Consider the following 57,671-nt stretch of genomic DNA (forward strand, 5'->3'; position numbering starts at 1 on the left):
TCTTATCGTTATTGGCCGCGTTTACGCAGCACCATCAGGAAAAACAGACTGCCGATGGCCGAGGTGATCACCCCCACCGGCAGCTCTTGGGTGGGCAGTATGCTGCGAGCCAGCACATCGACCCAAACCATAAACAGGCCGCCCGCCAGTGCCGTCAGCACCATGGGGTGCTGCCCCGGCAGCAACAACCTAACAATATGAGGCACCATCAGCCCCACAAAACCAATCCCGCCGCAGTGGGCCACCAGAGTGGCGGTAATAATCGAGCATAACAGCAGCATGGAAACCCTGAGCCTTTGCACCCTTATTCCCAGAGTGTGGGCGGTTTCATCACCGGCAAGCATCGCCAGTACCTGGCGCTTGAAGGCCAGGATCACCAGCAAGGCCGCCAGCACCACCAGAGTGGGCAGTCCAAGCCCATCCCAACTGGCGCGGGCAAAACTGCCCAGGCTCCAAAACAGCAAGGAGGTGATAGCCTGCGGGGTGGAAAAATACAAGATCAGGCTGGTGAGGGCACTGAACATAAAGGAGATGGCGACCCCGGAGAGCAACATTCGCTCTATCTGGTTGCCGATATTCCTGCCCGCGAGCAGCAGTACCATAAGCACAGCCAAACTGGCACCGATAAAGGCTCCCAGCGGCAGCGATACCCCGGAGATGGCCGAACTCAGCCCAAGGCCGGTCGCCAGGGCGACCGAGACCACGGCGCCGAAGCTGGCGCCCGAGCTGATACCGAACAGGTAAGGATCAGCCAGCGGGTTGCGGGTCACCGCCTGCAATACATAACCCGACAATGCCAGACCGCTGCCGGCGATAAAGGCCAGCAAGATACGCGGCAGGCGCAGATCCCAGACAATACGCTCGCTGATGGCGGACGGCTCCCCCACGCCCAGCAGGTGTTTGCCAGTCACTCTTGCCACATCGAAGAGACTAATATCTGCGGCGCCAAAACCGGCGGCGGCCAAGGGTGTCAACACAGTGCCGAGCAGCAACAGCAGCCAGCACCAGTAAAGTCTGGGCAAGGGCTTGAGAAACCAGCCGATAAGCGAGCGCCCCGGTGCGACCATGGAAGTAGTCATGCGCCACCTCCCACCGAGCCTGGGCGCCGGTCAGTTTCCTTGTGGGCAACACAGGTTTCGGCCGAGGCAGGCCCTGCCATTGGCTCGACTATCGCAGCGCCGTGAGCCTTGCCGTGACCAGGCTCTGGCGACTGATAGCCGTAAAAGTAGTGGATCAGCGGCCTTCCTAACTGCGGATGCGTCCCCACCTGGCAGCAGACACCGAAGACACCGGCAATTCTGTCTTCGGTCAATACGCTCTGGGGCGAGCCGTGGGCAATACGGCGGCCGTTATCCAGCAGCAAGAGTTCGTCACACAGGGCCGAGGCCAGATTGAGATCGTGAATCGAGGCGATCACCGTGACTCCCAGACTGCGCACCAGCTCGAGGATCTGGATCTGATAGCGGATATCCAGATGATTGGTGGGCTCGTCCAGGATCAAAAGCTTGGGGCGCTGCACTATGGCGCGGGCAATCAAGGCCCTTTGCTTCTCTCCGCCGGAAAGCTGCGCGAAAGGTTCTGCGGCCTTGTGCTGCAACCCGACCTGCGCCAATGCCGCCTGCACCTGGGCCTTGTCGGCCGCCGATGGCATATCAAACAACCCCTTGTGGGGAGTCAGTCCCATGGCCACTAATTGAGTCAGATCCAGTGCCAGTTGGGCCGGGGTATCCTGCAGCACCACGGCCACCTCTTTGGCGAAGGCTTTGGCTGACAAACTATTGATATCCTGCCCAAACAGCTGGATCTGGCCGCTGTCCGGGCGGATATAACGATAGAGGCAGCGCAGCAGGCTCGACTTACCGGCACCATTGGGGCCTATGAGCCCGAGCATCTTGCCGCTTGGCAGCTCAAAACCCACATCGGCCAATACGCAGTGGCCACCGGGAAGCCAGCTAAGCTGTTGCACCTTGAGTGCCAAGCTCATAACCGCCCCCCGACATTGAGCCTGTGACCGGTAGAAGGCTCAGGCTGCAGTGGAAGAATCATCTATTCGCTCCCCCGGTTTACCCGCCCGGGTTTCTGGTTTGGTTTATCAGCCTGGGCAGGTCTCCTGACTCGTCGCCAAAGGCGACTCACAGTTGCGGGCACAGTCCGGGCTTTCCCGGTTCCCTGGGTTGGTTCACCTGCAAAGGTGCCAACACCCTGGCTGCTGCCGCACTTGGCGGCCATTTGGGGTTATTATCCCGGTTTTATCGCCCGGCACAATTGCCTGGCGCAATCACCGCCGGGCGTTAGGCTAAGGCCCGTACTATTGCGGCCAGTGGAGCTTGCTGAAACACTGCCATTCTTGGTCACTTTCACCGCTGGCATCACGGCTGGCATAGAGGGTTATTCTGACCCAGGCCGCATAAGGTAGCTCCAAGGCGTTGAACACTGCCGCAGGCGGCATCTGCCCCGGCAGCAAAATCTCGGCCAGTAGCAACCGGATAACCCCGCTGTGAGTCAGGATCAGTGCCGCATCGGCGCTTGCCGAAGAAGCAGAATCTCCTGAAACAGAGCTTTCGGAAGAACTAACCTCTCTAGCAAGCCAGCGCTGCACCATAGTCTGCCAGCCATCCAACACCCGGCTACGAAAGGCTGGCAGCGATTCCCCGCCCGGCGGAGTATTGGCCACAGGGTCACGCCAGAAGGCTTCGGCCGCCTCGCTATGCTGCTGATAGACACTTGCCACCTTCATGCCGTCCCAGTCACCGAAGTCCAGCTCCCAGAGCCAGTCATGTTGCTGCAGTGGCGCCGGGAAATAGTCAGGCATATCGGCCTTGAGCTCGGCGGCAAAGGCCTGGCAACGCTGGGCCGGAGAACTCAGCAGCACCAAGCTTTGGGGCGCACTCGGCAACTGCTCCAGCTCACTACTGATAGCCCGCCAGCTACGCCACATCTGCGCTTTGCCCTCATCGCTCAGGGCCACATCACTGCGGCCGCGGATAATCTCACCGCCTTCACATTCGCCGTGCCGCAGCAGATAGATATTCAGTTGCCTATGTTCAGCCACACACTTCTCCCGTCAGAGTCCGGTGGTTACCGGGCCAATTTAACCTTGCCACAGGCCGCCGGAATCCGTATATTATGGACGTCTATACGTATAAATGTCCAAAATAACTTTCCGCGCCCACACACGCCTTTGGCTATCATGCCAGATAGTGCCCCGGGCGTCAGGTCGGCAGAGATGATGTCGCGGATGCCAAGCGCCGCGAATGTAAAACAGCAATAAGACAGGTATGAAAGGTAACCCTATGGCGACTTCCCAGCACTCCCCTAGCCAGACAGAGCTCAAGCTCAAACAGACCCTCGAAGAGCGGATCCTGATTTTAGATGGCGCCATGGGCACCATGATCCAGGACTACAAGCTGGAAGAAGCCGATTACCGCGGCGAGCGCTTCAAAGATTGGCATTGCGATGTCAAAGGCAACAATGATCTGCTGGTACTGACCCAGAGCGAGATCATCAAGACCATTCACAGGGAATACCTGCTGGCCGGTGCCGACATTATAGAAACAAACACCTTCAACGCCACCACCATTGCCATGGCCGACTACGAGATGCAGAGCCTGGCGGCGGAGATCAATTACCAAGGCGCCAGAATAGCCCGTGAAGTGGCCGATGAAGTGGCCGCCACCAGCGGTATTCCCCGCTATGTGGCCGGGGTGCTCGGCCCCACCAACCGCACCTGTTCCATCAGCCCGGATGTGAATGACCCCGGCTTTCGCAACATACATTTCGACGATCTTGTGTTGGCCTACAGCGAATCCACCGAGGCGCTGATCGCCGGTGGCGCCGACATCATTCTGGTGGAAACCATCTTCGATACTCTCAATGCCAAGGCGGCGCTGTTTGCCATCGAAAATGTGTTCGAGAAACTGGACCAAAGGTTGCCGGTGATGATTTCCGGCACCATTACCGATGCCTCGGGCCGCACCCTGACAGGGCAAACCACAGAGGCCTTTTACCATTCTCTCAGACATATCAAGCCGCTGAGCATAGGCCTCAACTGCGCCCTGGGCCCGAAAGAACTGCGGCCCTATGTCGAGGAGCTTTCCCGTATCAGCGAGTGCTTTGTCTCGGCGCACCCCAATGCCGGTCTGCCCAATGAATTCGGCGGCTATGACGAGACTCCAGCGGAGATGGCAAGCGTGATAGGCCCCTGGGCCGAAGAGGGGCTGCTCAATATTGTCGGCGGCTGCTGCGGCACCACGCCTGCGCATATCAAGGCGATTTCTGAAGCCGTTAGCCTTCATGCACCAAGGCCGCTGCCTGAGCTGCCGGTGGCATGTCGCCTCTCCGGACTGGAACCCCTGACCATAGATGCAAGCAGCCTGTTTGTGAATGTGGGCGAGCGAACCAATGTCACCGGCTCGGCCAGGTTTCTCAAGTTAATCAAAGAAGGCCAGTACGAAACCGCGCTGGAGGTGGCCCGTGACCAGGTAGAAAACGGCGCCCAGATCATAGATATCAACATGGATGAGGGCATGCTCGACGGGGTCGAGATGATGCAGAAATTCCTCAACCTTATCGCCTCAGAGCCGGATATCAGCAAGGTGCCTGTGATGATAGACTCCTCCAAGTGGGAGGTGATTGAGGCCGGGCTCAAGTGCATTCAGGGCAAGGGAATAGTCAACTCCATCTCCCTCAAAGAGGGCGAGGCCAAGTTTATTGAACAGGCCAAACTGGTGAAGCGCTACGGCGCCGCCGCCATCATCATGGCCTTCGATGAACAGGGCCAGGCCGACACCCGGGAGCGCAAAACAGAGATCTGTACCCGCGCCTACCGGGTGCTGGTGGATAAGGTGGGCTTCCCGCCGGAAGATATTATCTTCGACCCCAATATCTTCGCCATCGCCACCGGCATAGAAGAGCACGATAACTATGCGGTGGACTTTATCGGCGCCATTGAAGATATCAAGGCCAACCTGCCCCATGCTATGATTTCCGGCGGGGTGTCCAACGTTTCTTTCTCCTTCCGCGGCAACAACCCGGTGCGGGAAGCCATTCATGCCGTATTCCTCTATCACGCCATCAAGGCGGGGATGGATATGGGCATAGTCAACGCCGGTCAGTTGGCCATCTATGATGATATCGACCCTGAGCTGAAGCAGAAGGTAGAGGCCGTGGTGCTCAACCTGCCCTGCCCGGTTGCCGACTCCAGTAACACTGAACAGCTGCTCGAAGTCGCCGAGAAGTATCGCGGTGGCCCGGGCGGCGCAGGCAAGAAAGAAGATCTCGAATGGCGCAAGTTGCCGGTCAACAAGCGCCTGGAACACGCGCTGGTGAAAGGGATCACCGAATACATAGATGCCGACACCGAAGAAGCGCGCCTGCAGGCCAAGCTGCCGCTGGATGTGATTGAAGGCCCGCTGATGGACGGCATGAACGTGGTGGGCGATCTCTTTGGCGCCGGTAAGATGTTTCTGCCGCAAGTGGTCAAGTCCGCCCGGGTGATGAAAAAAGCGGTCGCCTATCTCAACCCCTATATCGAAGCCGAAAAAGTCGAAGGCCAGAGCAACGGTAAGGTGCTGATGGTCACGGTAAAGGGCGATGTTCACGACATAGGCAAGAACATAGTCGGGGTGGTGCTGGCCTGTAACGGCTATGAAGTGATAGATCTCGGTGTCATGGTGCCGGTGGAGAAAATCATCGAAGTCGCCAAGGCCGAGAAGGTCGACATCATAGGCATGTCCGGGCTCATTACCCCGAGCCTGGATGAGATGGTGCACAACGTTAAAACCTTCGAGCGCGAAGGTCTGACCCTGCCGGCGATTATCGGTGGTGCCACCTGCTCCAAGATCCATACCGCAGTGAAGATAGCGCCTCATTATCCCCATGGCGCCATCTATATCGCCGATGCATCGCGCGCCGTGCCCATGGTCAGCAAGCTCATCAACAATGAAACCCGCCAGGCCACCATAGACGAAACCTATCGCGAATATGAAATGATGCGCCAAAAGCGCCTGTCGCAGACCAAGCGCAAGCAGATAGTGCCCTTGCAGGTAGCACGGGATAACCGCTGCAGCCACGACTGGGCCAACTACCAAGCAGTGAAGCCCAACACCTCAGGGATCCAAGTGTTTGACGACTATCCGCTGGAGGACTTGCTCGATCGTATCGACTGGACGCCATTTTTCCGCGCCTGGGAGTTGCACGGTCATTTCCCGCAAATACTGGATGATGAAGTCGTTGGTACTGAGGCCCGTAAAGTCTATGCCGACGGCAAGGCGATGTTGGAGCAAATCATCCAAGAGAAGTGGCTCACCGCCAAGGGCGTTATCGGCCTCTTTCCCGCCAACAGCGTCAACTTCGATGATATAGAGATCTACACAGATGACTCTCGCAGCCAAGTGTTGTTGACCACCCATCATCTACGGATGCAGCTGGAGCGGGTGGGCAACCACAACTTCTGTCTCTCTGACTTTGTTGCTCCCAAAGAGAGCGGCGTGGCCGACTATATGGGGGGATTTGCGGTCACCGCCGGCCATGGCATCGATGCCCATATTGCCCGTTTCGAGGCGGCCCACGATGACTACAGCGCCATCATGCTCAAGTGTCTGGCCGACCGCCTGGCCGAAGCCTTCGCCGAGCGGATGCACGAGCGGGTGCGTAAGGAATTTTGGGGTTATGCCAGCGAAGAAAACCTGGATAACGAGGCGCTTATTCGTGAAAAGTACAAGGGCATACGCCCGGCTCCCGGCTACCCTGCCTGCCCGGACCACACGGAAAAAGGCCTGCTTTGGCAGCTTCTTAAGCCAGACGAGTGTATCGACCTCAAGATTACCGAGAGCTTTGCCATGTACCCCACTGCGGCGGTCAGCGGCTGGTACTTTGCGCACCCGCAATCACGCTATTTTGGGGTAAGCAACATAGGCCGAGATCAGGTGGAAGACTACGCCTACCGCAAAGGGATGACAGTGGCCGAAGCCGAAAAATGGCTGGCCCCGGTATTGGATTATGATCCTGAGTAAAAGAGGCTCTTAAGCGAACAACTGAGCTGTTCAGGGGCTCTCGCCTATTCGGGTGAGGATCCCTGAATTCAAGACCGTTCCACATTTTTGATAACAGCCATACTCATCAAACACTTACTGTATCTCTCCTTCGCCCGTAAGCTGGTGCTTTTTGCAAGAACCTGAAACTGGGATTACTTTTAATGAGGTTGTCTCCATCACTTCATTGAAAAGGAATTCACTATGCGAACAGTGCATTTGGCCGCGGCCTTGCTTTGCCTATCTGGATGTACCAGTACACTCACCACAACGGTCATTAAAAGTAATGACGATCCCGGTGCAACATCGGCCAAGCAAGGTTTGGTTTACCATTTGCCGGCTTCATCGCAAACAGTAACGCTGACTCATAAATTGGTCTTTTGTCGTGTGGTCAATGATACCCTGGAGTTTGATTTCAACACTACCGCAACAGTCAAACAAACAGGGCATCCTGATCTAACCAAAGTATTCGTGATTAACCCTTCAGAGTTACATGCTTTCTCCAAAGCCTGGGGCATGAACGTGGTGATGCATCCCAATGGTTTGCTTAAATCCTTTTCCACCCATGCTGACGACAAATCCATAGAGTTGGGCATGGCGGCGATAAAAACCGTAGCCAACATTGCCGCCATTTCACAGGGAATTCCTATATCGATTGGTTCAGCTTCTCTCCCTCCAAGCGATAAAAACAATCAGGGACAAGGTGTTACGCCTCCCAAAGCAGCTTGTATTCCAAAACTTTTGCATCAACCCTTGGTATCCGTGGTTATCGATAACCTGAAAGCTACAGTGACAAATAAACAAGGAGAGCTGAAGAAAAAACAGAAGCTCCTGGCCGCAAAAAAAGGGAATACCTCCGCAGAAGAAGCTGCGGTACTCAGCGCACAGAAAGCCGTATCCATGGCGACTCTTGAACTCGATACATTCCAGAAAGAAATCTCAGTGCAACGCGAATACACCATAGATACAGCATCAATCCCCCAAAATCAGCCTTATCTATTGCCTCTTGTTAGTGATGATTTCTTGCCTTGGGTAATATCCCAGGATACCGAGTTAAGAAATGACGTGGCGATAACTATGGCCAATAGATACCTATTTGGACTATCACTTGAAAAACTGGCTGATGTCGGATTAGCGAAAGAGAGCACCTTAAAAGCGGAAGAGGATTATCCGGGGTTGTATTACACAACGTTCGGAACCCGCAAACTACTATTAGTGCGACAAGACACTGCTAAGAAACAAAATAACCTGACGATGGTATTCAGCGGTTTTATTAATGCGCCTGAATTCGGCCACGTAGGCATTTTGCCCTACCAAAACCATATTGGAGAAAGTAACTCTTTTACGGCCGTATTCGACGCCAATGGTGCACTGACTTCAGTCGATTACGGAACTGAACGCCCTGCCTCAGAAAAAGTGGAGTCTGCCCTCTACGAGGTCACTGATTTTTATAGCGATTACGCCAATAATCGACAAACTATCCGCGATGCAGACAAGCTGGAGAGCCAGACATTGACCATCCACGCATTATCGATAGCCAATAGCACTTATCCGAACCTGACCGTTGATCAGTTAACCGCACGTGCCAGCATAGTCCAATCACTGCTCATCAAGCTTGGTGACACGGAGCAGAGTCGGGCGGCAATAACCTCTCTGTCGATGAACATAGACAATGACAATCTGATTCGATTAGCTGAGGCGTTATAAGCTGCCAAAGGTACTCGTCGGCTATCGAGTGGAACTGCTTAATATTTGCAATATAGGCAATTGGTTAGCCACCAATTGCCACTATGACTAGGGCTGATGTAATCGATATCCTGCTTCATTTTCTTTCACTAGTAAGGAAATACCTATTCGGGTCTGTTTCTTCTGTTAAAATCAGCGCAAATTGAATGTTTCAAACCAATGAGGAGCTTATGAATCCTATTATTGCCCTGCTGAAAGAGCACAATATCAGCGATGAACAAATAAACAGCCTGTTCCAGAGCCTGACCGAAAATCCCCTGATGGCCATGGGCACTCTGGGGCAGTTGGGATTGCCACCGGAAAAGCTGCAGGGGTTGATGATGCAAGTGATGCAGAACCCGGCACTGATCAAAGAAGCCGTGGAAGAACTGGGACTGGATTTCTCCAAGGTTGAAGCCGCCAAAGCCCAAATGAACAAGTCTGTTTAATCTTGTGCGCCCTCAAGGCCTGACTCATTTGGCTTTGAGGGCCGATGTCATGTTCTGTCATTCATCAGGTATTAGGCTGACAAATTGGCTGTGCCATCAGCTCAGTTCGCTGCAACGCTTAGGAAGGTGCGAATAGGTCCTCGTGGCCTTCTCTTTTGTAGAGAGTGGCTTACACAGCAATTGGCGCTCAAGGCATCTGACTGAAGGCATGCCGGGGCATGTTGAAGTCGGATAACGCAGAGAGTCGGTTGCTGTGAAAGCCCCGAAGGGCGTGGCTTACAGACCTGTCTGCTGTGTTGTGCTTCTTGCAAAGGGCTAGGGCCATTTGCTGCGAACCACGCCTTGCATCCAGGCCTGTAAGCCGACGCAGAGCACACATGGGACTTGTTCGCACCGTCCATTTTTGATAGTTCTCTGAATCAATACCCGTATCAAGCGCCCGGCAATTTCTGCAATAACTTTGATGCCCGTCCGGATTGGCCGCTGTCACTCGTGCCGGCGTATTACCAAAATCAGTGAGATAGGGATGAAATATATGTTCCTCACCATGAGTCGTTGAACAGTTGGGACACGACTTAAACTTTCGGCCGCTTCCCGGCTCCTGTTTACGTAACATTCCACTATTCAAACGCCCACCACAAAAGTTACAGCTCATCAGCACTCTCCCTGTTATTAACTGATATTCAGCATGGCAAACAGCTCACGCTGAGCAAAAGATAACCAAAGGTGTGTTGAAAGCCAATCTATTCCCTCTTGTCTCTCCGCCATCGCCCTCACCTAACACAAGATTGAGACAAACCGTGTGCGTTTAACAAAAACGCTACAAAACGCTACATCATTTGCCGTGCCTCCCATTGAGTCGGCGTGCTTAAGTAGGTGCTCGGTCAATATTCGGCCAAGGAAGTATGGGTCGATGATCGAAAGCTGAATTTATCCCAATCATACAGGAGGTATTACAGTGACAAGATCCCAGTGGTTCCAGCGTCTATCGGCGCTATGTCTCGTCTCAGCCACTTTGCTGCTGACACCGGCAGCCGTGGCCCAAAAACATCTCAAACAAAATCTCAGTCAATTGACCAGTCAGGCGTCCAGCATAGTCTCGGGCCAAGTGGTGTCTGTGACCGATGGCTTTGATGAGCGCAAACGCCCCTATACCCAGATCACTATTCGGGTAGGTATGGATGCCAAGAACAAACATAAGGCAGGCAGCGAATATACCTTCCGCCAGTTTGGTTTGCTCAAGCCCCGTGCTATGGGTAATGGCAAAGTCTACCTGGGCGTATCCCCCGAAGGCTTCGCCCGCTGGTCGGTTGGCGAGCAGGTAGTGGCCTTTATGAATCCGGATCTCGGTGCCGGCCTGACTTCTACCGTAGGGTTGGAACAAGGCAAATTCATTGTGCAAAACGGCAAAGTCAGCAATCAACTGGGCAACATAGGCCTGTTTGATGGCATGAACACCCAGTCGCTCAGCCCTGAAGAGCAGAGCCTTATCACCACGGCCGGCGCTGTGGATGCCGCCGCATTTATGTCTCTGGTTGGCAAACTGGTACAGGAGGCCAAATAATGAAGCTTTCAAGAATTGCCACGGCCTTACTGTTGGGCTCAGTCTCCTCTGCCGCGCTGGCCGGTGGCCCGCTGTATATTCACGAACCCACAATGCAGCCCTATAAGTGGGATACTTCCAAGGGGGCGATTCCCGTCTATACCGACGGCGGCCCTGTGATTAAAAACAAGGATGGGGTTGACGTACAAACCTTCACCATTCTGGAAAAGGGGCAGGTGTTCAATCTCGACATCACACTGCCGGACGGCACTGTTATCCCGGCAGGTACAGTGCTGGACAGGGATTACACCTTCCTCAGCATAGCTCAGGCCAATGCCATTACCGCCAAGGCCGTGGGCGAATGGTCAGCGGTGGAAACCTCCACCTTTGAGATGTCGGTGCAGGGCACCATTGAACAGCAAATCGGCATCCAGGACGTCAATCAAACCAATGTCGACCAGATCTATTCCGCCGTAAACGGCTATGGTTTCTGGGTCAACTATGACACCGACGGCCAGATACTGGAACAGTATTTCGGCGTACCACGCAGCCAGGTACTGGGGATAGCCTTCCCCGAGTGGGCCGATGAAGAAACCGGTGAAATCCTCGAGGCCACTGCCTTGATGAACGGCTGGTACGTGGGTATAGATGACACAGAAGGCGAAATGATTGCCGGGGTATTTACCCATGAATTCGGCCACGCCCTCAACATGTCGCACTCCCAGGCCAATGGCCATCTCAGCTATATGTCGGCCTCTTACAGCCCGCAATATGACGGAGTACCGGGTTGCGCCATCACCAATCAATACACCAGCGCCAGCCAGATAGCGCCGGACACTATTGAAACCATGTTCCCCTTCATCAATGTGTTGGGGATTCAGGGCGCCGAGCAATCAACGGTCAATGTGCGCGACGACATAGTCAACCTGTCCGATCTCTATCCAACGGCTGAATATCTTTCTGGCTACGGCTCGATTTCCGGCACCTTGTACACCAAGGAAGGAGTGGACTATTCGGGCATGAACATGGTGGCCCGCAACCTGGATAACCCACTGTACGATGTGGTCACTCAACAGTCCGGCAACCTGACTCAAGGGCTTGTAGGCCCGGATGGCAAGTTCACCATCAATGGTCTGACACCCGGCGGTCGCTATGTGCTCTATATGGAGACCATCAAGGCCGGTGGTTATCCAACCCAACAAACCGCCCTATTGTCAGAGGCCGAGTATTGGAACAGCAATGAAAGCAGTAATCCGGCCAGCGATAGAGCTTGTGATTTCACTCCTATCATTGCCGAAGCCGGGGTGACCAAACAGGCCGATATCTATTTCAACGGCTATAGCGATGGCATCCAATATACCCCGTTGGTAAGCGCCTTTGTGCTGGATCATGCCAAGAACGGCAAACGTGCCATGGGGATAACCGGCAGCACGCCTTTCCTCTATGACAGCACCAAGAAGGCCCTGTTCGAGCTGCACCCGGCCGGTAATGCCGTGGTTGCCGGACACGCCACCATGAACAAAAACGCCACCAAGGCCGGTGTCATGGCGGACTTCAGTGGCAACGGCATCAGCAATGCCGCCATCTGGGATCTGCGCAGCGACAAACTAACCTCGCTTGGGGATCTCAACGGTAACAGCTGCGGTGGCTCGGGGCAGTCAGGCACCAACTCCAGCTATGTCTGGGATATGGATGACAATGGCGACACAGTTGTCGGCACCGCCTATCTGGATACTGACGGTAACGGCGCCTGCCAGAGTGCATTCAAGGACGAGATAGTGCCCTTTATCTGGACCAAGAAGGCCGGTATGCAGCAACTGCCTTACCAATTTGCCGAAAAGGTTCAATGGTTGCGTGCCGACAGGATAGCCGGCAACGGCAGTACCATTACCGGCACTTATGATGGCACCAGTCAAGTTGCCTGGGTCGATGGCCGCTTCCACGACACCTCGGCTGAGTTTGGCGCCCAGGACTCCTCGGTGATATCCAACGACGGCAGCACGGTTGGCTTTGGCACCCGCACCGGAGTCACCCTGTGGCATACGGACTCGGGCCAACAGGAGAACATAGGCAGCCTGCGCTGGTGTGAGCAGGTACCTTTCAATCACTTCTTCCTGGGTAATCTGTGTGCCGAAGGTTGGGATCACGACAGCATCAGCGCCGAATTTGGCGTACCGCGTATGCTGCTGCTTGATGCCAGCGACGATCTGTCGATGATTACTGCTCGCTCCGGTAGCCTGTTTACCGGTTTCAGTGGTGGTATCTACCTGGAAGGTTTGGGCTGGATGAGCACCAAGGAGTTCTTCGCCAAGCAAGGCGTTACCGAAGCCAAGGCACTGACCATAAACAACCCTTTTGCCATCAGTGCCAACGGCTCTGAAATGATGGGTGGTATCGCAGGAGCTGTCTTGTCTATCGATGTCGATCTGAACAAGGCCTTTGTCTGCCGGGAGGGCCAGGATGTTCAGCTCAGCTTCCCAAAACAGGTGGTTGCTGCCGTCAAAGGCGGAGCCGAGTTTGGTCGCTGTGCCCACCTGAACGATTGATGCAAAGTTGAAGTAAACAACTGCCAACGGGAGCCTCAGGGCTCCCGTTTTTTGTCTGCCTGAAACCTTCCATCAGCGGTTGCTCTCAAGCCAGGCAGCCACTTTCCAACCGAAGAAATTGGTGCATCTGATTCCTTAGGCTTTCATGAATTACTGGCTCTGCTATAATTTGTGCCCGAAATTTTCAGGCATTTCCAGACGAGCGGTAAGCCATGTCCACTACAGGTGTTGAACTCTTTAATCCCGGCCAACAGGCACAAGCCCCTGATGCCGCCCCCAGCCAAGCGGTGCAACTGGCCGACAATAAGCTGGAGTTGATGGCTCCGGCCAAGAATGCCGATTTCGGTATCGAGGCCATTCGCCACGGGGCGGATGCCGTCTACATTGGTGGCCCGGCGTTCGGTGCCCGCCATACTGCCGGCAACAGTGTCGAGGACATTGCTCGCCTGTGTGAGTTTGCCCATAGATATCACGCCCAGGTATTTGTCACCTTCAATACCATATTGCTGGACGATGAACTGGAAGAAGCCAATCGCCTGATCTGGGCCGTGTACGAGGCAGGTGCCGATGCCATTATTGTGCAGGACCTGGGGTTGCTTGAGCTGGACTTGCCACCTATTGCACTGCACGCCAGTACCCAGATGGATAACAGGGTTCCGGCCAAAGTCGCCTTTCTCGAGCATGTGGGCTTCTCCCAAGTAGTGTTGGCGCGGGAGCTGAGTCTGAGCCAAATTCGCGCCGTGGCCGCCGAGACCAAGATGCGACTGGAGTTCTTTATCCATGGCGCCCTGTGCGTGGCCTACAGCGGCCAATGCTATATCAGTGAAGCCTACACAGACCGCAGTGCCAACCGCGGCGAATGCTCACAGCAATGCCGGATGCCGGGTAATCTCAAGACCCGCCAGGGCGACATCATTGCCAGCAACGACCATATGCTGTCGCTGAAGGACAACAATCAGACAGATAACCTCGAAGCGCTGATCGACGCCGGGATCCGCTCCTTCAAGATAGAGGGCCGACTCAAGGACCTCAGCTACGTCAAGAATGTTACCGCTCACTACCGCCAGCAACTGGATGCCATCATGGCGCGTCGACCCGAGTTTGAACCCTCGTCCCACGGCCGCTGCCGCTACAGCTTCACCCCGGATCCGGACAAGAGCTTTAACCGCGGCAAGACGGACTACTTTGTCAATGAGCGCAAGGCAGACATCGGCGACTTCCGCACCCCGAAATACTTGGGAGTAGAAGTAGGTAAAGTCAGCAAGATAGGCAAAGACTTCATCCAGGTCGACTCGAATGCCGAGTTCCACAACGGTGATGGCCTGGGCTTCTTCGCCGCCAACTATCAAAAGGCCAGGTTGTCGGATGACAAGCTGACAGGTTTTCGGGTCAACCGCGCCGAGGGTAACACCCTGTATCTGAAAAACATGCCGAAAGATCTCTATGTCGGTGCCACCTTGTATCGCAACAAAGATCAGGCCTTTGAAGCCCTGCTGGCCAAAGAATCTGCCGAGCGAACCCTGTTGCTGGACTTCAGCCTCAGCAATACCCAGACAGGTCTGGCGCTGACTGCCGCCGACCGTCATGGTCATCAGGCGACAGTGACCGCTGACTTCGAAAAACAGCAGGCCAAGGATATTGGCCGCAACCGTGAATCACTCGGCAAGCATCTCGCCAAGCTGGGCAATACAGATTTTCGTCTCGGACAAGTGGATTTGGGCGATGCAGAAGCCGTTTTTGTACCGGCATCCATCATCAATGGCCTGCGCCGTGATGCCATTGCTGCGCTGGACGAAGCGCGCATTCAGGGGTATCAAAGACCCACGCCCTGGGTACGGGACGACAGCGCCCGCTTCCCGCAGCGCAGCCTGACCTATCTTGGCAATGTGGCCAACCAAAAAGCCAAGGACTTCTATACCCGTCACGGGGTGGTATCCATCCGCGATGCCTATGAAGTGCGGCCGGTGAAAGGCGATGCGCCTTTGATGATCACCAAACACTGCATACGTTACAGCTACAACATGTGCCCCAAAGAAGTGCCGGGGATCAAGGCAGAGCCGCTGGAAATGGAGCTGGGTGGCAAGCAGTTCAAGCTGGTGTTCGACTGCCATAAGTGTGAAATGCTGTTGGTGGGTTAAGGAGAAAAACATGGTTTTTTTGAACGCCTTGATGGGCAACGCCAGTGAAGTGGATCTGGATAAACTCAACGAAGAACTGGCGCCGATTATGGCCGACAGCGAACAGTTGCAGCTGGCCTATAAACTGGTTCGCGACATGTTTGTCTTCACCAGCAAGCGCCTGATCTTGATAGATAAACAAGGCATGACCGGCAAGAAAGTGAGTTATCACTCCATCCCCTACAAGGCGATAGTGCACTTTGAAGTGGAAACCGCCGGACGCTTCGATATGGATGCCGAGCTCAAGCTGTGGATCTCAGGCCAGGCAGAGCCCCTGGTCAAAGAGCTCAAGCGCGGCACTGATGTGGTGGGTATTCAAAAAACCATAGCCAAATTCACGCTCTGAGGTTAAAAGTTTAAGATCCGCTATTTGACAGGGAAAACGCTTCTTCAATGCCGGTCTGCGCCACAAACTCCTCATCGTGACTGACCAGAATAAAAGCGCCCGGGTATGCTGCCAGCGCCGCTGCCAGACGCGCTTTCGATTCTATATCCAGATGATTGTCAGGCTCATCCAGCAGCAGTAAGGGATTGCCCCGCTGATGACTGACATAAAGCATGGCCAGCTTCATCTTTTCACCGCCGCTGAGACAAGCCACAGTGCGGTGCACCTGCTCGGCGCGAAAGCCTATCTGGGCCAGCAGAGTGCGGCGCTGACTGTCATCCATCAGGCTGTGATTCACCTGGTTATGATCAATCGGGCTGCTATCAACTTGAGCACAGCGCTGCAGGGTTTCCAGCAGTGTCCACTCTGGCTTGAGTAAGCTGAAATGCTGATCCAGATAGACACTGTGGCCATTGAGTTGCACTTGCCCAGAGCTCAACGCCAGCCTAGCCTGCAAGACCCGAAGCAAGCTGGACTTACCACTGCCATTGGCCCCCGCCAAACGCAGTTTCTCGCCACTGCTGAGGGTTAAATTGATAGGTTCTCGACTGCCATAGGGCAAGACAGCGTCCAATAGCCTTACCAAAGTCTGCTTTGCCACTGGCTGGCCATGGGTTTCGCGCCCCAGAGTCAGGTTTTGCCTACGCCTTTGCTCACACTGCTGTTTCAGCCCGGCAAGCTCAGAGTCCAGCAGTCGCTGATGTCGCCGCTCCCGGGTCGCCATGGCCGCCGCATTGGCACCGGCCCGCTCTTTTTGACGGTCGAGCAACACCTTGGCCTGGCTGCCACTGCGCGCCAATTTCTCCCCTTTGGCAGCCCTCTGTTGTGCCCGCTCCCGACTCAACTGCGCCTGCTTTCTTACCTGACGCCGGGCCTTGTCGACATTCTCCAACCTGCGTTCAAGCGCTTGCTGTGCCAGGGTGTGCTGATGCCAATAGCTGTCATAGTTGCCGCCATAGGAATCCAGCCTCAAGCTGTTGAGCTCCCAGATTTCATCCATCTGTCGCAGCAGATCTATGTCGTGGCTTATCAGCAGGATCTGCCCAGAAAATGCCGACATCCGCTGCCACAGCCACTGTCTGCCGCCTCTGTCCAAATGATTGGAAGGCTCATCGAGCAGCAACCAGTCGGCCTCGCTTTGAAACAAACGCCACAGTTTCAACTTGGCCTGCTGGCCACCACTGAGGCGTTCGAACTCAAGCTCGGGCTCTGCCGGCAACCCCAGCTCCCGGCAGAGTTCGCAAAAGGTTTGCCGCACCTGCCAGTTGTCATTGAGCTGCTCAAACCAATGACTTTCACAACAACCCTGCTCTATTTGTGCCAGCGCCTGTAATCTGGTCGCCAAGCCCAGGCATTGGCTCAGGCAGCTTCCGGTTTGCATTGTCGGCACTTGGGATGATGTGCCATCAACCCGGCTTGCTGTAGCCGTTAGCAGCTTGGGTTCTTGCTGCTGCCGGTATATACCGCAAATGCCCCGGCGCTCAACCGTGCCGCTATCCGGCGCTCTCAAACCGCAGAGTATTTCGCCCAGCAAACTCTTGCCTATGCCGTTGCGACCAATCAGGCCGGTCATTCTAGCGCTCAGACTACAGCTGATATCGGCAAACAATGGCTCAAGGCCATGAGTATAGAGTGAGATTTGTCTTGCATTAAATGCCTGCATCTTGCCTCCTGCAGACAGGGAGGCACGGCGAGATCCGATCCGGGTTTAAGCAGTCATGATATGGCGAATGAGTACCAACTGACTGCAACAATAAAGACTTGAACGAACACGCCGACCGACCCTGCCAATCTAATAATGGAAAAGTAAAAAAGATTGGTGATCAGGTGTCAGTTGTTCATTTTGGCGTGAGCTCCAATAGGCGAGGATGGCGGAATTATAACCACCTTAGACAACAAAAATCCAGCTTTCCCCTTTTGGGGGTTGTCCTTTGGGATGAGAGTGCGGATCAAAACTAAACAGGATGCTAGAGCAGTATATGACTCAGCTCAATATCATTGTTCCTTCTGACTTCTATTGACTAAATATCCTCAATAGCGGATATTTAGTCAATTATACCCCAGTGGGTATAAAGTAGCATTTATCCCAATAAAGGGATAAATACTAGCTAATCCTCTAGTGGGGATATGAGATAACTTTAAAATTCATCTCTAATCATTGAGGGCTGGAACTAATGATATATAGTCCAAAGCAACTCGCAGATATGATGCTACTGATACGCCAAAAGAATGGCTGGACTCAGTCAGAGTTGGCGAAAAAAGTCGGTATAAAGCAAGCAACAATCTCGAACTTCGAGAACAACCCCAACAAAACAACGCTTTCTACCTTCTTTAAGCTTGTACAAGCTATGGATCTAACACTGAGTATCCAAGAAAAAACACAGCTGACTTCGCCAAGTGAAAATGATGATGAGAGTTGGTAATGCAAAAGCTAATAGCATACATGAATGGTGAACTTGTTGGCACCTTGGCGAAGCATAAGAACGGCGCTCACACTTTTCAATATGATAAGGACTGGATAACCAATGCAATGGCTCGCCCACTGTCATTGTCTTTGAGGCTTCAATTACCGACTATCACTTCCGATGCCGTTATCAACTATTTTGACAACCTCTTACCAGACAGCCCACAAGTCAGAGACAGAATCGTTGCAAGGTACAAAGCCTCATCCAAACAACCATTTGATCTTTTGAAAGAAATTGGAAAGGATAGTGTTGGTGCTATTGCACTATTTCCTCCCGAACACCCCTATAAAAAAGAGCCACTCAGCTACGAAATATTGGATAACAAGAAACTAGAAGCCGTTCTTTCTGCATACAAGTCTGATATTCCCCTCGGAATGCTCAAAGAGGAAGAAGACTTTAGGATCTCAGTGGCAGGTGCTCAAGAAAAAACCGCACTCTTATTCATTGATGGACAATGGTGTATACCGAAAGGAAACACCCCAACCACTCACATTATCAAGCTGCCAATAGGCGAAATACCACAAGCTAGCGCGACACTGGATCTCAAAGATAGCGTAGAAAATGAATATCTTTGCATTGAGCTAGCTAAAGCGCTGGGATTCGCAGTTCCCAGCGTCAATATAATCAAAACAGACAACCTTAAAGCTTTAGCTGTAGAACGATTTGATCGACGCTGGACAAAAGACAGAGCAGGCTTGCTACGCTTACCTCAAGAAGATATTTGCCAAGTGTTTGGTATGCCATCATCCATCAAATATGAATCTCAAGGTGGTCCAGGCATAGAACAGATCATGAAGTTATTAATGGGCTCAAGTAATGCACTTGAAGATCGATATAACTTCATGAGATTCCAGGTATTTCAATGGATCATTGGGGCTACGGATGGACATGCTAAAAACTTTTCTATCTATATTGATAGAGGAGGTAGCTATCGACTCACTCCATTCTACGACATTTTGTCGGCCTACCCATTGTTGGGAGGAAAAGGACTTAATATTAGACAACTTAAGCTCGCAATGGGGTTGAAAGCCACAAAAGGCAAGAAGTATGAAATCAATAAAATCCTGCCTCGTCACTTTTTAGATACTGCTAAAGCTGTGAATTTTAGTCAGGATAAGATGCAAAGAATAATGGATGAAATGAAAAGTGTGTTACCTGAGGCAATCTCGCAAGTAAAGGCGAATCTCCCCGAGGGTTTTCCAGAGCATATCTCCAACTCAATTTTTGAGAATGCCAAGAAAACAATTAAAAAAATATAGATATAAAACATTAATTTTAAAGGCTATCTCCATAATCGGATGCGGGGTAATGTCCTTTTTAAGTAAGATTTTCATTACCTGTGCCAATCTAAAAAAGGATGCCGCAGCATCCTTTTTGTCAAACCGTTAGCCGGGGCAACTTACTGCTGATCGGCCGTCTGGTTTTCCGTGGTTTGCTTCAACAGCCGACTGGTCATGGTACCTGCGGTCATGGAGCCGGATACGTTCAAGGCGGTACGCGCCATATCAATCAGCGGCTCGATGGAGATCAGCAGCGCCACAATGGCCACCGGCAGCCCCATGGCAGGCAGAACGATCAGCGCCGCAAATGTTGCACCGCCACCGACACCGGCTATCCCGAAGGAGCTGATGGTCACTATGGCAATCAAGGACAGCATGAAATGCAAGTCCAGTGGATCTATGCCCATGCTGGGCGCCACCATGACAGCCAACATGGCAGGATAGATACCGGCGCAGCCGTTCTGACCGATAGTGGCACCGAACGAGGCCGCCAGATTGGCAATGGCCGGCGGCACATTCAGCTGGGTCACCTGAGCCTCGACATTCAACGGAATAGTCGCCGCCGAACTGCGCGACGAGAAGGCAAAGGTCAGCACGGGCCAAATTTTACGGAAGTAGTCCAGCGGGCTAACGCCTACCATAGCCACCAGCATGCCGTGAACAACAAACATCAGCAGGATGGCGACGTAAGAGGCCAGAATAAAACCCAACAGGTTGAGCATATCGGCAGCGCTGGAAGAGGCGACCACCTTGGCCATTAGCGCGGCAATACCATAGGGAGTCAGCGCCATAATCATCTTCACCAGGCGCATAACAATCGCCTGCGCACCTTCAACAAAGGTTCGTATAGGGGATTCCAGTTGCTCTTTCTCATGCATCACTTTGCGGGCCGCTATCCCGAGGAGGATACCAAAAATCACCACGGCAATGATGGAAGTGGAACGGGTACCAGCCAGATCGGCAAAAGGATTTACCGGAATAAAGCTCAGCAGCATTTGCGGTACAGTCAGATCGGCAATCGAAGCCGCCTTGGTATCCAATACCGCCATTTGCGCCGTTTCCCGGCTACCGGCTATCAGCCCCTCGGCAGAAATCCCTGAGATGGAAGTGACCAGAATACCTATCAAAGCCGCTACGGCCGTGGTCGCCATCAAAATAAATATGGTCAGGGAGGAAATCTTGCCGAGCGAGCCGCCCTTATCCAACTTGACCACTGCCGCTACCATGGACACCAACACCAAGGGCATGATCACCATCTTCAGCAAGGCCACATAGCCACCACCGACTATGGCTATCCAACTGAGCGCCTCTGCAGTGACCGGGCTGTCCACGCCAAAGTAAGACTGCATCAGGAAACCATAGGCACTGCCGAGGATTAAACCGATCAGCACCAGCCGGGATAATTTGTGCTCTTTTTGCTGTTGGTGAAACAGAATAAACAGAACGCCGAGAAATACCGCAATGGATGCGATAACTGCAATAGACATATGGAACCTTATACGGGAAACGGTATATGAAGAGAGAATCTACCGCATAATAAGCGCTAGTTTAAGCACGACAAAATATTAAGTTATTATTCTTTATAGCCTCTGATTATAAATAACCTGACTTAACCCCATACAAAACGGCCAAATTTCGCACGATACCGTACGAGCGCTAACAGAAAGTTACACAAAATAATCCCATCAAACCGTGCCCGGATAAGCTTGTTTTCATCATCCGGGGATATACTCCCGAGGCAGCCTTCGCTGCCAAATATAATAACTATCTGTATCTAAAGGAGACTTTCCGTGAAGAAGGTTGGAATTCTGTTGCTCTGCCTCTTGATGCCACTGGCATCGGCGTGGGCAGAGCCGGGCAAGCCCTTGTCGGTTGAGCTATTGTGGCAACTCAAGCGTATCGGCAGCCCGGTAGTATCGCCCGGCGGCGAGCATATCATCGCCCCCGTGACCGAGTATGATGTCAAGGCCGACAAAGGGTCGACCCAACTTTGGTACTTTGATGCCGATGGCAAACATCAACGCCCACTGACTGCCGCCGGACTCAAGGTGAGCAACCCGGTATTTTCTCCCGATGGCAACACTCTGGCCTTTGTCAGCCAGCGCAATGAAGACGATGCCGGGCAGATCTATCTGCTGCCGATGAATGGCCCGGGTGAAGCCCAGCGGCTGACCGAAGTGCCTACCGGCGTGTATGGCATCAAATGGGTTGGCAAACATCTTTATTTCATCAGCAACATCTTCCCCGGGCAGGACTGGAAGCAGATGCAAGATCAGCTGAAAGCCGACAAGGACAACAAGACCTCGGCCAAGCAGTGGAATGCCCTGCCCTATGCCCAGTTCGATCACTGGCTGGATGAACGTCGTCAGGCGCATGTGTTCCGAATTTCCGCCAAGGGAGGTGAGATAGAAGCCATTACTCAAACGCTGGGCCATGAGCTGCCTCGTTCGAGTCAAAGTGCCGGCAGCTATGATGTTTCTGCCGATGAGAAACTGATCGCCTTCAACGCCTACGGTTCCGACAACCGGGTCGATCCCAAGCTGGACATCTTCCTCGGCAAGATAGGCGCAGACAAGGCAGAAAACCTGACACCGGACAACGAAGCGCCCGATAGCCGCCCAAGCTTCAGCCCCGACGGCAAGACGCTGGCCTTCACTCGCCAGAAGATCCCGGGTTTCTATGCCGACACCTCCAGGCTGATGCTGCTGGATATCCACAGCCGTAAGCTCAAGACCCTGACCGCCAATTGGGACAGATCTGTGTCTCAGTTCAGTTGGACGCCGGATGGCAAAGGCTTCTACGCCGCCATTGATGATGCCGCCACCAGTCGTATCTATCATATCGATGCCAAGAGCGGCAAAGTGAAGGCGATCACCAAGGACACCAACTATGGTCAGCCGCAGATAGGTAAGAAAGGCACTCTGATTGCCCTCAACGACAGCTTCCTTTATCCGGCGCGACTGCTGGCGATCAATCCCAAGAACGGCAAGGGCCAAAGGCTGGAGCAGTTCAATGATGAACTGCTCAAGGATGTGGATCTGGGCAGCTATGAGTCTGTGACCTACAAGGGTTACAACAACCAGGATATCCAGATGTGGGTGCACTACCCACCGGGTTTCGATCGCAGCAAGAAGTACCCGCTGTTTATGCTGGTACACGGCGGCCCACACAACGCCATCAGTGATGGTTTCCACTATCGCTGGAACGCCCAGACCTTTGCCTCCTGGGGTTATGTCACCGCCTGGCCCAATTTCCACGGTTCCAGCGGCTTCGGCCAGGACTTTGCCGATGCCATCAACCCGGACTGGAAAAACAAGTCTCTGGATGATGTCCTCAAGGCGGCCGACTGGTTTGAACAAAAGAGCTGGATCGACAGCGATCGCATGGTGGCCGGTGGTGCCAGCTACGGCGGCTATCTGACCTCCATCATCCTCGGGCAGAAGCATCCGTTCAAGGCGCTGTTGATCCATGCCGCCGTGTACGACATGTACTCCCAGATGGCTTCCGACTTCGCCGTGCACAGCACCCGCTTCGGCCACTACTGGGAAAACCCGGAGATCTACCAGTCGATTTCACCCCATTACTTTGCCGCAGGTTTCAATACACCGACGCTGGTGAGCCATGGTCAGCTGGACTACCGGGTGCCCGTGGGGCAAGGTTTTGAGCTGTTCCGCACCCTGCAAAGCCGTGGAGTGGAATCGCGGATGATCTATTTCCCCGATGAGAACCACTGGATCATGAAGCCCAATAACTCTATCTATTGGTATAACCAGGTCAAAGACTGGATGACCCATTATGCCGAGCCGGGCCCACGTTAATCGCCGATAATCGGCATCCAAGCAAGAAGGCGACTCAGGGTCGCCTTCTTTCATATTAATGCCATGGAAAGCGAACATCAGAGCATGGGTACTATGGATGCCAGCAAAAGACCGCCCATCAACAGGTTAAAACCACGGGCGTAGTTGGGCGCCGTCAGCCAGCGACTCAACTGTTTGCCGATAAGGGTCCAGATACTGACAGACGGGACATTGACCAAGGCAAATATTACAGAGATCAGCAACAACTGCTGCCAACTTGCACTCGGGTTGTAAAGACTCACCGCCGCCAGCGCCATGGACCATCCCTTGGGATTGAGCCACTGAAACAATGCCGCTTGGATGAAGGTCATGCTGCGATAACCTTCATTGGTATTTCCCGGACGACTCAAGGCGATTTTCAACGCCAGATACACCATGTAAGCAATACAGAGCAAACTCAGTAACTGGTGCAACCAAGGATAGGCCTGAAACAAGCCGGTCACGCCGATCCCCACCAACAACAGCATCAGGCTGAACCCCAGTATTATCCCCAGCATATGCGGTAAGGTGCGAATAAAACCCACATTAGCACCTGACGTCATCAGCATGATGTTGTTGGGCCCTGGGGTCACGGTTGAAACAAAGGCAAACATCACCAAAGGCCATAGCAAATTAGGCTCCATTCTTGCTTTACTCCTGAAATAAACAGTCAGCAAATACTAGATGGATTGGTACGCAATTTTGTGCTTATATTTGCTCTTAAAGCGAAAAGTAAGCAACAAAACATCACCATGGATAGATTTGACGAAAGAATATTGCAAGAGCTACAGAGTGATGGCCGGATCTCCAATGTCGAGTTGGCCGAGCGGGTGGGATTATCTCCCTCTGCCACCCTGAGGCGGGTACAGGAACTGGAGCGAAAAAAACTGATCAAGGGCTACCGGGCCGTATTGGACAAGAGCCAACTGAACATAGGTTTTATTGCTTACGTGGCCATAGGCCTCAACAGTCACAGTAAACAATCCCAGTTGGGCTTTGAAGAGCATATCCGCTACGCCAGGGAAGTGATCGAGTGCCACAATATCACAGGCGCCAACGAATACCTGTTGCGGGTCGAGACCAAAGATCTCAGCAGCTATAAACGTTTTCATGCCGAAGTCCTCGGAGAATATCCTCAAGTCAAATCCATCACCACCATGGTGGTAATGGATTCACCGAAAGATCAACGTCAATAATTGTCTGCGATAAACCGCATGTAGCATGGTATTGCTGGCGACACTTTTTATCCTTGGGTACCATTGAGCAATAAAGAGGCGCCTGGACATGCCGGCGCCAGGGAAGATGGATACCTGAATGGAATTGAGATATACGTTGCTGTGTCTGTTTTTGCTGCTAACCAGCCTAAAACTATTTGCATTAGAGCAGGTTAAGCTTCCCATTGTTGACATAGAACAAAGCAGCGTCGCGCTTGATGAATTCAAAATCGGCTATTTTATTGATGACAGCCAGAGTCTCGGTTTTGAGCAGGCAAGCCAGAAGCCTTTCGGCGTAACCAATAATGTCACCACCTTGGGCACCAATGCCAGGGTCACTTGGTTCAAGCTGATACTGCACAATAAGCTCTCGCAGGAAAAGCCGCTGTTTTTACACCTGCCCCATGCTTACCATGTGCAGCAAATCGACATATATGAGGAAAGCGGCCAACAACTGCAACGACACGAGCAGTTGGATCTCGAACAGGCCGCCGACAACCCACTCATGTATCGGGGTACAGGCGTCTACCCATTGAAGCTGGCCCCAGATCAGATAACAACCCTGTATATTCGTAGCCACGCCTACTCCCATCAATGGTTTGCCATGACACTGATGGATGAGGAAAACTCGCGGCGGGCCCTGGTGAGCACTCACTATGATATTGCACTTATGGTGGGCATGTTGCTGGCACTGGTGTTCTACAACTGCCTGCTGTATTTCGCCACCAGTAAGAAAGAGAACATCTACTATTCGTTGTATCTGATCTCGGGTCTGGTGTGGATAGCCTTATCCTATGGTCTAGTTGCCAGCGTGTTCAACGCCTACGGCTCGAGCGTCTTCATGCTCAATCTGTCGCTGATCACCATGCCGATTTTCCTGCTGCTGTTTATGACGGCCATCTTCGAGACCAGGCAGTTCTACCCCACAGAGCACAAGGCGTTGCAGCTGATGTTGCTGTTACTGCTGGCGACCCTGTTCTGGGGCTTATTTGATATCTCTGCGGCACTCAAACCCGCCAGCAGCCTGGCTGCACTCATGATGCTGGTGACCTTCTCTGTGAGTATCTCCCTCTATCGCAAGGGCAACCCCCTGGTGAAGTACTTTCTGGTGGGCCACAGCTTCTTCGTGATCTTCAACGGCATAGCCGTGCTCTTCTACAAGGGCTTGATCTCTCCGAGCTATCTCAGCAGCCACGGAGTCGGCATAGGCATTATGCTGGAAGCCCTGACCCTGGCATTTATCATCTCCTACAGGATTAAAATCCTGGAGGATATCCGCGCCTCGCAGGAAGAACTCAAACGCCAGGCGGCCACAGATCCTCTGACCAAACTCTATAACCGGCGCTATTTCTATTCTGAGGCCGACTATCAACTTAAGCTGGCCGGCCGCAATGGCGAGGCTATCTCTGTGCTTATTCTGGATATAGACAGTTTCAAGCAGATCAACGATAACTTTGGTCATCACTTGGGCGACAGGGTGATCGTCGCCCTGACCAAATTATTGAAGCAACACTGCCAAGGAGCCGAGATGGCGGCCCGCTTCGGCGGTGAAGAGTTCGTGATCTTGCTTCCGGGAGCCTCCCTAAGCCAAGCCCTGCAGCGAGCCGAGCAGCTGCGCCTCAATGTCGAAGCGATGCAGCTAACCGCCGACACGGGAGACAGGATAAGTTGCACCATAAGCTTGGGCGTGGCCGAGGTTGAAATTGCAACAGAATCGATAGAAGCGGCCGTAAAACGAGCCGACCGCGCACTATACCAAGCCAAAAACAGTGGCCGCAATCGCGTATGTGCCGACACGCCAGGGGCGCTAGAGAGCTTACCGGCCGCCGCAGACTCGGTTTGAAGAAACAGGGGGGAGCCTCGGCTCCCCACTGCTTAGAGCATGATGCCTGCAATAACCGCCGACAATAAGCTGACCAGAGTCGCCCCGTAAACCAGTTTGAGACCATAGCGGGATACTACAGCACCTTTTTCAGGGCTGAGCGCCTTCACCGCGCCGGCAATCATTCCAATTGAACTGAAGTTGGCAAAAGACACCAGGAACACCGACAACACTCCAGTGGTATGAGCCGACAAGGCCCCCTCTTTGACCATTTTGCTCATATCTATCATGGCGACAAACTCATTGGTTACCAACTTGGTGGCCATGATACTGCCCGCTTGCATCGCTTCGCTGGCAGGAATACCTATCAACCAGGCCAAGGGATAGAACACATAACCCAATACCTGTTGGAAACTGATACCGAACACCACCTCAAACAGATAGTTGACCAAGGCAATCAGGGCGATAAAGCCAATCAACATGGCCGCGACTATGACGGCAACGGTAAAACCGGCAATGATATATTCCCCCAGCATCTCGAAGAAACTGACCTTGCCACTACTCTTTTTATCGGCAGTCATCAGTTGGTCTGTGGTCGAATTATCCACTTCATAGGGGTTAATAATATTGAGCACCACAAAGGTACTGAACATATTCAGTATTAAGGCGGTCACCACAAAACGCGGCTCTATAAGCTGCATATAGGAACCGACAATCGACATGGATACTGTGGACATGGCTGTGGCAGATAGGGTGTACATCTGCTTGTCTGTCATGTGGGGAACCAGGTTCTTGATGGCAATGAAGTTCTCTGACTGGCCCACAATCATGGAGCTCACGGCATTGAATGACTCCAACTTTCCCATGCCGTTAATCTTACTGAGACAGATGCCTATCCCCTTGATGATCAAGGGCAGGACTCTCAAGTACTGCAATATACCTATCAAGGCAGAAATGAAAATAATCGGCATCAATACCATGAAGAAAAAGGTAAATCCCCCCTCATTGGTCACACTGCCAAATACAAAATCCGTCCCTTGCTTGGCAAACTCCAGTAACTTAGAGAAGGCGGCAGCAAAGCCTCCCACTATTGTCACCCCAACAGAAGAGTTCAACAGGAACCAAGCCAGCAACAATTCCACCAGCAGCAGTTGTATCACATAACGGATTTTTATCTGGCGCCAGTTATTAAGGTTAGCCAAGAGTGCCAAGCCAAGAATGGCCAACATACCTACAAAAAAATTTACATATTCCATAGCATCCACCTAACGCTGTTTTATTTTTAGCCACTCGAAATTTAATTCAGTAGAAACTGAATATGAGAGTGTTGTGATTTTAATAATCTTGAATAAGTTAAAAACAATGTGATCGGCAATAGTACAACAGTGAATTCAAGCAAATTCATGAATATTAATTAATAATAGATTATTAAATCTATTCATAGTGTTATCGATCAAGCTTGATAAGAGTAAGTTCAAAAAACAAACAATCTTCTTATTAGCAATAAAAAAACAAAATATATAGCAACAATTCAAAACACAAAACCAATCACAAAAGCCAACAACTGCAACCTGAAAACAAGCCATACCACCAAAAAACAACAAAAAACCGAAAAGCGAAAACGGATTAAACACAAAAATTAATCATGCTTTATATTCCACTTTTCACTTAAGTGTAAAAACCTACTCAAAGGAAAATACAAAATACCGATAATTAAAAGGTTAGAGAAAAACAACCATCATCAACGTAGATTAAAACCCATCAATAATTTAGCCACAGAACTCGGCAACAAGTGTTAATTCCACAAGAGCCAGAACAAACCACTTTCAAAAAGAAAAAGCCTCAATAAAATCCGGATAAAAATAGTGAGAGTGAAACAAAAACAAGATGAAAGGTTCAAGCCCGGCAATTAAACCCATAGCCTTATTGGTCATATCAATATTGGCAAGTTTTACGGCCAGTGCCGTCGAAATCTATGGCGATGAGAATAACCAGGTGATTGTAGGCGGTAGGTTGCAACTGCATGTGATCAACACCCAGGGAAAAACCGAGATGGCCAATGCCGGCTCCAGAGTACGCTTCGGCTTCGACCATAAGCTCAATAACGGCTGGGTCATAGACACCCTATTCGAATGGGGCGTCAACGCCGTTGGCAAAACCGATTTGGTATACAGCAGCGACAGTGCCTTACATGCCGAAAGTGACGATTTTCTCAGTAATAGATTGGGTTATGTCGGCTTCAGCCATGAAAACTATGGCCGCCTCTCCTTCGGTAAGCAATGGGGGGTATGGTACGACGTTGTCGGTGCCACCAACCAAGGCATGGTGTGGGATGGCAACGCTGCCGGAGTATTCAGCTATAACAAAGGCGATGGCGCAATCAATGGTGTCGGCCGCGGTGACAAAATCATGCAATACCGCAACAGCTGGGGAGCATTCGAGTTGGCTGTTCAGGCACAAATTAAAGATGAATTAACCAAACTCAAGGCCAGTGGTGACCCAATAAATCCTTTCCCTCCGGGTTCCATGTTGAATGACTCATTCCATGACACTCAAGTGCGAATGTACAACACCTACGGAGTTGCCCTTGGCTACCAGCTGGGCGGAGGTTGGAAACTCACCTTGGGTGGCAACACGGGTGATATAGATATCATACGTACCGGCCAACGGCAGCAACAAGAGACAGATTACATCTATGGCATGGGAGTCAGCTATGGTTGCTTTGGCTGTGACGGCCTGTTTGCAGCAGCCAACTACAATCACAACGCCTGGCACGATACCGATAACTTGGGGCGCATGTTGCCAAAATCCCAAGGTGTGGAAACTTGGATATCCTATCAATTTATCAATGGCCTGCGTCCATTCATCTCCTACAACATGCTCGATGCCGGTGCCGAATATGCCAGCGCCTATGGCGGCGATGAATTCAAGCGGCAGTTCGTATTTGCCGGATTGCATTATCAACTGGACCGCAGTGTGACCCTATTCCTGGAGGCTCGGAAAGACTGCAGTGAGATCCATTCCAGCCTCGCCGGCATGGCCGACTCAGAAGATGACGGCGCAGCCATAGGAGTGCAATACAACTTTTAGACCTGTTCTCCCTTTGCAGGTTTGCCCGTTTGACCAGCGGGCTTTTTTATTGCAATTGCTTCAGGGTTCCGCTTCCCAGTTGCCGCATCTGTTGCTGGATCCAGTCGGCGCGGCGGTTCATGTAAGCGCTGGGGGGATTGATTTGATATTGCCAGGGATTGGGCAACAAGGCGGCCAGCAAGGCTGCCTCGCGGGACGACAACTGGGCGGCGCTCTTATGAAAGTAGTGCTGCGCCGCCGCTTCGACGCCGTAGATCCCCGGGCCGAATTCGACAATATTCAGATACAACTCAAGGATCCTGGGCTTATCCAACACCAGCTCCAGAAGCAGGGTGAACCAAGCTTCGGCCCCCTTGCGAATAAAGCTGCGCGAAGACCACATAAACAGGTTCTTGGCGGTTTGCTGGCTCAAGGTGCTGGCGCCTCTGAGACGCTCCCCCTGGAGCTTTTCCTCTATGGCATTCTGAATCGCCTTGAGATCAAAACCGGAATGAAGGGCAAAACGCTGATCTTCACTGGCGATCACCGCCAGTTGCATATTGGCAGATATCTTAGTCAGCGGCTGCCATTGATGTTGCACCTGATGTTGTACCTGTTTGACCGGCGCAGGCGGAAACCAATAGCGTTCAATACGCCAACTCCACAGCGGTGGGTTAACAAACTTAAGGGTAATCACCATCAGCAGGGACAGTATCACCAGCCCCAACAGCAGTTTTATCAACCAGGCTGTCAGTCGCCTCAACCATCCTTTTTTCGCGGCCAAATTCGCTCCTGATAAATAAGCTCCCCCAAACTGAGTGAGCCTGGAAACCCTCTGTGAATAATAATTGAGTATTTTGCAAGGTGCGAACCCGGTCCGGAATGACAATCTGTAAGCTTATCCGGAACACCCGGGAGACTCAGTGGCACTTTTCTTTAGCCAGTGCCTATTAACCAGAGCCCTTAACCAGTGCCGATTACCAATGCCCGTTAGTCAGCGCCGAAGCGGCCGCGCTCAAGAAAACCCTGTACCGCCGCCAGCGTATCCTGATGCCAATGTATGGCCTTATGGCACAGGGGCAACACCATCCAATCATTAGCATCATCACAACGGGTGGACGCCAGGGATACCCGGCCATCGGACTCGCCGTCAATCAAGGTACCCAAGGGATCCTGAGTCCCACTGCCGGCGATGATCCCAAGATGAGCCTGACTATCCTCGCGCCAACTTGCCCAGCGCTGCCCCGGCAGCAGAGATTGCAGCGGCTGAAATAGCCTGGAATATCCCGGAAGCTTATCGGCCAGGCTCGCCAGTGGTGAACCATCATGGGGCGTGGCAATAAACACACTGTGGCCCAAATTGTCGGGCGGCTGCTCTGCCAGCAGTTGCCGGACGATTAAGCCTCCCATACTGTGAGCCACAAAGTGCACCCTGGGATACTGCTGCCAATTCTGCTTATCCAGCGCCTGGCGCAATGTCGCTACCGCTTGTTGCAGTGAGCCGAAACGGGTGGGCAATCTGGGGCACAGGATACTGTATTGCCGGGCCAAGCCTTGGGCCAGAAACTCCATGTCGCGCTCATCTTTGTTGAAGCCATGAACCAGCACCACCAGAGCTTTGCTGTTATCCAGCCTCAAATTGGCTGGCTCTTGAGCCATTGCTGGAATGCCTGTTTGGGCATGGCACCGGCCTGTTGGGCTATCACGCGGCCATTTTTGAACAGCATTATGGTCGGAATGGAGCGGATCCCATACTGAGCCGCCAGCGCTTGCTGAGCCTCGGTATCCAGCTTGCCGAAACGAAACTCCGGCTCCAGCTCGGCGGCACTCTGCTCGAATATGGGGGCAAACTGTTTGCAGGGGCCACACCAGCTGGCCCAGAAATCCACCACCAACGGCAGCTCTGACTTGTGGGCATGGTTGGCAAAGTTGGCGCCGGTCAGCTCAAAGGGTTTGCCCTGAAATAAAGGCTGCTTACAGTGACCGCACTTAGGGCCTTGAGACAGCCGTTCTTCCGGCACCCGGTTCATTCCAGCGCACTGGGGACAAGCAATCAACATAGAACTCTCCTCTCAAGCGGCGTTATCGCCGCACATTGTGAGATATGGGGATGACTCACGCCAGGCTCAAGCCAGTCGACTCAAACCAGATGAGGCTGCAACGCGGCCAACACCTGGGGATAATCGGCCTGATTATCCAAGGTCAGACTCAGATAGCCATCGCCGCGAAAGGCCCGGTCCAGCTCCAGCAAGATATGGGTTTGCTTTCCGGCCGGTACCAGGGTGAGCTCCACTTCACGCAAAAGGCGGATCCCAAGCCCTGCGGGTACAAACTCCAACTCTTGATAGCAGCCTGAACCACTGCGAAACCCAGAGGTGTTGATATAGCCTTGCTCGACATCGGCTTTTTTAAGGACAAAGCCCAGCTCCTCCATGGCCTGCAGCAGGTGCAGCAACAGCTGGGTAGGCTGGATCTGCAGCAGATCCTGATCGCCCGGATCTATGGCGTAATCTATCGCCAGCCCGGTTTGCAGCCAGACCCGGCATTGATTGTTACGCACAGGCAACTCGGTAAATGGGGTCTCAGGATGCAACTGACCGATGAAAGGCAGTTCTCTCACCTCTCCGGCCTGAAGTTCAAAGCCCTCGCTGATGCGCCAGCTGGCCAGGCAATGATTGATAAAGTGGCTGCTGTCGCCATCACTGACTTTAACCCGGGTCATTAGGGCCAGCTCCAGGCCGGCAATACTTTGGCTTACCTCGCCGCCTTTGAGCACGATTCTGGCTTCAAAGGTTTGCCCGGGTTGCAGGCTGGCATTGAGCAAGCGGGTATCTACACTGGCACCACCAACGCCAATTGCGGCAAGCAGTTTCTTAAACATCCTATGTTCCTGTTTACTTAATAGACCTTGCCGCATTTAAGCCCCTTTTCCCCATAGAGTAAAGGGCGCCAGGGGTTAACCCAAGACGACAACAGCACAGATAGCGGTGGTTGAAAAAGATTAGGAACAAAAAAGGGAGCCAGGCCCCCTTTGTTCTTTGTTGATCATGCCTGGTTAATCAAAGTGGCCTGAGTTACCAGACTCTGGCCACCAAACCTTTGAGATAAAAGCCTTCCGGGAAAGCGCCACCTATGGGGTGATCCGAAGCCTGTGACAGGCGCTCGATAAACTGCAACTCACGCTTTGCATCCAACGCCGCATCGGCCACTATCTTCTGGAACAGATCCGCCTGCATCAGCCCCGAGCAGGAGAAAGTCAACAGAGTGCCGCCCGGCTGCAACAGCTGCATGGCGATCATATTGATATCTTTATAACCGCGGCAGGCACCGTTGAGTTGCGCCTTGTTATCGGCAAACTTGGGCGGATCCAGCACTATGACATCAAACTTACGCCCTTCATCGCGATATTGTCTGAGCAGCTTGAAGACGTCGGCCTCATGGTAATGCACATGGCTGTCGTCCAGTTGATTGAGTGCCATGTTCTGCTTCGCCGTGTCCAGCGCCAGCTTGGAAACATCGACATTCTCAATACTGGCGGCGCCGCCCTTGGCGGCATAGAGGCCAAAAGTGCCTGTATAACAGAAGCAGTTGAGCACAGACTTACCCTTGACGAAACGGGCAGCCATGGCACGGTTGTCACGCTGATCCAGATAGAAACCCGTCTTGTGACCCTTGGTCACATCCACGGCGATCTTGATACCGTTTTCCTCTATCACCACAGGCATGGCCGGCAATTCGCCATGCAGCAGGCCGGTAACCAGCTCCAGGCCCTCTTTTTTACGTGACTCGACATCGGAGCGCTCGTAGATGGCGCAGTCCGGGTAGAGCTCAGAGAGCACAGAGACCAATGTATCGCGCCAATAGTCGGCGCCGGCCGACAGCAACTGACACACAAGCACATTGGCATACTTGTCTATGGTGATCCCGGGCAAACCGTCCGACTCGGCGGCAATAAGGCGATAACCTGTGAGCCCCTTCTCGGCAATCAGGGCATCACGCCCCTTTTGGGCCCGCACTATGCGGCGTTTGAAGAACTCCCTGTCTATCTCTTCATCGCGATTAAAGCTCCAAACCCGCACCTGGATCTGCGACTCCGGCGACCATGAGCCCCGCCCCAGCCAGCGGCCATCATGGGCAACAACTTCAACCGTTTCGCCCATTTGTGGTTTGCCTTTGATATTGTGAATGCCGCTGGAAAAGACCCAGGGGTGATGCCGCAGCAGGGATTTTTCCCGGCCGGGTCTAAGTTTGATTTTGAGTACCATGATGCGCCTGTCTGGAGTGTCGGCAACCGGGTCCTGATGACCCGACTGACTTTTCAAGGGGCGAATAATAGCCTAAAAGTCGGCTCACCACAGGAGTTTTCGACAACTTTTTCGCGCGTTTTTGGGACTTTTGGCCGTTTGATTAGCCCACCTGAGTGCAACGTCAAGGATGGCGTAAACGGACTTTTGCCAGTATTGGTGTATGGTCGCTCGCCTGTGCATCCTGCTCAAACTGCGGCCGCAGCAGATGTTTGTCATAGACCCGATAATCCACCACTTCTGCCAGGCTATGCTGGCTACGGGCATCAAACTCCTGACTCAACAACAGATAGTCGACCACACTGCCTTGAGAGCCGTGAAAATGGGTCACGGGGCGAGTAGCTGTCACTTGATCGCCAGTTTGCTCAGAGACTTCTAGCCAGAGCTGCCAGGCGTCAAGCAGCTGAAAATGTGCCAGTTGCAGTTTCAACCTTTCATCAGGCAGGCCGTGAAGGCCTGCAGCGCGAATATCCCCGTTGTAGAGCTGTCCGGCGCCCACCAATAGGCCCTTGAGTTCACTGGAATCTATGCCGGCGTTGAAATCCCCCATCAACACCACAGCGTTGTCGCTTTGCCGGCGCCGCTTGAGTATCGCCTGATACAACAACATGGCCTCACTGCCACGCTGCAAAGCGGCTGACCAACGTCCCAGCGCACTCTCGGCAAGCAGCCCGGCGGCACCTTGCAACTCGACCGCGCCCTTGGGCAACTTGTTGCGAGGTGATTTGAAATGCACCACATAGGTATCACAGTGGCCGATCCCAGGCAGCATCAAGGTGGCTCTCAGTATCTGACGACTGCTTTGAAACTCATCCCTGAGTCCCAGTGAAAATGCCAGTTCGGCATCCAGCGCTACCGCCGCCAAGGAAACAATCGGAAAACGGCTTGCCAGAGCCACCACACTCTTGCGGGCAACAAAGCCTTCTATGACCGGCGAATCCACCAGCGCAAAATGGACAAGACCGGCAGCCTGACACAATTCGCGTAGCGGCTCGGGGCTGAATACCTCCTGCCAGCCCACCAGATCTGGCTGCGCCTGCTGCAGCCAGCGGGCTATCCAGTCGCACTTTTGTTGCCACTGTCCTTGGGTATAGATGTTGTTGAACTCATGAAACGCCAGCGGCGGCATGGCAAAGTTGAACAGATTCAGGCTGGCGATGCGGATATTGGAAGACATGAAAAGCGTTGCGGCTCCGGTAACTCTGCTGAGTGATAGTGTTGATATTAAGCCGCTGCTGGGATTTGTCCAATAGCGCCCAAAAAACAACCTTACGGCTACCCATTCCACCCCAATAGCCCAACAAATAAACAACATACCGCCGCTATTTGTGACTCAAAAACCCTGTTTGACAGGCTTTTTCAATCTCCCGCTTGACTTGTTTGGTTTCGACCATACAATCGCCGCTGAATTAACCATACGGAGACCCACTGTGGACACACACATAGGTGACAGTAGATGCCCTGTCAGTCAGACAGGATTATTTGCCCGGCACTAGTCTGCAGCTTCGCAAACTACTGCCAGGCCTGGCAGTAGCGTAGTAAAGAATCCCTTTTCCGTTACTCCCCATTAAAACCTTTTGAGCTTTGCATGCGCGAGCATGCCGCAGCGATCCCCTGTGGCTGTCAGCTTAATGCGCTTGCACCAACACAGGTTTGCTTCGGGTAGCCTTGCTGCCCCATCTACGACCTTGAGTGTTCCCCCACACAGGAGGAACAAACATGAAACTCAGATATACCAATGCGCTGCTGCTGGGCGGCCTGCTCTGGCATGGACAACTGCATGCCGGCATTCAGTTACTGGAAGATCCCGATATTGCCGCTGCCACAGAGCTCGCTGTCGACTGGCAACGACAAGCGGGCAACAACGGCTTTGCCCTGGGGCTCAACCAAGCCGTCTTTGGCGGCGAGTTGGCGCTGGAACTGCAAACAGACAACCGGGATGCCCCCTGGGACAGGCATGAGAGCCGCGGCTGGCAACTCGGTTACAAACAACCGCTGGCCACAAACGGCTTATCTCAGGCTCTGGCACTGGAGCTGGGGCGTCATCACAGAGATGGCTGGCAGGGGCACGCCCTGTTCAGTAGCGATCTGCCGATTGCCACCCAAGGCTTCTTTGTGCGCAACAACTTAGGGCTGAGCCTGGAGTCGGGTGAAGGCCCGGCGATGATTTTTGGCCTGGGAGCCGGCTTCAAAGTTCAGCAGCAAACCCTGCTGTTCGAAAACCAGTATCTGGGCCAAGGCGACTATGGCTACCAGCTACTCTGGCAAAACCAACCCAACGCCCGTTGGCAGTGGCAATTGGGTTATGGCAATCAGTATGGCGGTGGCGCCCGCCAGTTTGGCGCCGGCATACAATTTTTCTTTTCTTGATAGCTCATTGGGAGAATGACCTATGAACAGCAACAACATCATACTCAACCTGCACCTTATTCTGGCCAACAAAGACGCCAAGGCGATGCAGATGCTGGCATCCGAGCTGCACCCGGCGGACATAGCCGCCGTGCTGCCGGCCTTCGACAGCCAGCAAACGGCCTCAATACTGACCCTGTGCCAGCCCAAAACCGCGGCGGCGCTGCTGCGGTATCTGTCCCATCTGCAGCAAAAACTGCTGGCGGAAGCACTGGATCATCAAACCCTTGGGAAAATTATCATGGAGATGGCGGCGGACGAGCGCGCCGACCTCTACAACGAGTTGGAGATTGAGCAGCAAGCCCTGCTGCTGCCGACACTGGCCAAGGCGGAGCGCGAGGACATGCGTACCCTGGCGGCCTATGATGACTCCAAGGTTGGCTCCATTATGACCTCTGACTATGCCCTGCTGCGGGTCAATCAAACCGCAGAAGAGGCCATAGACAGCCTGAGGAAAGTGGCAGCGGATCTGGAAACCATTTACCAGACCTATGTGGTGGATGAGCGCGGACGCCTGATAGGCAATGTGTCGCTGCGTCAGCTCATCATCGCGCCGCCCAAGGCGTTGGTGAAAGACTTTATGAAAGAGCAGACCATTGCCATAGAAGCGGAAGCCTTCAAAGAAGAAGCGGCGCAGATGATAGCCCACTATGATCTGCTGGCGCTGCCCGTGGTCAACGGCAACGACCAACTGGTCGGCATAGTCACTTATGATGATGCCATGGATGTGGCCAGTGCCCAGGCCGATGCCGAGTTCAGCAAACACGGCGCAGTGGGGCAGTTGGCCTGCTCTTTCAAGGAAGCCAGCATTGGCATGCTCTATCGTAAGCGAGTCTTTTGGCTGGTGTTGCTGGTGTTCGGCAATGTGTTTTCCGGCACAGGGATCGCCTACTTTGAAGATACCATCACAGCCTATGTTGCCCTGGTGTTCTTCTTGCCACTGCTCATCGGCAGCAGTGGCAACGCCGGTTCGCAGTCTGCCACCTTGATGGTCAGGGCGCTGGCCACCGGGGAGGTCGTTCTCAAAGACTGGCTGTCGCTACTGGCCAAAGAGCTGTTTGTAGCCGGCTTGCTGGGTGCCACCATGGCCATTGCGGTATTTACCCTGGGTTATTGGCGCGGCGGTGATATCGCCCTGGTGGTCGCCCTGACCATGCAGCTTGTGGTGATTATCGGCAGCCTGATAGGCATGTCCCTGCCCTTCTTGCTGAGCAAGTTCAAGTTGGATCCGGCCTCGGCCAGCGCGCCGCTGGTGACTTCGATAGCCGATATCATAGGTGTCATCGTCTACTTCAATGTCGCCACCGCTATTTTGGATTTTCCGCCTGTCAGTAGTTAATTGGCCTTGGCACAACCTATGCTGAAACCAAGCCAGGTTGTGCCATCCCAAAACGGCTTAACTTCACTCTTCGATAACCTGAACGCCGCGTTTTTCGGCTGCCGCAATAAAACCTGCGCTCAGGTTGTTAAGGTCAGTGGTGGTGATCAATTTAAGATTGGGAAGCAGGCTTAAGTCTTCAGCCGCGATATCCTTCACCGCCAATATGCTGTCGCCGCATCCGGGGTCCCAATAAGGATTGATATTGTAATAGACCTCAGCCCCACCGGATAAACCATCGTCCTGATAGAGCTCGGTTACCTTTGCCAGTTCCGTATCGGCAATATCCAGCGCCTGATAAAAATCTATCACCTGTGGTATCTCCCCGGCATCATTGCGCTCAATTTCGCCACCACAATACTCTGCGGCAAACTCCGCCAATGAAAACTTGGGCGAAAGCGAGTCTTGTCTATACATAAGTTCTTCAATAACCAGTAACTTCAACCCGAAATCTTTAAAACTATTCACCGCAGTTGACGCGGTGGCAAACTTTTTCGGGCCTTTGGCAAAGCGATTGGCCTCGAGCAGTAGCTCAGACAGCTGTCTGGCCTTGTCATTGATGGCAGCATATTGCCCGGCAACGCGGCAAGCAAAATCATAAAACTTCCGGGACACAGCCAACTTGCGAGCAGCCTCCTGGCGATTGAGGCTAATAAACTCCGGATAATGATGCTCAATATACTCGGCCTGTTGCTTATAATATTTTTTATCCGACTTGTTCTTTAACACCTTGGCAAGTCTATGATTCGATTCAATTAACTCTGCCTGGCTGCGCATTTCCAAATCAAGAGGCTCAATGAGCAAACTTTCAATAAGGTAGCCGAGTTCAGATGCATCCCAGGTTTCTTTGAAGGAGATAACTTTCTCAAAGACTTTCAAAGAGTGCTTATACAAAAAGCCTTTGTATTCACCGGCCGCCAGCATATCTCCGGCAATATCGGCTATTGCAGGACAATGCTGATAGATGTCACGATTGAGCATACAGGCATATATCACCCTCGCATAAAGGCTCTCGGCTTGCGGATGACAGGAGATACACCCCAGCGCCAGGGAACAATCAAGGTTAGGGTACAACTCCAGCATTTTTACTACAGTCGGAGCTATCGAGGCGCGGGTCTGTGGGTCAGCATAGCCATGATAGAAATAAAGCTGGCACAGGGTTAGGGCCAGCTCTACCGAGCTGAAGTTAGATTTGGGATCAGCGATAAGCTCACACTCCCCTCGGTCCAGGAGAGTATTGGTAACGGCGATAATCTCGGGGGATTTGGCAGAGATGATGCTTGAAGCAATGGATATTTTTGATGAGCACAGGGCAACGGCAACCTTGGCACACAATTCGGCTTCAGCTTGATTGCTCCAATCAGTCGTTTTCAATAGAAAAACAAACTTATCCAGGCAAAGCTTCACATTGTTCCCCGACCAGATTTTTCTGGCTCTATCCAGAGCAGACTTGTTACGGAACTTGGCCTCGGCCACTAACTTGAAACCTTCCTCTATTGCTTCCATGCGCACCACACTACCTCCCATACTCGTGTGAAAAAGACGAAATAACTGCACAGATGCATGCATCGGCAGGCTCTGTCACTGCGAGATGTTACCGGAAAACTCTGCTTCAGAGGAAATCGAGTAAACAATGGGCAACCTCAAAGATTTACCTTTGCAAACTTTGCAGTAAAGCAAGAGAGTGGGATAATCCCCGGCGGCCATTTCGCTGACAAGCCCAACCCAGGCAGGCTCAGCGGGATAAATCACAGGACAGGCCTCTAGGCCGCCATGACAGGGAAATATATGCAAGGTATTGCACAGTGGCAAAGCGCCCAACCCACCGACGAAGTACAACGCTATCTCAATCGACTCGACGACTATGACGCTCCTTATATGCTGATTATCCAGCTGAATACTGAGGTGGCCGCGTCAATCGAGATACTCAATACACTCATTACTGAATTTGAGCTCGACGCCGAATGTGTCGAAAAGCTCAGCGATTCAATGCTTTTCTTAGCGCTTGAGTATTTATCCGGCGACGATGAAGCCGGGCAGATACAGTCATTTGCCCGGGAGTTTCAGACCCGGCTCACAGCCCTTGGCATACTCAGCCACGGCGCCATAGTGCACCACAACTGTCTGGGCCAAGCAGAGCAGAGCTTTCGCGACTGTTTGTCACTGGTCAAACGAATCATTGACGATGCAGCAAACCAAAGCGAGCTGGCCATCATGGATTTCGGTGATAACAGCCCCAGGTTCATAAAGTAAAAACGACTCCAAATGGCGCTAGTGATAGGGGCAATCTCTCACACTTGCTGTCCCTTTTGTCCGGTTTATCAATGGACTTAGACCCTTTAGTGTAATCACGCCCGCAAGGCGGTGATGCAGTTACAACATCAAGAGACTAATCAATGGAACATTTCACGGAAGACAGCCGCAGCTTAGGCGGTGCGCTCAAGGATCACATTCTCAACCAGGATCTGGTGGCTATCAGCCAAATTGTCAGCACAGACAATGTCGATCACAGCCTGGTTCAGGACGGACTTCGCCAATGTAGGCCACTGGACTTTGTGCTGGAACAGGCCGATCCCAAGTTTGACAGAGTCGTCCAGCACCTATTAAAACTGGGCGCCGGTATTCGTCACTTGTTGGATAAAGAGCGTAAACCCAATCATCTGCTGCAACGAGCGCTGCGCTCGGCTGAGATGGTGCAGATGCTCAGCGAGCAAGAGGTTAATCTCAATATCCTGTGGCAGGGTGAATTTAACCTCTTGTCATTGGCCACCTGCCGCGGTGACTATCGTATGGTCAAGGCTGTGTTGGAACAGCAACTGCCGCTTTTGGATGATGAATGTTTCTTCTGGCACTGCTTCAGTCGTAACCCGGTGCTGGAGCAACAAACTGTGCAGTTACTGCTGTCTCACGGCATTGAATATCAAGGCAGTGAAGAGCGCGAATATTGTGATTCACTGCTGTTTCAGCTGTTCAACTCTCCCATGCCAGAACTGAAAATACTCTCCATTTTCAATATGTTAACTGAACAGCAATACGACTGTGACTTAGAGCGACGTTACTCTGGTAACACCTTGCTGGCGATGACGATAAAGAATGGTCAACGCCTATTGCTGACTCGCCTGGTAGAACTGGGAGCGGATATCAGCCACCATCAGCCGGAAGTGGCGCGCATGCTGCTGAACAAGGAGAAGCTGCAGTCCCGTCTGGTACTGGATGACAGCCTGGATCTGTTTTCTGCCGATGCCGCCGAGGTTGAGCGTTATCTGACAACCCAAGCAGATTTCACTGGCAAGTCGGTTATCGGCCCGATCCTGTGTCACACCAACCTGTCATCCAGCCAACGCTGCCGATTTGCCGAGTTGGCCATTGCCAAGGGCGCCGATGTCAACCAGGCATTCGCTTTCACCACGGCCGGTGGCACCGAACTCTTCTGCACGCCTCTTTATGCCTTGTGTTCCATGGAGCAGGACAGACTGGATGAAGTCGCCCTGTTGCTGCGCCACGGCGCCGTGGATCCCGTTGAGAATCGCAGTGCCCTGTTTCTGACTATCAGCCAGGCCAGGCTCGAACTGCTCAAGGTATTGTTGCAAGGTGGCATCAACCCCAACTTTGCTCTGCGCGGCGAGCCGGTGAATGAAAACTGCCGTATGGATGATGAAATGTGGGTAAGCCATTTCTATCCAAGCCATCTCAGGGTTAAGCCCAACCCGGCACAAAAGCGTGCCATGTTCAGCATGCTGCAGGAGGCAGGGCTCAGCAGCCTGCTGCAGACAGATTCCGCATGGACCGCTCTGGATATCGCCTTGCTTCGCAGAGATCATGAGTTTGTGCAGCAGATGCTGGGCGAAGGTTTCCAGCCGCCCTTGAGCCCAAATACCCTTAACTGGGCGTTCGAATACTGCAGTGACCTGGCCACGCTGGAAACCTTAATTGCCTTGAGTGATACCCAGGTTGAAGTCACAGAGGAGATGGTCTCAGGTTATTTCCACTGTTTCGCCAACAAACCGGAGGAAACCTCTCAGGATCGCGAAGCCATTTTTGAACTCTTGCTGCGTCTGGGATTGGATCTGCAACGGCAATATGACGGAGGTTCACTGCTGGAGCTGGCGATACGCACCCGCAACGAGCCTGTAATACGGCGCCTGTTGCAGCTGAGACAGCAATTCCAGATCCCGGCCGATGCGGTCGCCTGGGCGATACACTCACTGCAAAGTCCACAACTTGTGGGCGATATCGTTGCCCTGTTCCCGGATTTTGAACTGGCCGATGTGCATCAGAGCTTCTCCGGCAACCACAAAGCCCCGGCAACGGCAATTACCCTGGCACTGCATAAGAAACGCTGGTCTTTGGCGCAATATCTGTTGCAACGTTTCCCGACTATGCGCGCCTGGACCGAGGTGCGTTGGCTGACCGAAGATGTACTGTGGGAGCTTGAAGAGGACGGCCTGGAACTATTCCGGCTTCTGATAGAGCGCGAACAGGATCTGGATCGCCTCTGTTTGGATGGCAATGATGCCTGTCGTTGGAGCCTGTTGTATTTCCTCTGTTTTCGCTACGCCAAGCTCAAACAACACAAACAACTCTATCTCAGTGCGGTGGAAATTCTGCTGGAGGCGGGAGCCGCTGTGGATCAGCCCTACTCCCTGGATGTGGAGCGCACGCCAACCAAACCGGATATCACCCATATTTTCTCCTGCATTCTCTACGATGCGGAAAACGACTTTGAATACTGCCGCCCCATGTTTGATCTGCTGATCGACTATGGTGTCGACCCGACAGTGCCCGTGGGACAGTTCCACGAATCCGGGGTGATGAGCACGGTTCAGAGATATCATTCTATTATCAACGAAGAAACCAGTCTCAAGTTTGTCCGCTATCTGTGGCAAAGAACCGGATTCAACATCCATGAAGTCAACAATCTGGGCAATAACCTGATCTTTGCCGCCGCCATGCCGGGACGCCCGGAACTGCTGCGCTGGTTTGCCGAGCACGGTGCTGACATTCATCATGTCGGCGGCTTCGATCATTCCAATGCCATGCACAAATGTTTGTCCAACTATTCGGACATCAATCCAATCGATCGCGCCAAGACTGTGGCTGCCCTGTTGGATCTCGGAATGGACATAGAGGTACTGGATCCGGATCCCGACTCCAGGGCAACGCCGCTGATGACGGCCTGCACCTTTGGTATTCAATCCTGTATCGACCTTTTGTTGAGCCGCGGGGCCAATATCAATGCTGTCTCGCCTTTGGGCGACACCCCACTGCTGGCGGCCATCACCAGCCAGTACTGTTACGATGCCCACTCTTCTGTCGAAGCCAGCAAGAAGGGGCTGGTCACTCAACTGGTGCAACAGGGAGCCAAGATCAATCAACTGACGCCCGGGCGTAGCCATCCCTTGCTCGAGGCCGCCTTCGCCGATCGCCCCGGGATCTTCGAGTGTTTGCTGGAACTGGGGGCCGATCCCTGGATGCTGGATCCGAATCTCAAGTCTGAATCCTCGGGCAGCATAGGCTTTGTCAAACCGCAAACCCCGGATGCCGATGGCATGAATCCATTGGGCTTTCTGTTGATGCATGGTGAAAAGGCCAGACAATATCTGCAAATAATTGCCCGTTACTATGGTGATGACGTCATAGTCTCGGCGATTGCAGACCTTGAAGCCATGCGGCCACCGGTTTGCCCGGCGCAGGCAGCGGCCAAACTGGCGGAGCTTCAGCAGCCAAAACCACAGCCATCTCAAACACCTCAGGCGCCGGGCGCCGAAATTGAGCCAAGTGTTACCTTTAAAGATAACGAAACCCGGCTCAAATTCCGTCGCATCATCCGCCAATCGGTTACCTTGCAGGGTATCAGCGTTAGTCTGGATCTGGCATTTGAGGAAACCCGCGCCCTGGGCGCGGCCATAGAGGCCCAGTGCCCTGGTGCCAATATGAATAACCCCGTCAACTGGCAACGCTTTATCTGTGCCGTGTTCAATCAAAGAGCACCTGAGCTGGCGCAAGCGCTGCAGGCCAAGGATGATGAAGGTCTATGTGTCTTCGAGGTAGAGCCCGCCAAGGTATCAAGCCTGACTCAGATGCAGGCCTTGGGGCAGTTGTTCCGAGAACTGTTTGCCACCCCGAGAGCTGTGCTGGGCGCCCTCGAGGAAGTACAGCATGAGATTGAATGGCAAGCCGCCAGCGCCGCAACTTCAGCCGAGGACAAGACCACAGAAGATTCTGCACAAGCCCCTGATGAGGCCGTACCATTGGATCTTCGCGATCTGTACCAGATCATGGCCAACTTCGGTTTTGTCAACGTGATCTTCAAGCTGGACTCGACCACTATGAAACAGCTGGCCGCCAGCGTGCAAAGCCTGCTGCCACTGGAGATGAACGCCGAAGACTGGAGCAGGATCATCCAGGCCATCTGCCAAAGCCAATTTGGCGAGCAGACAGATCTCATCTCCTTTGAGGCCATAGGCAACTACTTCCGGGTGGTGCTTGAGGATGAACCTGGGGTCAAACATGAGCTGGTGAAAAACTTCCGTCAACTGCTGCGGCAACTGTTCCACACAGAGCAGAGCTTCATGCAACAGGTAATGGCCGTACGTCAGCATCTACCGACCGAGGCCTGACTTGAAGGCCATCAACTGGCTGCTGTATGCCCTGCTGATATTGCTTAGCCTGCCGGTAGTTGCACGCTACTACTTGCCGGCCAAACTGGCAGGGCTCAAGGCAGCCTGGGTTTGTCGGCGCCATTTCGGCGCTGACCTCAGAGTGAGTGACTGCCGCCCCTTTTCTGTCGGCGGCGAGTTGGTGCCCCGTAAGGGGCGCTACAATCTGGAGCTCTACAGCCAAACTCTGGGTGAATACCTGAATCTGTACCAGCTTAAACGCGAAGAGATATCGGTTGAGCGCTTGTCGCAGGCGCTGGCAAAGCAGCGGCAGCAGGCCCAAGCCGAGCGGGCGAGGCTCAAAGAGCTGTCCGATCTGCTCGGCGGTCCCCTGTGGCTGTTTCGTCATCTTCGTGCCAACGAGCTCCACCAGCAGCAACTCTTGCTGGTGATGCCACCGGAAGACCGCGAGACCCTGACGCCTTGGCTGCAACGCTTGACCCGTCTACTGCTGGATAACCCGGATTGCTGTGCTTATTTGATCCCCAAGGAGCGGCAAGCCAACTTGGCAAGCGAGTTGGCGCCGACCTTGCTGCCTGAGCGGCTCGGGGACAATGTCCGCCTCAAGTTAGGCCTCAAGGAGCGCAAATTAAATTCGGCTCTGGCGCCATATCAACTGTTTGAGGCGCGGGCTAGCCTCAAAATTTATCGACCAAGGAAGTTTGGCAAGTTGCAGCCGGAAACACAGGGCATAGTGCCTCAAACACTGTCTTTGGACAGCGAGCTTCTGAGCCGGGCCTTTCCCTCACTGATCTTCAGGCCACTGTCGCAAAGCCGCCAAGAAAATTGAATTTAACCATCAATAACTTACACCAACCAAGAGGGACCTATGCCTACAACCTTTATGTCCAGTCACAGACTGGGCAATGAAGCTTGCCCCGAAGATTTGGCCTTCCTGCTTAAACATTGCCGAGACTGGCTTGAAAGCGAGCTGTTCGTCCGCTTTCCTGAAGATGAAGATTGGGCACCGTGGGAGGATACCAGTTACCTGAATGAAGATGACTGGGCCGACCCCGAAATAGCCGCCAACGTTAAAGCCATTAGTGATACCTGCAAGCACATCGCCTTTGTGGCCGAACTGCCCGATGGTGAGTACCTGGGTTACTGGCGCGGTGAAGCCAAGCGCCCGATAGCCGAGAGCCCGCTGGTCAAATACAGCAATGACGGCTGCTTCAGCCTCTGGGGCACGAGTATGCTGCAGGCATTGCATTTCGACATGGAAGAAGCACTCTTGGATGAACTGCGGGAAATCGCCGAGCGGGCAGGATGGCAACTGAGCCAGGCCCACTTGAGCGACTACTGCGAGAGCGAAGCGCCGGACAGCCCGGATGAGTTCCATCAGGCCAGATATCAATTCCATCGGCAGCATCCCTGAGCAGGGAAACAACCTTCTGAGCCGGCAGGCGTCAAAGAGCAAGAACTAAAAAAACAAGGACAGCCCTGAGCTGTTGTGTCTCAGCCCTGAGCCGTCCTTGTTGCTATGAGCTTAGTTCGCGTTTTTAGCCATTCACACCAATAACCAAACTAATCAGAGAGCTCATCTGCCAGTAAAAACGGATTTACCGTAGTAGCATGAAAGCCTTTTGCGTTTAACTTGGCATCCAAAGCCATAGAGGCAATATCGTCCGCAACCACATCCATCCTGGGATCTAGGTTCATAAACAGCATCTTGCTGTAGCCGTGGCAATCATCGCAGCTTTCAATGCGAACCGGCGTCTGATATTTGTCAAACGACCACAAACTCATCTCTTTTGCTTGATTGCAACTGCTGCAATGCGCCCGAATAAAATGCCATTGTGTTTCACACAAACTACAGTGCAAATAACGCAGGCCTTCACGGGGTTTATCAACCACCACACTGGCTACCGGATGGCTGCCACACACAGGACACATGGATTGCTGTTTAATCTCAGTGGTATCCATACGGCTGGCTACGGCCGCTGCCCAATGACTCCAATAAACAGATAACGCAGCCCACAAAAACAAGCGGTATTCTGCCGGTACCTGGCTGAATCGGCTATCCAACAGGCTGCCCGCCCACTGTTGCAGTTGCTCGGGTGTTTGACGCATCAACTGCCGTATCACTTGCGCCACATTGGCAGGCACAGTATCCAGCAGTTCACTGAGCAGTTGTTGCAACAGTGCTATCCAGTAGCCATTTTTCTGGATCCCGCGCAGTGGCATAGTGGCGCCGATGTCGATATCCGGTGCCGGCCCCATTAGGGTGTCGCATAGCTTATGCTGCACCAACACCATGGAGCGACACAGCGCCAAATAATCTTCCAGCGAAGAATCCTTGGCAAGCTCGGCCAAGCGCTCCGCGCGGCGTAGGTAAACCTCTTTGGGATCGGCCGTGATCAGCACTTTCAAAGCCAAAGGGGAGCTGTCGGTAAAACTTGATGGGATCTCGCCGGCAAGGCTCATGGTCAGTTATCCTCGTGTTCGTTCAACATGGCAGGATGGTGTTTGCGGGCCCAGGCCTTCGACACTTTGCCGTACAACATGCCAGTGATAGAACCTTCAATCCAACAAGCCATCCATACATGCACCACCAAGGCTATAAGCATCAGGATGCCGCAGGCCGAGTGGATCAAGGTGGCCCAGTTCACCGCTTCGGCAGAGAATATAGGAGCAAAGTAGGGCTGCCACATCATGAAGCCGGTGACGATAAACGCCAACACGAAAACCACAAACGAGCGGAACAACATCTTTTGGCCAGGGTTGTAATGACCAACTGGAGGAATGTTTTCCTCTTTCTGAAGCAAAACCCACACAATGGCCTTCATCCACGGCAGATCATACCGGTTCCATTTGTTGTGGTTGTAGTAGCGCAGCAGCATCACTGCCAGCAGCACACACATAGCTATGCCAAAGAAGGGATGCATCACTTTCGCCAGTTGTGGCGTACCCACTATGCCACTCAGCCACTGAAACGATGGAAAGAAGAAGGCAAACCCGGTCAGGAAGGTGACCAGGCCCACAAAGACAATGACCCAATGGCAGATCCGGTCAATGAGCTTATGACGAACAATCATCGGCTGGTTACTCATTGTTTTTCCTCCTCTGCTTCGGTGACAGGCTCTGCATATCCGGGCTGATCTTCCTCAACGATATTGCGACCCACGGTAATCCTGTGCAGCAAGGCAATACCCGCTGTGGCCAACAGGCCGGCAGCGCCCAAAGGCTTCAACCAGTCCTGGCGGATTTCGGTTGCAACCGGTACCCGGGGTTCTATCGGCATGCCATAGGTTTCCGGCTTATTGATATTGTGCAGAATCATCATGTAGTGACTGCCGCCAACCCCTTCAGGGTTGTACAGGCCCGCGTTGGCATAACCCCGCTCTTTCAACTGTGCGACCCGCTTTTCTGCGTAGAACAACATGTCTTCGCGGGTTCCAAATCGCAGAGCCCCTGTGGTACAGGTCTTCACGCATGACGGCTCCAAACCCACAGCGAGCCGGTCTGAACACAGAGTACACTTATAGGCCTTGTTATCCTTTGCGCTCACTTTGGGCACATTGAATGGACAAGCGCTGGCACAATAACCACAGCCGATACACTTGTCAGAATCAAAGTCCACAGTGCCGTTGGCGTGTTGCACTATGGCCCCGGCGGTTGAGCAAGCTTTTAAACAAGCCGGGTCGGCACAATGCATACAGGCGGTATGGGTAAACTGCCAACGCAGTTGGTTGTCATCCACAACTTCGTGATATTGCATTATGTTCCAGCTGTCCGGAGACAGAGTCATAGGATTCTGGTAACTGCCCTGGAAAGTACCAACCTCTTCACGCAGGTCGTTCCACTCTGAACAGGCAACCTGACAAGCCTTACAGCCGGTACATTTGGTCGCGTCAAACAGCTTGGTCACTTGTTGTACCGCGCCGATGCGGGCATGAGCGGCCGGAGTGATATCTGCAGTACCCGAGCGGCGAATAATATCCTGAGAAGCCATAATCAAAAGCCCTCCGCTTTAGAAATATTCACAAGGAATGCTTTATATTCAGGAGTTTGCGTATTGGCATCCCCCACTGCAGAAGTCAGCTCATTGACGATATAGCTCTTTTGCGTCAGCGCTTCATAACTGCCATGGCGTGGAATACCTATGGTGTGCACAGCTTTACCTTGTACCATCATGGGTTGCAGACGCTTGGTCACATAAGCCTTGGTGATGATATGGGATCGTTTGGAGGTCACTTTCACCCAATCCCCATTGGCAATGCCCTTCTTAGCCGCCAGGGTTTCATCGATTTCGATAAAGTGTTGTGGCTGGGTAATGGCCGCCAAACGGCAGTGAGTCGTCCAGTTGTTGAAGTGCTCTGTCATTGAGTAGGTTGTGCCTACATATGGGAACTCTTCATTGGTCCCGAAGGTTTCACGCATTCCCTGGAACATACGGGCCACTGGGTTGTTGGTGACCTTGGGATGCAAGGGGTTGCTCGCCAGCGGTGATTCAAAGGGTTCATAGTGTTCAGGGAAAGGACCATCTTTCAAATCGCGCAGTGCAAACAAGTGCCCCACCCCATCGGCCTGCATGATGAATGGGTGTGCCGAATCCTGAGCATTCAACTTGGCATTGAAGTCAGGCACATCTATGCCTTGCCACTTACCGTCTTTGTACTCGAGCAATACGCGGCTGGGATCCCTTGGCTTTCCTTGCACATCGCATGAAGCACGGTTGTACAGAATGCGGCGGTTGGCAGGCCATGCAAATGACCAGTTGGGCGTTATCCCCTTACCCGATGGGTCACTGTTGTCGCGGCGGGCCATCATGTTGCCCTGCTCTGTCCACTGACCTGAGTAGATCCAGATACCGCAGGACGTTGAGCCGTCGGCTTTCAATTCAGTGAAGCTGTTCAGCAGCTTGCCGGTTTTAAGATCGTAGCCGTTCATCTCTTTCGCCAGCTCTTCCGAACTTGGCTCATGTTCGATGGCATAATCCCACTTGATTGCTGCAATTGGCTCGGGCAAACGGCCGCCTTCTTCACGATACAAGCGTTTCAGTTCCAGCATGATGCCGGAGAGAATGGCAGGATCCGACAGGGCTTCTCCCGGTGGATTGGCACCTTTAAAGTGCCATTGCAGCCAACGGCTGGAATTGGCAATAGAGCCGCTTTCTTCAGCAAAACAGGTGGTTGGCAGACGGAATACTTCGGTTTGAATATTGGCGGTATCAACATCGTTGAACTGCCCCGCATTACGCCAGAAAGTTGAAGTTTCATTCGCCAAGGCATCCAGAATGACCAGAAACTTCAGGTTTGATAAACCTTTGGATACTTTCTGTTTATCTGGTTGAGAGTTCAGGGTATTGATACCTTGAATAAAGTACCCATTCACTTCACCGTGAACCATCATGTCTATCTGTTTGTTGATATCGTACTGTTGATCCCATTTGGGCAACCAGTCATAGCCATAATCGTTTTCAGCCGTGGCGTAATCGCCGTAGAAAGATTTCAGCAGCGACACAGTAAAGGCCGGGTAGTTATGCCAGTAATTGGTTGAATTGGGACGCAGCGGTTTGGGCGTGTAATGGTTCAAGTAGGCTTCAAGATTAATATCCTGATCCTGTGGCAGTTTCAGATAACCAGGCAGACCTTGGCACAGCAACGCCAAGTCAGTAGCCCCCTGCACGTTTGAGTGACCACGCAGCGCATTGACCCCACCGCCCATGATCCCCATGTTACCCAACAGCAACTGGATCATCGCCATGGTACGAATGTTCTGCGCGCCGACACTGTGTTGCGTCCAGCCCAGCGCATACAGGAAGGTGGCCGCTTTGTTGTCGACATGGGTAGCCCCAAGCTGTTTGCATACATCCAAATAGGCTTCTTTGGGGGTACCTGTGATATTCGAAACCGTATCAGGGTCGTAGCGTTCAACGTGCTTTTTCAACAGGTTCAACACACAGCGGGGATGCTGCATGCTTGGATCGACTTTAGCGTAGCCTTCATCATCCAATTCATAGAACCAGGAAGACTTGTCATAGGTGTTGGCCGTTTCATCAAAACCACTGAATAGCCCCTCGTTGAAGTCAAAGTCTTCACGCACGATAAACGAGGCATTGGTATAGGCTTTAACATACTCAAGGTTGATTTGATTGGTGCTGAGCAGATAACGGATGACCCCGAGCAAGAAGGTGATGTCTGTACCTGATCGCAATGGAGCATAGGTATCGGCCACAGCAGCGCTGCGGTTAAAGCGAGGGTCCACCACAATCAAGCGCGCATTATTGTGCTCCATCGCCTCGGTTACCCAACCAAAGCCAACCGGATGTGCTTCAGCCGCATTTCCCCCCATGACAATCGCCAGATCGGTATTTTTCATATCGGCCCAGTGGTTGGTCATGGCTCCGCGGCCAAAGGTCGGTGCCATGGCGGCCGGTGTCGGCGCATGGCATACCCTGGCAATGTTATCCAGGCCCAGCATGCCTATGGCACGACCAAATTTATGGGTCATGAAGCAACCTTCGTTGGCCTGTGCCGATGAGGTCATCATCCCCAGACTGGTCAAACGGTTTACAGTTTGGCCCTTGGCGTTTTTCTCAACCAGGTTCGCGTCACGCTCATCCTTGACCAAGCGAGCGATGCGTTTAAACGCTTCCTCCCAACTGATACGTTGCCATTTATCACTGCCGGGAGCCCTGACTTCAGGGTATTTCAGTCGATGAGGACTGTTCACGTAATCCACCAACCCGGCCCCCTTGGGACACAAGGCACCGCGATTGATTGGGTTATCGGCATCACCTTCGATGTGGAAGATGTGCTGCTCGGCATTCTTGCCATTACTGCTTTGGCTGTACATCAACAAGCCACAACCTACTGAACAATAGCAGCAGTTATTGCGCGTCTCTTTCGCCCTGAGCAGTTTGAATTGTCTGACCGCAGCAAATGCCTTTTCAGACATCAATCCCAGTGCAGAGATTGCAGATGTTGCAGCTCCGGCAGCACAGAGTTTGAAAAACTGTCGTCTGTTCATTGTCATTTCACACACTCTCTTGTTATGTGCAATTTCCAACTGCGGCATGGGTGCCACAGACTCGAGTCAGGTAAAGTCCTTACTCACAGCAGGAGTATCCTAAGAAATTACAATAAATAACAAATACAGACATGTGATCAACAACACACTATCGCGGCCACAGAAATTAAAACCAAAATTAATTTATGAAAAAGAATTAAAAACCAAAGGCCAATTTAAAAACACAAATCAACAGGATTTAGCTCCAAATAGCCATTGGTCAAATTGTCTGGTCAAAATGACCATAATGTATAACTTTGATAGTGAAGCAATTAATTAGCGTGACATACATCACCAATTAATCAATATAGAGTCTGTTAATAGAGCTAAATCAGCAAAAGCTTATTTGTGACCTATTTCTCACTTCAAGGATCTTTAATTTCACTAGAGAGGGGAAATTCGCATCAAACAGCAGAGAACTGCTAATTAAGCACATGGTGATACTTGGTAAATTGGCTGGCAAAAAAGCACTGATAAATGAACCTGGCAGACTGAAAATATTTAAAGATTCTGGCCATATTTTGAATCGAAAAAGGACAGTTCTTGGACTGTCCTTTTTTCAGGTATGACTTTAAGTTTTCGTTTGGCACCTATTTCAAACCCAACTCATCCAAAAAGGTGCAAACGCCTCAGGCATGTCTGAAACTATCTATACCTGAAGCACTTGTCAGCCAAGCAAGATCCCCGGCTTTCCATCCAAAGAACGGGCAATGGCACGGCGCCCCTCCGCTTCAGTGAAATCTTTGCTCAGAATGCTGTCCACATAGAACCACTCGCTGACCACCTCTTCGCTGCTGAAGGTCAGCGTCATATAACCCCGGTTCAACAGATTGGCGTATTTAAGGTCATCCACCAGCCCTACAACGGCCGCCTCTGTCGCCGGGATCTGCTCTGAAGGCAGGTTGAGGTAGTACTCAAGCCCAGGGGAGGAAACCGAACTGGTGGCAAACTCAACCCCAACCATGTTGCCGTCTTTGTCCTTGAGATCATTGGCCCAGGCATTGTGGGTATCACCGGCAATCACCACCAGGTTTTTACCCGAGGCCCGGGCAGTGGCCAGCACGACTTCACGCTCATAGGCATAGCCATCCCAGGCATCCAGGTTGTAGGGGATCGATGGCAGTTGCAAAAGTGCCAGCACTTCCGGCGTCAGTTTGGCCTGGTTGGCCGCCAGATAGGTCAGTTCCGCTTGGGTCAGTGTCGGATCGCCGGCCTGAGCGCGAGCCGCCAGCTGCGCCAATGCCGCCAACTCGGCAAACTGCGGAATAGACAGCTGCTGAGTGGCTATCGCCGCCGGCAACATCATCCGCCCCATCAGTATCTGCTGCCCCAAAAGCTGCCACTTGGCGCTGGATTGCAACAGTTTTCCCTGCAACCAGAGCAGTTGGGTCTGGCCCAGAAGCGTACGCTGAGTGTCGGTCACGTCGGCGAGAAACTGCTGATCATTGAAAGCGCCGGTAGCCGGATCCAGATAGTTGCCATAGTCCAACTGTTTGTCACGGGCCAACACCCGGGTATCCAGCATATGCAGATCCAGCAGATCGCCGAAGCTGAAACTGCGATAGATCTCTTCATGATTGCCCTCGCGCCATGGGCGGATAGGCAGCCATTCGAAGTAAGCCTGCAATGCCGCCTGTTTACGGGCGTCGAAGTCCCCTTCCCCTTGGTTATGGTTTTCGGCACCATCCTTCCAGGTGTCGTTGGCCACTTCGTGATCGTCCCAGACGGTAATAAACGGCAGCTTGGCGTGCAGCTTCTGCAAACTGGCATCGCCGCGATACTGGCCATAGCGGGTACGGTAATCGCTCAAGGACAGCAACTCTCCCGCGGGTAGTACCTCACGGCCCAGCTCGGCGGCATGTTCACTGGCATAACCACCACGGCCATACTCATAGATATAGTCGCCCAAGTGCAGCATGGCGTCGAGATCGTCCCGCTGCGCCGCCAGTTCATAGACATTGAAGTAACCGGCCGGGAAATTGGCGCAGGACATAACCGCCAGTTTGACCGAATCGACCGCGCCCTCGGGCAGGGTCTTGGTCATACCGACTGTGGATGTCTTGTCACCCGTCATAAAACGATAGAAGTAGCGGCTGCCGCTCTCCAGCCCTATGGCATCGACTTTAACCGTGTAGTCACGCTCGGCATTGGTCACCATTTCACCTGTGGTCACCAAGTCGCTGAAGGCACCATCACGGGACACCTGCCAGGATACTCTGACATCCCCCGCCGTTTGCGGCGTTACCCGGGTCCAGATAATCACGGCATCCTGAGTGGGATCACCGCTGGCGACACCATGAAGAAAATCGGCGGCGACAGTATTGTCATCATTGTCACTGGAGCAGCCCATCAGGCCATATGAAAGTACGGCAGCACCAACACCTTTGGCTGAGAGGGCAAGAAAGTCACGACGGGAGAAGTTGCGGGTCATTGTTATTATTCCTTTAAAAACGCTTCATAATGCTGGTATGAGGTCGGATGTCCAGATTGTGAAGTCAAACTATTACACAATTGTGACAACCAGGTAAACATCTGTTGATATTCAAACAAATTCAGTCGGTTAAACAAAATGACGTCCGCTTTAGGCCAAGGCACTTGCAGCCCGCGGTAACAGGGGGCAAAATGCCTTACAGGACAGAGAATTAGCCCTCTCAGGGCTCAGGTGAAGGAACAAGACAATGAAAGTCAAAGACATCATGAGTACCCAGGTGGTGTGTATCAGTGACGGCGCCAGCGTCAAGGACGCCCACCAACTGATGCATTCCCGGGGCGTGCGCCATCTGCCGGTGATATCAGAAGCCAGCGGCACTCTGGTAGGGATACTCACTCATAAAAAGATGATTGCCACTGTAGTCAATCTGCTGACCCGCTACGGTCAGGGGGCGCTGGAACGAAAAGAACGCGGTACCCTGATAGCCGATCTGATTGAAACCGACTTTGAACCACTCAAGGCCGATGCACCTCTGACCCAAGTGGTGGATTATTTTATCGCCAACAAGCATGGCTGCCTGCCTGTGGTGGACGAGCACAACAAGGTGCAGGGCATAGTCACCTCTTCTGACTTTGTCAAACTGTGCCGAGCGTTGCTCAAGGCTTGAACCCATCAAAAAAGCGTGCTTAGAGCACGCTTTTTTGGACAGAGCTTTTGCTTTTGGCGCAAGCTGAACCTATTGAATGAACCGGGTCTTAGGTCTTAATTCTTAGTCCTTAGGCCTCTGGCTCTATCTTATTGATACTGCCCTTATAGCCGGTTTCATCCACCGCCTTTATCAGCGCATCCATATCAAAACCTTCAGGCACTATCACTCTGGCCTGCTGGGTCTTGAGCGAGGACTTGGCCTTAATCACGCCCTCTGTCTTGCGCAGCGCCTTGTTGATTACCGTGACACACAAAGGGCAGGTCATGCCTTTGACATCCAGGGTGACCACCAGATTCCCCGCCCAGGCAAACGGCGTGCACAGCAGCAGTAAAACCAGTAACAAGCTTCTCATTCAAACACCTCTAACAGCCAAGGTAATACAAAAGGGTAAAGCTGAAACGCCAATACCACAGGCACAGCCAGCCAGTAGAGCAGCAACATTCTGGTGCGGCTCATGGTCGCGGTGCACAGAGGCCTTTTGGAAAAATACAAATGCCAAAAGCCCAGCAGGATCAACAGAGTCGACAGCGCCAGCATGGGCACTTGCAGCCAGCCCAACTGTTCAACACCCGACAGCGAGGCTGCCGATACTCCAAACACCAGATAGATCAGCGGCCCAATACAGCACAGACTGGAGGCGACAGCGGCAACAACGGCTGCTGCCAGTGTCGCCAAAAAACCCTTAGAGCTGTTCTGTTGACTGGAAATCATAGGCGAAAACTTTAGGGTCATAGTAGTTCACAGGATCGCCATCCACTTCGGCATAAGGATAGCCAAAGTTGTTCAGCGGCGTCTGCTCGGCCATGGGCGCCAGATCAAAGTCACGACCGAAGTTGAAACCAACCCAGTTCATTTCCCAGTTACCGAACAGATAATCGTTGACCGCCTGCACATCGGGATCCTGGTGTTGCTTGTTCTCGGTCAAACGCATCTTGGTCACATCCGCAGGGTCGGCCGGCAACCAGCCGTACCCCGCCAGATAGAACATGGCACGGCAGTGCTGACCACCACTGACCTTGGCCAGGCCGTTGGCATCACTGCTGCCGAATGCTTTCTTGGAGTATTTGCCCATCTTAATAGCCTGTCCAACACGGATCCCGAACATCTCCCGGGCAGGTATGCCGGCGGCGCGAGCCAAGGCCACAAATACCGAGTTGATATCAGTACACTTGCCACCCAGTTTGCCGCTCTCGAGAATAGTGGCCACATCACCCGTACCGCAACCGATAACATCGTTGTCGCGGAACATATTGGCGCTGACCCAGTTGTAGATGAGGCGGGCCTTTTTCAGCGGGTCGGTTTCCTTGCCAACAATCTTGTCTGAAGTCTGCTTCACTATGCCATCAATGGGCATATGCTTGGTGGGCAGCAGATAGCGCTCCACATCCACCGGATACTGGATGGTTTTTGGGGCGCGATAGTGTTCGAGTTCACCGTTTTTCAGCGGTTCCCAGTCGAGGGTTTCCAGCTCCATGACCAACTGCAGCTCCATCTTGCCTTTGGCATCAGGCCAGGTGGCAAACAGAGTCTTGGCACCATAGCTGTTATCGGCAGTGATATAGGCGTCCTGGAAATTGCCTTTGAAGTTCAGCTTGCGTAGCTGCTGAAACTGGGTGTCTTCCACCAGCGGGATCCACAACTTGACCACGCCCTCTGAGCCCTCGGGTGCGATCAGTTGGTAATCTTGAGTCAGAGTGAAATGTCTGCGGCCGTCGGCGGAATAATGCTCGACGGCCTTGGTCTTCGATGTGGCCGCCATCACAGGGCTGATGATACCGGCCGTCGACAAAATAGCCGCAGTTTTTAAAAAATTGCGTCTTTGCATTATTCGATTCCTTACGTTTGATTAACAGACGAGTCAATGAGGTGCCCGCTGGCGGGCCGAAGCATTATAAGTGGCGACCCCTGGCACCGCAACAAAGCCGCAGACACAGGGTCAGAGCAGCCAGAGTCGCCAGCAAGGTGGAATAGTAAGAAAAATTAACAAGTTTGCGAGACAAAACAACCATATTGGTCATCTTGTCTCGCCTTACGTTTACCAATGTAAAGCTGGTATGGCAGACGGAAAAACCGGCGCCGGATCACATTCTTACCTGGGCTTATCTCAGCCCCACTTCCACGTCGCGGATAATGAAGTTACCCGAATAAAGCGGATGGGGTTCACCCAAAGGCTCCAGGGCAAAGAAGCGTTTGTGCTCTTCACTGAGCCCCTCGAAGCCACCTATCACCTGATAGAGCCAGCTTTCCGGATCCCAGGACAGCTGTTGCTGCTGCAGATATTCCAGCGCCGAAGTGTTGCGGCCCGAGTCAATGACGGCGCAGAAGTACTCATCTACCGCCTCTTTGAGCGGGTTATCAGGAATATCAAAGTCTTCCTGAGGATTAACCGCAACCGGCACATCGTGCTCCTGCAACCTCTTGGGCAGATGGTCACGACTGATGGCCTTGATACGGGCCACCATCTCCATCAGTTGCAGTTCCTGACCGCTGTTGTTCACATCCACAGATGCCGGTGCCAGCAAGGCCTCAGCATGATTGAACAGCACAGGCACCTGCTTGTGCGCCACATGGTCGGCCACCTGGTAGTCTGGGTGCAAATCTGTATACAGCAACCAGCCTTTGAGCAAACGGGTACGACCGCGGATCTGCCTGAAGCGTCCCAGCAATTCCAGTAGACGCCCCTGCACCACGCTCAGCTCCTGGGTGCAATCACTGAGAGTGTCCTGCAACATGGTCACCAGCAGGCGGCGCAGCTCACGGATATCACCGGCAATTTCGCCAAGCTCGGTAAACTCAAACAGCTCCAGGCCGTTAAGCAGTTCCGATACCTGGCTCTGGGCCAGCTCGTTTTCACGGATCTTGGCGTTAATTGAGCCCACATAACCGAACTCATTATTGATCCGGCCCCAGAGCACACGAATGGAGTAACGCAGGCTCTCGGTGAAGCTGAATACGTGTTCGGTCAAGTCCGCCAGATAGGCCTCGGCGGCGCTGTAATCCACACTGGCACGCGCCTCACGGTAGTGATTGGCCAAGGTCTTGATGGTGGCCAGGGCCGAACCGACGTTGGCGTTGATCTGGCGGTTACGCTCATCCTTGAGGCCCTCTTCCAGCAGGGCCCTGACATTACGCGACAACCTAAGCGGTTCGTCCGGCTCGGGACGCCAGAGAATACCGTTGTCGGTAAGCTTCTTCAGCAGCGCGGGTTCCTGCCGGGTCTCGTCCAAG

At 52.8% G+C, this 57,671-nt stretch carries 43 protein-coding genes and 1 riboswitch (1 of these 44 cut by a window edge); of the genes, 20 read left to right on the forward strand and 23 right to left on the reverse strand.

Translation table 11 applies throughout. From position 1 onward, the window contains the following. Positions 1–8 precede the first annotated feature (8 nt). The 3 genes from ACF8D4_RS20140 to ACF8D4_RS20150 all read right to left on the reverse strand — a co-directional run bounded on the left by ACF8D4_RS20140 (position 9) and on the right by ACF8D4_RS20150 (position 3,052). Positions 9–1,079, reverse strand: coding sequence for a FecCD family ABC transporter permease (locus ACF8D4_RS20140; RefSeq protein WP_392466940.1), 1,071 nt, complete (start codon positions 1,077–1,079; stop codon positions 9–11). Continuing rightward, entirely contained in the window at positions 1,076–1,984 is a 909-nt protein-coding gene (locus tag ACF8D4_RS20145) for an ABC transporter ATP-binding protein (RefSeq protein ID WP_208144482.1), read from the reverse strand. Before ACF8D4_RS20145 ends, ACF8D4_RS20140 begins: the two co-directional genes overlap by 4 nt. 98 nt (positions 1,985–2,082) lie before the next feature. Further along, a riboswitch (cobalamin riboswitch) is annotated at positions 2,083–2,220 on the reverse strand. 88 nt (positions 2,221–2,308) lie between these two features. After that, positions 2,309–3,052, reverse strand: a complete 744-nt coding sequence (locus ACF8D4_RS20150; protein WP_342207111.1) for a histidine phosphatase family protein — start codon at positions 3,050–3,052, stop codon at positions 2,309–2,311. A 241-nt stretch (positions 3,053–3,293) separates the two neighbouring features. Between ACF8D4_RS20150 and metH the strand changes: the two genes are divergently transcribed. From metH to ACF8D4_RS20185, 7 genes are all read left to right on the forward strand, one after another. Next, positions 3,294–7,013, forward strand: coding sequence for a methionine synthase (gene metH, locus ACF8D4_RS20155; protein WP_392466943.1), 3,720 nt, complete (start codon positions 3,294–3,296; stop codon positions 7,011–7,013). Positions 7,014–7,235: 222 nt separating this feature from the next. After that, entirely contained in the window at positions 7,236–8,738 is a 1,503-nt protein-coding gene (locus tag ACF8D4_RS20160; protein ID WP_144220410.1) for a hypothetical protein, read from the forward strand. 209 nt (positions 8,739–8,947) lie between these two features. Next, positions 8,948–9,205, forward strand: a complete 258-nt coding sequence (locus tag ACF8D4_RS20165) for a DUF2999 family protein (RefSeq protein WP_025011260.1) — start codon at positions 8,948–8,950, stop codon at positions 9,203–9,205. Positions 9,206–10,163: 958 nt separating this feature from the next. Then, the gene (locus ACF8D4_RS20170; RefSeq protein WP_144220411.1) at positions 10,164–10,769 is read left to right on the forward strand and encodes a hypothetical protein; all 606 of its coding nucleotides are present in this window, start codon (positions 10,164–10,166) and stop codon (positions 10,767–10,769) included. After that, a complete protein-coding gene (locus ACF8D4_RS20175) occupies positions 10,769–13,294 on the forward strand; it encodes a hypothetical protein (protein WP_392466948.1) in 2,526 nt (841 codons plus the stop codon). The genes ACF8D4_RS20170 and ACF8D4_RS20175 overlap by 1 nt, the downstream gene beginning before the upstream one ends. Positions 13,295–13,506: 212 nt before the next feature. Next, positions 13,507–15,432, forward strand: coding sequence for a U32 family peptidase (locus tag ACF8D4_RS20180; RefSeq protein WP_025011262.1), 1,926 nt, complete (start codon positions 13,507–13,509; stop codon positions 15,430–15,432). A 10-nt stretch (positions 15,433–15,442) separates the two neighbouring features. Then, on the forward strand, positions 15,443–15,817 hold the full coding sequence (locus tag ACF8D4_RS20185; protein WP_144220413.1) for a PH domain-containing protein: 375 nt from the start codon (positions 15,443–15,445) through the stop codon (positions 15,815–15,817). A gap of 10 nt (positions 15,818–15,827) precedes the next feature. On the opposite strand, the gene ACF8D4_RS20190 is transcribed toward ACF8D4_RS20185, so the two are convergent. After that, positions 15,828–17,519 carry an ATP-binding cassette domain-containing protein gene (locus tag ACF8D4_RS20190; protein ID WP_392466950.1) on the reverse strand — a complete coding sequence of 564 codons (1,692 nt, stop codon included), beginning with the start codon at positions 17,517–17,519 and terminating at the stop codon, positions 15,828–15,830. A 511-nt stretch (positions 17,520–18,030) separates the two neighbouring features. On the opposite strand from ACF8D4_RS20190, the gene hipB reads away from it, so the two are divergent. Together hipB and ACF8D4_RS20200 are read left to right on the forward strand one after the other, a co-directional pair. Beyond that, entirely contained in the window at positions 18,031–18,279 is a 249-nt protein-coding gene (gene hipB / locus ACF8D4_RS20195; protein WP_025011264.1) for a type II toxin-antitoxin system antitoxin HipB, read from the forward strand. Next, positions 18,279–19,580 carry a type II toxin-antitoxin system HipA family toxin gene (locus ACF8D4_RS20200; protein WP_392466953.1) on the forward strand — a complete coding sequence of 434 codons (1,302 nt, stop codon included), beginning with the start codon at positions 18,279–18,281 and terminating at the stop codon, positions 19,578–19,580. The genes hipB and ACF8D4_RS20200 overlap by 1 nt, the downstream gene beginning before the upstream one ends. A gap of 140 nt (positions 19,581–19,720) precedes the next feature. Here the strand turns inward: ACF8D4_RS20200 and ACF8D4_RS20205 are convergent, their stop codons facing one another. Further along, entirely contained in the window at positions 19,721–21,088 is a 1,368-nt protein-coding gene (locus ACF8D4_RS20205) for an L-cystine transporter (RefSeq protein WP_392466956.1), read from the reverse strand. Positions 21,089–21,391: 303 nt separating this feature from the next. Here ACF8D4_RS20205 and ACF8D4_RS20210 point away from each other — a divergent pair, with 303 nt between their 5' ends. Beyond that, the gene (locus tag ACF8D4_RS20210) at positions 21,392–23,419 is read left to right on the forward strand and encodes a S9 family peptidase (RefSeq protein ID WP_028781109.1); all 2,028 of its coding nucleotides are present in this window, start codon (positions 21,392–21,394) and stop codon (positions 23,417–23,419) included. A gap of 77 nt (positions 23,420–23,496) precedes the next feature. On the opposite strand, the gene ACF8D4_RS20215 is transcribed toward ACF8D4_RS20210, so the two are convergent. After that, positions 23,497–24,081 carry a LysE family translocator gene (locus ACF8D4_RS20215; RefSeq protein WP_392466959.1) on the reverse strand — a complete coding sequence of 195 codons (585 nt, stop codon included), beginning with the start codon at positions 24,079–24,081 and terminating at the stop codon, positions 23,497–23,499. A 108-nt stretch (positions 24,082–24,189) separates the two neighbouring features. Between ACF8D4_RS20215 and ACF8D4_RS20220 the strand changes: the two genes are divergently transcribed. Continuing rightward, on the forward strand, positions 24,190–24,633 hold the full coding sequence (locus tag ACF8D4_RS20220) for an Lrp/AsnC family transcriptional regulator (protein WP_234522718.1): 444 nt from the start codon (positions 24,190–24,192) through the stop codon (positions 24,631–24,633). A gap of 118 nt (positions 24,634–24,751) precedes the next feature. Next, on the forward strand, positions 24,752–26,494 hold the full coding sequence (locus ACF8D4_RS20225; protein WP_392466962.1) for a diguanylate cyclase: 1,743 nt from the start codon (positions 24,752–24,754) through the stop codon (positions 26,492–26,494). Between the two features lie 32 nt (positions 26,495–26,526). Here the strand turns inward: ACF8D4_RS20225 and ACF8D4_RS20230 are convergent, their stop codons facing one another. Next, complete coding sequence (locus ACF8D4_RS20230; protein ID WP_028781105.1) at positions 26,527–27,729, reverse strand: NupC/NupG family nucleoside CNT transporter; 1,203 nt, start codon at positions 27,727–27,729, stop codon at positions 26,527–26,529. Between the two features lie 631 nt (positions 27,730–28,360). Here ACF8D4_RS20230 and ACF8D4_RS20235 point away from each other — a divergent pair. After that, positions 28,361–29,563: a porin gene (locus ACF8D4_RS20235; RefSeq protein ID WP_045284007.1), complete on the forward strand. Its 1,203-nt coding sequence runs from the start codon at positions 28,361–28,363 to the stop codon at positions 29,561–29,563. A 46-nt stretch (positions 29,564–29,609) separates the two neighbouring features. Here the strand turns inward: ACF8D4_RS20235 and mtgA are convergent, their stop codons facing one another. From mtgA to ACF8D4_RS20265, 6 genes are all read right to left on the reverse strand, one after another. Continuing rightward, positions 29,610–30,326: a monofunctional biosynthetic peptidoglycan transglycosylase gene (mtgA, locus tag ACF8D4_RS20240; RefSeq protein ID WP_037475400.1), complete on the reverse strand. Its 717-nt coding sequence runs from the start codon at positions 30,324–30,326 to the stop codon at positions 29,610–29,612. A gap of 206 nt (positions 30,327–30,532) precedes the next feature. Further along, on the reverse strand, positions 30,533–31,201 hold the full coding sequence (locus ACF8D4_RS20245; RefSeq protein ID WP_208125503.1) for an alpha/beta fold hydrolase: 669 nt from the start codon (positions 31,199–31,201) through the stop codon (positions 30,533–30,535). After that, positions 31,177–31,602: a thioredoxin TrxC gene (gene trxC / locus ACF8D4_RS20250; protein WP_028781103.1), complete on the reverse strand. Its 426-nt coding sequence runs from the start codon at positions 31,600–31,602 to the stop codon at positions 31,177–31,179. Before trxC ends, ACF8D4_RS20245 begins: the two co-directional genes overlap by 25 nt. An 80-nt stretch (positions 31,603–31,682) precedes the next feature. After that, positions 31,683–32,423: a sporulation protein gene (locus tag ACF8D4_RS20255; protein WP_044733691.1), complete on the reverse strand. Its 741-nt coding sequence runs from the start codon at positions 32,421–32,423 to the stop codon at positions 31,683–31,685. A 193-nt stretch (positions 32,424–32,616) separates the two neighbouring features. Next, a complete protein-coding gene (locus tag ACF8D4_RS20260) occupies positions 32,617–33,807 on the reverse strand; it encodes a class I SAM-dependent rRNA methyltransferase (protein ID WP_144216899.1) in 1,191 nt (396 codons plus the stop codon). A 163-nt stretch (positions 33,808–33,970) separates the two neighbouring features. Further along, positions 33,971–35,023 (reverse strand): endonuclease/exonuclease/phosphatase family protein, encoded by a 1,053-nt coding sequence (locus ACF8D4_RS20265; RefSeq protein WP_392466968.1) that lies wholly within the window; start codon positions 35,021–35,023, stop codon positions 33,971–33,973. A gap of 542 nt (positions 35,024–35,565) precedes the next feature. Here ACF8D4_RS20265 and ACF8D4_RS20270 point away from each other — a divergent pair. Together ACF8D4_RS20270 and mgtE are read left to right on the forward strand one after the other, a co-directional pair. After that, positions 35,566–36,216: a hypothetical protein gene (locus ACF8D4_RS20270; protein ID WP_044733690.1), complete on the forward strand. Its 651-nt coding sequence runs from the start codon at positions 35,566–35,568 to the stop codon at positions 36,214–36,216. Positions 36,217–36,238: 22 nt separating this feature from the next. Continuing rightward, a complete protein-coding gene (gene mgtE, locus ACF8D4_RS20275; protein WP_144220422.1) occupies positions 36,239–37,594 on the forward strand; it encodes a magnesium transporter in 1,356 nt (451 codons plus the stop codon). A 63-nt stretch (positions 37,595–37,657) separates the two neighbouring features. Here mgtE and ACF8D4_RS20280 read toward each other — a convergent pair whose 3' ends face one another. Beyond that, positions 37,658–39,139 (reverse strand): DUF6892 domain-containing protein, encoded by a 1,482-nt coding sequence (locus tag ACF8D4_RS20280; protein WP_392466971.1) that lies wholly within the window; start codon positions 39,137–39,139, stop codon positions 37,658–37,660. 282 nt (positions 39,140–39,421) lie between these two features. Here ACF8D4_RS20280 and ACF8D4_RS20285 point away from each other — a divergent pair, with 282 nt between their 5' ends. From ACF8D4_RS20285 to ACF8D4_RS20300, 4 genes are all read left to right on the forward strand, one after another. Continuing rightward, positions 39,422–39,886 carry a hypothetical protein gene (locus ACF8D4_RS20285; RefSeq protein ID WP_096141968.1) on the forward strand — a complete coding sequence of 155 codons (465 nt, stop codon included), beginning with the start codon at positions 39,422–39,424 and terminating at the stop codon, positions 39,884–39,886. Between the two features lie 143 nt (positions 39,887–40,029). Beyond that, on the forward strand, positions 40,030–44,253 hold the full coding sequence (locus tag ACF8D4_RS20290; RefSeq protein ID WP_335899314.1) for a hypothetical protein: 4,224 nt from the start codon (positions 40,030–40,032) through the stop codon (positions 44,251–44,253). Between the two features lies 1 nt (position 44,254). Beyond that, entirely contained in the window at positions 44,255–45,082 is an 828-nt protein-coding gene (locus ACF8D4_RS20295) for a hypothetical protein (protein WP_392466974.1), read from the forward strand. A 39-nt stretch (positions 45,083–45,121) separates the two neighbouring features. Then, the gene (locus tag ACF8D4_RS20300; RefSeq protein WP_208141278.1) at positions 45,122–45,667 is read left to right on the forward strand and encodes a hypothetical protein; all 546 of its coding nucleotides are present in this window, start codon (positions 45,122–45,124) and stop codon (positions 45,665–45,667) included. 149 nt (positions 45,668–45,816) lie between these two features. On the opposite strand, the gene fdhE is transcribed toward ACF8D4_RS20300, so the two are convergent. The 5 genes from fdhE to ACF8D4_RS20325 form a co-directional block, all read right to left on the reverse strand. Beyond that, positions 45,817–46,716: a formate dehydrogenase accessory protein FdhE gene (gene fdhE, locus ACF8D4_RS20305; protein WP_392466977.1), complete on the reverse strand. Its 900-nt coding sequence runs from the start codon at positions 46,714–46,716 to the stop codon at positions 45,817–45,819. Positions 46,717–46,718: 2 nt separating this feature from the next. Further along, positions 46,719–47,342, reverse strand: coding sequence for a formate dehydrogenase subunit gamma (locus tag ACF8D4_RS20310; RefSeq protein WP_392466979.1), 624 nt, complete (start codon positions 47,340–47,342; stop codon positions 46,719–46,721). After that, the gene (gene fdxH, locus ACF8D4_RS20315; RefSeq protein WP_144131916.1) at positions 47,339–48,244 is read right to left on the reverse strand and encodes a formate dehydrogenase subunit beta; all 906 of its coding nucleotides are present in this window, start codon (positions 48,242–48,244) and stop codon (positions 47,339–47,341) included. Before fdxH ends, ACF8D4_RS20310 begins: the two co-directional genes overlap by 4 nt. 2 nt (positions 48,245–48,246) lie before the next feature. Further along, a complete protein-coding gene (fdnG, locus tag ACF8D4_RS20320; RefSeq protein ID WP_392466981.1) occupies positions 48,247–51,264 on the reverse strand; it encodes a formate dehydrogenase-N subunit alpha in 3,018 nt (1,005 codons plus the stop codon). 706 nt (positions 51,265–51,970) lie between these two features. Beyond that, positions 51,971–53,734 (reverse strand): alkaline phosphatase, encoded by a 1,764-nt coding sequence (locus tag ACF8D4_RS20325; protein WP_062793737.1) that lies wholly within the window; start codon positions 53,732–53,734, stop codon positions 51,971–51,973. A gap of 247 nt (positions 53,735–53,981) precedes the next feature. On the opposite strand from ACF8D4_RS20325, the gene ACF8D4_RS20330 reads away from it, so the two are divergent. After that, the gene (locus ACF8D4_RS20330; RefSeq protein WP_025011287.1) at positions 53,982–54,401 is read left to right on the forward strand and encodes an HPP family protein; all 420 of its coding nucleotides are present in this window, start codon (positions 53,982–53,984) and stop codon (positions 54,399–54,401) included. 109 nt (positions 54,402–54,510) lie between these two features. Here the strand turns inward: ACF8D4_RS20330 and ACF8D4_RS20335 are convergent, their stop codons facing one another. The 4 genes from ACF8D4_RS20335 to ACF8D4_RS20350 form a co-directional block, all read right to left on the reverse strand. Continuing rightward, complete coding sequence (locus ACF8D4_RS20335; RefSeq protein ID WP_025011288.1) at positions 54,511–54,795, reverse strand: heavy-metal-associated domain-containing protein; 285 nt, start codon at positions 54,793–54,795, stop codon at positions 54,511–54,513. Then, complete coding sequence (locus ACF8D4_RS20340; RefSeq protein WP_392467004.1) at positions 54,792–55,109, reverse strand: hypothetical protein; 318 nt, start codon at positions 55,107–55,109, stop codon at positions 54,792–54,794. Before ACF8D4_RS20340 ends, ACF8D4_RS20335 begins: the two co-directional genes overlap by 4 nt. Before the next feature lie 16 nt (positions 55,110–55,125). Beyond that, positions 55,126–56,268, reverse strand: coding sequence for a transglutaminase-like domain-containing protein (locus tag ACF8D4_RS20345; RefSeq protein ID WP_071237224.1), 1,143 nt, complete (start codon positions 56,266–56,268; stop codon positions 55,126–55,128). A gap of 274 nt (positions 56,269–56,542) precedes the next feature. After that, a protein-coding gene (locus ACF8D4_RS20350) for a hypothetical protein (protein WP_025011290.1) crosses the window boundary here: on the reverse strand, positions 56,543–57,671 show its 3' portion. It continues 92 nt past the right edge of the window; only the last 1,129 of its 1,221 coding nucleotides appear in the window; its start codon lies off the right edge, out of view; it ends in the stop codon at positions 56,543–56,545.

The organism is Shewanella sp. YQ_9, from assembly GCF_043103185.1.
Classification (GTDB): domain Bacteria; phylum Pseudomonadota; class Gammaproteobacteria; order Enterobacterales; family Shewanellaceae; genus Shewanella; species Shewanella algae.

Bases quoted from the DNA above. Each gene is read 5' to 3' on its own strand.
- ACF8D4_RS20140 (WP_392466940.1), bottom strand. From the start codon at position 1,079: ATGACTACTTCCATGGTCGCACCGGGGCGCTCGCTTATCGGCTGGTTT.
- ACF8D4_RS20145 (WP_208144482.1), bottom strand. From the start codon at position 1,984: ATGAGCTTGGCACTCAAGGTGCAACAGCTTAGCTGGCTTCCCGGTGGC.
- metH (WP_392466943.1), top strand. From the start codon at position 3,294: ATGGCGACTTCCCAGCACTCCCCTAGCCAGACAGAGCTCAAGCTCAAA.
- ACF8D4_RS20160 (WP_144220410.1), top strand. From the start codon at position 7,236: ATGCGAACAGTGCATTTGGCCGCGGCCTTGCTTTGCCTATCTGGATGT.
- ACF8D4_RS20165 (WP_025011260.1), top strand. From the start codon at position 8,948: ATGAATCCTATTATTGCCCTGCTGAAAGAGCACAATATCAGCGATGAA.
- ACF8D4_RS20175 (WP_392466948.1), top strand. From the start codon at position 10,769: ATGAAGCTTTCAAGAATTGCCACGGCCTTACTGTTGGGCTCAGTCTCC.
- ACF8D4_RS20180 (WP_025011262.1), top strand. From the start codon at position 13,507: ATGTCCACTACAGGTGTTGAACTCTTTAATCCCGGCCAACAGGCACAA.
- ACF8D4_RS20185 (WP_144220413.1), top strand. From the start codon at position 15,443: ATGGTTTTTTTGAACGCCTTGATGGGCAACGCCAGTGAAGTGGATCTG.
- ACF8D4_RS20190 (WP_392466950.1), bottom strand. From the start codon at position 17,519: ATGCAGGCATTTAATGCAAGACAAATCTCACTCTATACTCATGGCCTT.
- hipB (WP_025011264.1), top strand. From the start codon at position 18,031: ATGATATATAGTCCAAAGCAACTCGCAGATATGATGCTACTGATACGC.
- ACF8D4_RS20200 (WP_392466953.1), top strand. From the start codon at position 18,279: ATGCAAAAGCTAATAGCATACATGAATGGTGAACTTGTTGGCACCTTG.
- ACF8D4_RS20205 (WP_392466956.1), bottom strand. From the start codon at position 21,088: ATGTCTATTGCAGTTATCGCATCCATTGCGGTATTTCTCGGCGTTCTG.
- ACF8D4_RS20215 (WP_392466959.1), bottom strand. From the start codon at position 24,081: ATGGAGCCTAATTTGCTATGGCCTTTGGTGATGTTTGCCTTTGTTTCA.
- ACF8D4_RS20220 (WP_234522718.1), top strand. From the start codon at position 24,190: ATGGATAGATTTGACGAAAGAATATTGCAAGAGCTACAGAGTGATGGC.
- ACF8D4_RS20225 (WP_392466962.1), top strand. From the start codon at position 24,752: ATGGAATTGAGATATACGTTGCTGTGTCTGTTTTTGCTGCTAACCAGC.
- ACF8D4_RS20230 (WP_028781105.1), bottom strand. From the start codon at position 27,729: ATGGAATATGTAAATTTTTTTGTAGGTATGTTGGCCATTCTTGGCTTG.
- ACF8D4_RS20235 (WP_045284007.1), top strand. From the start codon at position 28,361: ATGAAAGGTTCAAGCCCGGCAATTAAACCCATAGCCTTATTGGTCATA.
- ACF8D4_RS20245 (WP_208125503.1), bottom strand. From the start codon at position 31,201: ATGGCTCAAGAGCCAGCCAATTTGAGGCTGGATAACAGCAAAGCTCTG.
- trxC (WP_028781103.1), bottom strand. From the start codon at position 31,602: ATGTTGATTGCTTGTCCCCAGTGCGCTGGAATGAACCGGGTGCCGGAA.
- ACF8D4_RS20255 (WP_044733691.1), bottom strand. From the start codon at position 32,423: ATGTTTAAGAAACTGCTTGCCGCAATTGGCGTTGGTGGTGCCAGTGTA.
- ACF8D4_RS20260 (WP_144216899.1), bottom strand. From the start codon at position 33,807: ATGGTACTCAAAATCAAACTTAGACCCGGCCGGGAAAAATCCCTGCTG.
- ACF8D4_RS20265 (WP_392466968.1), bottom strand. From the start codon at position 35,023: ATGTCTTCCAATATCCGCATCGCCAGCCTGAATCTGTTCAACTTTGCC.
- ACF8D4_RS20270 (WP_044733690.1), top strand. From the start codon at position 35,566: ATGAAACTCAGATATACCAATGCGCTGCTGCTGGGCGGCCTGCTCTGG.
- mgtE (WP_144220422.1), top strand. From the start codon at position 36,239: ATGAACAGCAACAACATCATACTCAACCTGCACCTTATTCTGGCCAAC.
- ACF8D4_RS20280 (WP_392466971.1), bottom strand. From the start codon at position 39,139: ATGGAAGCAATAGAGGAAGGTTTCAAGTTAGTGGCCGAGGCCAAGTTC.
- ACF8D4_RS20285 (WP_096141968.1), top strand. From the start codon at position 39,422: ATGCAAGGTATTGCACAGTGGCAAAGCGCCCAACCCACCGACGAAGTA.
- ACF8D4_RS20290 (WP_335899314.1), top strand. From the start codon at position 40,030: ATGGAACATTTCACGGAAGACAGCCGCAGCTTAGGCGGTGCGCTCAAG.
- ACF8D4_RS20300 (WP_208141278.1), top strand. From the start codon at position 45,122: ATGCCTACAACCTTTATGTCCAGTCACAGACTGGGCAATGAAGCTTGC.
- fdhE (WP_392466977.1), bottom strand. From the start codon at position 46,716: ATGAGCCTTGCCGGCGAGATCCCATCAAGTTTTACCGACAGCTCCCCT.
- ACF8D4_RS20310 (WP_392466979.1), bottom strand. From the start codon at position 47,342: ATGAGTAACCAGCCGATGATTGTTCGTCATAAGCTCATTGACCGGATC.
- fdxH (WP_144131916.1), bottom strand. From the start codon at position 48,244: ATGGCTTCTCAGGATATTATTCGCCGCTCGGGTACTGCAGATATCACT.
- fdnG (WP_392466981.1), bottom strand. From the start codon at position 51,264: ATGAACAGACGACAGTTTTTCAAACTCTGTGCTGCCGGAGCTGCAACA.
- ACF8D4_RS20325 (WP_062793737.1), bottom strand. From the start codon at position 53,734: ATGACCCGCAACTTCTCCCGTCGTGACTTTCTTGCCCTCTCAGCCAAA.
- ACF8D4_RS20330 (WP_025011287.1), top strand. From the start codon at position 53,982: ATGAAAGTCAAAGACATCATGAGTACCCAGGTGGTGTGTATCAGTGAC.
- ACF8D4_RS20335 (WP_025011288.1), bottom strand. From the start codon at position 54,795: ATGAGAAGCTTGTTACTGGTTTTACTGCTGCTGTGCACGCCGTTTGCC.
- ACF8D4_RS20345 (WP_071237224.1), bottom strand. From the start codon at position 56,268: ATGCAAAGACGCAATTTTTTAAAAACTGCGGCTATTTTGTCGACGGCC.